Origin of the sequence: Methylopila sp. Yamaguchi (genome assembly GCF_002897035.1) — a bacterium.
In the GTDB taxonomy this organism is placed as follows: Bacteria; Pseudomonadota; Alphaproteobacteria; order Rhizobiales; family Methylopilaceae; genus Methylopila.
The window spans coordinates 1-50,934 of the sequence record NZ_BAUX01000023.1; the positions used below are offsets into that span (position 1 = coordinate 1).

Annotated in this window: 41 protein-coding genes and 1 tRNA gene; 15 read left to right on the forward strand and 27 right to left on the reverse strand. The window is 70.1% G+C overall.

Annotation, left to right across the window (positions count from 1 at the left end; genetic code table 11):
* The coding region (locus METY_RS19465; RefSeq protein ID WP_103123054.1) for an alpha-ketoglutarate-dependent dioxygenase AlkB at nt 1-464 on the forward strand (464 nt) is incomplete at its 5' end.
* 5 nt (nt 465-469) lie between these two features.
* On the opposite strand, the gene METY_RS19470 is transcribed toward METY_RS19465, so the two are convergent.
* Together METY_RS19470 and METY_RS19475 are read right to left on the reverse strand one after the other, a co-directional pair.
* Nucleotides 470-1,282, reverse strand: coding sequence for a metallophosphoesterase family protein (locus METY_RS19470; protein WP_103123055.1), 813 nt, complete (start codon nt 1,280-1,282; stop codon nt 470-472).
* Nucleotides 1,283-1,465: 183 nt separating this feature from the next.
* Nucleotides 1,466-1,771 (reverse strand): hypothetical protein, encoded by a 306-nt coding sequence (locus tag METY_RS19475; protein WP_103123056.1) that lies wholly within the window; start codon nt 1,769-1,771, stop codon nt 1,466-1,468.
* Nucleotides 1,772-2,008: 237 nt separating this feature from the next.
* On the opposite strand from METY_RS19475, the gene METY_RS19480 reads away from it, so the two are divergent.
* On the forward strand, nt 2,009-2,701 hold the full coding sequence (locus METY_RS19480) for a DUF2161 domain-containing phosphodiesterase (RefSeq protein ID WP_103123057.1): 693 nt from the start codon (nt 2,009-2,011) through the stop codon (nt 2,699-2,701).
* A gap of 104 nt (nt 2,702-2,805) precedes the next feature.
* Here the strand turns inward: METY_RS19480 and METY_RS19485 are convergent.
* The 13 genes from METY_RS19485 to METY_RS19540 all read right to left on the reverse strand — a co-directional run bounded on the left by METY_RS19485 (nt 2,806) and on the right by METY_RS19540 (nt 14,423).
* Nucleotides 2,806-2,881 (reverse strand) — tRNA-Phe (locus tag METY_RS19485).
* Nucleotides 2,882-2,955: 74 nt separating this feature from the next.
* Nucleotides 2,956-4,191 carry an SLC13 family permease gene (locus METY_RS19490; RefSeq protein ID WP_103123058.1) on the reverse strand — a complete coding sequence of 412 codons (1,236 nt, stop codon included), beginning with the start codon at nt 4,189-4,191 and terminating at the stop codon, nt 2,956-2,958.
* Nucleotides 4,192-4,301: 110 nt separating this feature from the next.
* Entirely contained in the window at nt 4,302-6,473 is a 2,172-nt protein-coding gene (locus tag METY_RS21675; protein ID WP_103123059.1) for a calcium-binding protein, read from the reverse strand.
* Nucleotides 6,474-6,882: 409 nt separating this feature from the next.
* Complete coding sequence (gene yacG / locus METY_RS19500) at nt 6,883-7,110, reverse strand: DNA gyrase inhibitor YacG (RefSeq protein ID WP_103123060.1); 228 nt, start codon at nt 7,108-7,110, stop codon at nt 6,883-6,885.
* A gap of 7 nt (nt 7,111-7,117) precedes the next feature.
* On the reverse strand, nt 7,118-7,741 hold the full coding sequence (locus tag METY_RS19505) for a Maf family nucleotide pyrophosphatase (protein ID WP_103123061.1): 624 nt from the start codon (nt 7,739-7,741) through the stop codon (nt 7,118-7,120).
* Nucleotides 7,742-7,807: 66 nt separating this feature from the next.
* The gene (gene infA, locus METY_RS19510) at nt 7,808-8,026 is read right to left on the reverse strand and encodes a translation initiation factor IF-1 (protein ID WP_020186778.1); all 219 of its coding nucleotides are present in this window, start codon (nt 8,024-8,026) and stop codon (nt 7,808-7,810) included.
* 163 nt (nt 8,027-8,189) lie between these two features.
* Nucleotides 8,190-8,606 (reverse strand): arsenate-mycothiol transferase ArsC, encoded by a 417-nt coding sequence (locus tag METY_RS19515; protein WP_020186779.1) that lies wholly within the window; start codon nt 8,604-8,606, stop codon nt 8,190-8,192.
* Nucleotides 8,607-8,658: 52 nt separating this feature from the next.
* Entirely contained in the window at nt 8,659-9,147 is a 489-nt protein-coding gene (locus METY_RS19520; RefSeq protein ID WP_103123062.1) for a UPF0262 family protein, read from the reverse strand.
* A 26-nt stretch (nt 9,148-9,173) separates the two neighbouring features.
* Entirely contained in the window at nt 9,174-10,463 is a 1,290-nt protein-coding gene (hisD, locus tag METY_RS19525; RefSeq protein WP_103123063.1) for a histidinol dehydrogenase, read from the reverse strand.
* Nucleotides 10,464-10,469: 6 nt separating this feature from the next.
* Nucleotides 10,470-10,916 carry a DUF2948 family protein gene (locus tag METY_RS19530; protein WP_103123064.1) on the reverse strand — a complete coding sequence of 149 codons (447 nt, stop codon included), beginning with the start codon at nt 10,914-10,916 and terminating at the stop codon, nt 10,470-10,472.
* Between the two features lie 110 nt (nt 10,917-11,026).
* Entirely contained in the window at nt 11,027-12,316 is a 1,290-nt protein-coding gene (gene murA / locus METY_RS19535; protein ID WP_103123065.1) for a UDP-N-acetylglucosamine 1-carboxyvinyltransferase, read from the reverse strand.
* A 105-nt stretch (nt 12,317-12,421) separates the two neighbouring features.
* Nucleotides 12,422-12,595 carry a hypothetical protein gene (locus METY_RS21305; RefSeq protein WP_200819742.1) on the reverse strand — a complete coding sequence of 58 codons (174 nt, stop codon included), beginning with the start codon at nt 12,593-12,595 and terminating at the stop codon, nt 12,422-12,424.
* Nucleotides 12,596-12,635: 40 nt separating this feature from the next.
* Nucleotides 12,636-14,423, reverse strand: a complete 1,788-nt coding sequence (locus METY_RS19540) for a hypothetical protein (protein ID WP_103123066.1) — start codon at nt 14,421-14,423, stop codon at nt 12,636-12,638.
* A gap of 148 nt (nt 14,424-14,571) precedes the next feature.
* On the opposite strand from METY_RS19540, the gene METY_RS19545 reads away from it, so the two are divergent.
* The 4 genes from METY_RS19545 to METY_RS19560 all read left to right on the forward strand — a co-directional run bounded on the left by METY_RS19545 (nt 14,572) and on the right by METY_RS19560 (nt 24,886).
* Nucleotides 14,572-19,770, forward strand: coding sequence for an alpha-2-macroglobulin family protein (locus METY_RS19545; RefSeq protein WP_103123067.1), 5,199 nt, complete (start codon nt 14,572-14,574; stop codon nt 19,768-19,770).
* Between the two features lie 175 nt (nt 19,771-19,945).
* Nucleotides 19,946-22,021, forward strand: coding sequence for a penicillin-binding protein 1C (pbpC, locus tag METY_RS19550; protein ID WP_103123068.1), 2,076 nt, complete (start codon nt 19,946-19,948; stop codon nt 22,019-22,021).
* 85 nt (nt 22,022-22,106) lie between these two features.
* Nucleotides 22,107-22,772, forward strand: coding sequence for a nucleotide exchange factor GrpE (gene grpE / locus METY_RS19555; protein ID WP_103123069.1), 666 nt, complete (start codon nt 22,107-22,109; stop codon nt 22,770-22,772).
* A gap of 140 nt (nt 22,773-22,912) precedes the next feature.
* Nucleotides 22,913-24,886 (forward strand): calcium-binding protein, encoded by a 1,974-nt coding sequence (locus METY_RS19560; RefSeq protein ID WP_103123070.1) that lies wholly within the window; start codon nt 22,913-22,915, stop codon nt 24,884-24,886.
* Between the two features lie 53 nt (nt 24,887-24,939).
* Here METY_RS19560 and METY_RS19565 read toward each other — a convergent pair whose 3' ends face one another.
* Nucleotides 24,940-26,190, reverse strand: coding sequence for an MFS transporter (locus METY_RS19565; RefSeq protein WP_244593750.1), 1,251 nt, complete (start codon nt 26,188-26,190; stop codon nt 24,940-24,942).
* Nucleotides 26,187-28,364, reverse strand: coding sequence for a TonB-dependent siderophore receptor (locus tag METY_RS19570; RefSeq protein WP_103123072.1), 2,178 nt, complete (start codon nt 28,362-28,364; stop codon nt 26,187-26,189). Before METY_RS19570 ends, METY_RS19565 begins: the two co-directional genes overlap by 4 nt.
* Before the next feature lie 534 nt (nt 28,365-28,898).
* Between METY_RS19570 and bioB the strand changes: the two genes are divergently transcribed.
* The 5 genes from bioB to METY_RS19595 are packed head-to-tail and all read left to right on the forward strand — an operon-like array spanning nt 28,899 to nt 33,898.
* Nucleotides 28,899-29,900, forward strand: a complete 1,002-nt coding sequence (bioB, locus tag METY_RS19575) for a biotin synthase BioB (protein WP_103123073.1) — start codon at nt 28,899-28,901, stop codon at nt 29,898-29,900.
* Nucleotides 29,897-31,033, forward strand: a complete 1,137-nt coding sequence (locus METY_RS19580) for an 8-amino-7-oxononanoate synthase (RefSeq protein ID WP_103123074.1) — start codon at nt 29,897-29,899, stop codon at nt 31,031-31,033. The genes bioB and METY_RS19580 overlap by 4 nt, the downstream gene beginning before the upstream one ends.
* Nucleotides 31,030-31,656, forward strand: coding sequence for a dethiobiotin synthase (gene bioD / locus METY_RS19585; protein WP_103123075.1), 627 nt, complete (start codon nt 31,030-31,032; stop codon nt 31,654-31,656). The genes METY_RS19580 and bioD overlap by 4 nt, the downstream gene beginning before the upstream one ends.
* Complete coding sequence (locus tag METY_RS19590) at nt 31,653-32,915, forward strand: adenosylmethionine--8-amino-7-oxononanoate transaminase (RefSeq protein ID WP_103123076.1); 1,263 nt, start codon at nt 31,653-31,655, stop codon at nt 32,913-32,915. Before bioD ends, METY_RS19590 begins: the two co-directional genes overlap by 4 nt.
* On the forward strand, nt 32,912-33,898 hold the full coding sequence (locus METY_RS19595; RefSeq protein WP_103123077.1) for a beta-ketoacyl-ACP synthase III: 987 nt from the start codon (nt 32,912-32,914) through the stop codon (nt 33,896-33,898). Before METY_RS19590 ends, METY_RS19595 begins: the two co-directional genes overlap by 4 nt.
* A 48-nt stretch (nt 33,899-33,946) precedes the next feature.
* Here METY_RS19595 and METY_RS19600 read toward each other — a convergent pair whose 3' ends face one another.
* Nucleotides 33,947-35,419, reverse strand: coding sequence for an LTA synthase family protein (locus METY_RS19600; RefSeq protein ID WP_103123078.1), 1,473 nt, complete (start codon nt 35,417-35,419; stop codon nt 33,947-33,949).
* Nucleotides 35,416-36,930 carry a capsular polysaccharide export protein, LipB/KpsS family gene (locus tag METY_RS19605; protein WP_244593751.1) on the reverse strand — a complete coding sequence of 505 codons (1,515 nt, stop codon included), beginning with the start codon at nt 36,928-36,930 and terminating at the stop codon, nt 35,416-35,418. The genes METY_RS19600 and METY_RS19605 overlap by 4 nt, the downstream gene beginning before the upstream one ends.
* A 257-nt stretch (nt 36,931-37,187) precedes the next feature.
* On the opposite strand from METY_RS19605, the gene METY_RS19610 reads away from it, so the two are divergent.
* Nucleotides 37,188-38,504: a capsule biosynthesis protein gene (locus METY_RS19610; RefSeq protein WP_103123079.1), complete on the forward strand. Its 1,317-nt coding sequence runs from the start codon at nt 37,188-37,190 to the stop codon at nt 38,502-38,504.
* Entirely contained in the window at nt 38,501-39,292 is a 792-nt protein-coding gene (locus tag METY_RS19615; protein WP_103123080.1) for an SDR family NAD(P)-dependent oxidoreductase, read from the forward strand. The genes METY_RS19610 and METY_RS19615 overlap by 4 nt, the downstream gene beginning before the upstream one ends.
* A 21-nt stretch (nt 39,293-39,313) precedes the next feature.
* On the opposite strand, the gene METY_RS19620 is transcribed toward METY_RS19615, so the two are convergent.
* The 3 genes from METY_RS19620 to METY_RS21645 form a co-directional block, all read right to left on the reverse strand.
* The gene (locus tag METY_RS19620) at nt 39,314-39,832 is read right to left on the reverse strand and encodes a DUF2059 domain-containing protein (RefSeq protein WP_103123081.1); all 519 of its coding nucleotides are present in this window, start codon (nt 39,830-39,832) and stop codon (nt 39,314-39,316) included.
* 98 nt (nt 39,833-39,930) lie between these two features.
* The gene (locus METY_RS19625) at nt 39,931-40,887 is read right to left on the reverse strand and encodes a DMT family transporter (RefSeq protein WP_103123082.1); all 957 of its coding nucleotides are present in this window, start codon (nt 40,885-40,887) and stop codon (nt 39,931-39,933) included.
* A gap of 154 nt (nt 40,888-41,041) precedes the next feature.
* Complete coding sequence (locus METY_RS21645; protein WP_255401037.1) at nt 41,042-41,170, reverse strand: hypothetical protein; 129 nt, start codon at nt 41,168-41,170, stop codon at nt 41,042-41,044.
* 243 nt (nt 41,171-41,413) lie between these two features.
* Here METY_RS21645 and glyS point away from each other — a divergent pair, with 243 nt between their 5' ends.
* Entirely contained in the window at nt 41,414-43,483 is a 2,070-nt protein-coding gene (glyS, locus tag METY_RS19630) for a glycine--tRNA ligase subunit beta (RefSeq protein WP_103123083.1), read from the forward strand.
* 296 nt (nt 43,484-43,779) lie between these two features.
* On the opposite strand, the gene lpdA is transcribed toward glyS, so the two are convergent.
* Nucleotides 43,780-45,180 carry a dihydrolipoyl dehydrogenase gene (lpdA, locus tag METY_RS19635; protein WP_103123084.1) on the reverse strand — a complete coding sequence of 467 codons (1,401 nt, stop codon included), beginning with the start codon at nt 45,178-45,180 and terminating at the stop codon, nt 43,780-43,782.
* 179 nt (nt 45,181-45,359) lie between these two features.
* Between lpdA and METY_RS19640 the strand changes: the two genes are divergently transcribed.
* Nucleotides 45,360-45,740, forward strand: a complete 381-nt coding sequence (locus tag METY_RS19640) for an SWIB/MDM2 domain-containing protein (protein ID WP_103123085.1) — start codon at nt 45,360-45,362, stop codon at nt 45,738-45,740.
* A gap of 103 nt (nt 45,741-45,843) precedes the next feature.
* Here METY_RS19640 and METY_RS19645 read toward each other — a convergent pair whose 3' ends face one another.
* From METY_RS19645 to METY_RS19660, 4 genes are all read right to left on the reverse strand, one after another.
* On the reverse strand, nt 45,844-46,107 hold the full coding sequence (locus tag METY_RS19645; protein WP_103123086.1) for a hypothetical protein: 264 nt from the start codon (nt 46,105-46,107) through the stop codon (nt 45,844-45,846).
* On the reverse strand, nt 46,104-46,454 hold the full coding sequence (locus METY_RS19650) for a hypothetical protein (RefSeq protein WP_103123087.1): 351 nt from the start codon (nt 46,452-46,454) through the stop codon (nt 46,104-46,106). Before METY_RS19650 ends, METY_RS19645 begins: the two co-directional genes overlap by 4 nt.
* 12 nt (nt 46,455-46,466) lie before the next feature.
* Nucleotides 46,467-47,732: a 2-oxoglutarate dehydrogenase complex dihydrolipoyllysine-residue succinyltransferase gene (gene odhB, locus METY_RS19655; protein ID WP_103123088.1), complete on the reverse strand. Its 1,266-nt coding sequence runs from the start codon at nt 47,730-47,732 to the stop codon at nt 46,467-46,469.
* A 95-nt stretch (nt 47,733-47,827) separates the two neighbouring features.
* The gene (locus METY_RS19660) at nt 47,828-50,782 is read right to left on the reverse strand and encodes a 2-oxoglutarate dehydrogenase E1 component (RefSeq protein WP_103123089.1); all 2,955 of its coding nucleotides are present in this window, start codon (nt 50,780-50,782) and stop codon (nt 47,828-47,830) included.
* Between the last annotated feature and the right edge of the window lie 152 nt (nt 50,783-50,934).

Consider the following 50,934-nt stretch of genomic DNA (forward strand, 5'->3'; position numbering starts at 1 on the left):
GGATGACCAACCTCGGCCCGCTCGGCTGGGTCTCGGACAAGGGCCGCGGCTACCGCTACCAGCCGACGCACCCCGTCACCGGCGCTCCCTGGCCCGCGATCCCCGCTATGCTTCTGGACGCCTGGCGCGATATCGGCGGCTACGACCTGCCGCCGGAGGCCTGCCTGCTGAACTGGTACGAGCCCGGCGCGAAGATGGGCCTGCACCAGGACCGCGATGAGCAGGACCTCGCCGCCCCGGTGGTCTCGGTCTCGCTTGGAGACAGCGCCACCTTCCGCATCGGCGGGACGGCGCGCTCGGACCCCACGCGCTCGTTCCGGCTGGCGTCCGGCGACGCGATGGCGCTCACGCGCGACAGCCGCCTCGCCTTCCACGGCGTCGACCGCATCCTCGCCGGGACGTCGGACCTCTTGCCCCGGGGCGGCCGCATCAACCTCACGCTCCGCCGCGTCTCAGCGCGGTGAGAGGCTCATCCCAGGATCATCCTCACGCACTCGTCCGGCGCGCGACGTCCGACCCATTCCCGCGGGTTGCCGAGGGAAACCTCATGGAACGGCACGCCGTCCAGCCGGCGCTCCGAGCGCAGGTGGAGATGTCCTGAGACTACGGCGCGCACGTTGAACCGCCGGTGCCAATCCGCGGTCAGGCGCGTGCCGCACCAGGGCGCGAAGCGCGGGATGCGCGGCGCGCGCGCGAGCGCCTCCACCAGCGGCCAGTGGTTGGCGAGCACCAGCGGGACGCCGTCCGCGGCGGCCTCGGCGAGCCGAGCTTCGGTCGCCATGCAACGAGCCCGGCACCAGGCGTCGCGGTCGGGATAGGGGTCGGGCCGCAGCAGGTATTCGTCGGCGCAGCCGACGCCGGTCTCTCGCGCCCAGGCCACGACCTTCTCACGGGCCACGTCGTCCGGCCGGAAGCTGTAGTCGTAGAGCGTGAACAGCGGCGCGATCCGCACGCTGCGCCCGCCGAAGGTCTCCACCGGATAGGGATCCTCCGGCGTCAGCACGCCCCTCGCCCGGCAGAGCGCGACGAAGCGCTCGTAGCGCGCCACGCCCCGGAGCGGCGTGCCGGACGGCAGCGCCCAGAGCTCGTGGTTGCCCGGCAGCCAGACCAGCCGCTTGAACTTGGGCTGCAGCGCGTCGAAGGCGAACTGCAGGTGCGCCTCGGTTTCGCCGACGTCGCCGGCGAGGATCAGCCAGTCCTCCGGCCGCGGGCGGATCTCGGCCAGCGCCGCCCGGTTCGCCTCGGCCGCGAGGTGCAGGTCGCTTATGGCGTGGAGCTTCATTTCGGGCGTTCCTGCGCGCGACGCGGGACGCGCGACGAACGGGAGGGCGAGCGGAGCGGGATTTATCACCACAGGCCGCGGCGAGGCGCCAGCGGCGGCGGGCCCGCCCCCGCGCGTCAGTCCAAACAAAAAGGGGGCCACGCCCGAAGGCCAGCCCCCTTTTCAGCAGCGCTCAGCCGCCGCTCAGCGTGGCACGACGACGGTCGTCGACGGCCGCTCTTCGACCGTGGTCGTGGAGGAGCCCCCGCTCGGCTCGGTGGTCTTCGAGCGGGTCACCGAACCGTCGGGATTTTCGGTCTTCGTTTTGGTGGTGCGTTCGATGCCGTCGTCCTCGACCTTGGTCTTGGTTCTGGATTCCGCGGGCTGATCGGTCGTGATCACCGTGGTCTGCGCCATTGCGGGCGCGCCCGCGAGGCCGACGGCGAAGGCTGCGGCGGCGCAAACGGCCCCGAGCGGGCGGGCGACGGCGTCGATGTCAAAGCTCTTCATGTGTGTCTCCTCCTTGGCGGCGACCGATTCGGAAGCGGGAAGCCGCGACTCGCCCGCTCCCGGCGATCGGGAACGAGGCGCGCGCGGAAGCCGTGCCGTTTCATTGCGGGGGCTCGATCGCTTTGGGATCGGCCGTTCGCCCTTTCTTGCCCTCGCACGAGAACGTCGGAGGATCGGGAGGGTTCCTGAGCGCCGCGGCGGGGTGAACCGCGATCGGCAAACCGCTATCCTGGCGGGATGGAGACGACGCTCTATCCGCCGGTCAAACGCTTCCTCGAGACTCTCGGCTTCGCCGTGAAGGGCGAGATCGGCGGCTGCGACCTGCTGGCGCTTCGGGACGGCGAACCGCCCCTGGTCGTGATCTGCGAGCTGAAGCAGCGCTTCAACCTCGACCTCGTGCTGCAGGGCGTCGACCGCGCCGCCGCCTGCGACGAGGTCTGGCTGGCGGCCACGGTGGGCCGCGGCAAGGGCGGCCGGGAGCACGACCGGCGGTTTCGTGACCTCTGCCGCAGGCTGGGGTTCGGGCTGCTCGGCGTGACCGCGCGGGGGGAGGTGCAGATCATCCTAAGCCCGGCGGCGCCCGCCCCGCGCCGCGACCCCAAGCGCCGTTCGCGCCTCGTCGACGAACACACCCGCCGCCGCGGCGACCCCGCGGTCGGGGGAGGCTCTCGCGTGCCGATCATGACGGCCTACCGCCAGCAGGCGCTGCTCTGCGCCGCCGCCATGAGCGAGGCCTCCGCCCGCCCCCGCGACCTCAAGGCGGCCGCGCCAAAGGCGGCGACCATCCTCAGGGCGAACGTCTACGGCTGGTTCGTCCGGGTCGACCGCGGCCTCTACGCCCTCACCGACGCAGGCCGCGCCGCGCTCGCCCGCTGGCCGCAACAGGATCTCGCCGCAGCGACGCCAGAGGCCGCCGAGGCGGCGGAGTGATCCGACGGGCCGACGTCGCGCCACGGAACGTCAGGTCACGCGCCTCAAGCCCGCGGTGAGAGCGATAAACTGACCGTAAACGAAAGCTGCGCTCGCAGGGAGCGTGGTGCCCGGAGGCGGACTCGAACCACCGACACGCGGATTTTCAGTCCGCTGCTCTACCAACTGAGCTACCCGGGCAGGGTCCCCACCGGGCCGAGGCGCGGCGGAGCGAGCCGCCTTATAGGGAACAGCTTCCGGCCTGTCCAGCGCCCTCACACCAGGAAAACGCCGACGGCGATCGTGGCGAGCGTCAGCGGCGCGCCGACCTTGAGATAGGTCCAGAAATCGACATCGACGCCGAAGGCGCGGGCGCGCTCGGCGACGATCAGGTTGGCGATCGAGCCGACCAGCGTGAAGTTGCCGGCGAGCGTCGAGGCCATCGCCACCACGAGCCAGGCGCGCTGCGGATCGGCGAGGCCCTTCACGAAGGGCTCCAGCACCAGCACCGCCGGCACGTTGCTGACGACGTTCGACAGGGCCGCGGTGACGAGGCTGAGCACGGCCGTGTCGTCAAGCGCGAGGCGGCCCGCGGCCTTCACCACGTCCGGCGTGATCAGGGCCTTCTCCACGCCCGCGGTGACGACGAACAGGCCTGCGAACATCACCAGCAGCGGCCAGTCGATCTCGGCCCAGACCCGCGCGGGCTTCAGCCGGCGCGTCAGCAGCAGCGCGGCGCCGGCGACGATGGCCGCGGTCGCGATCGGCGCCCCGAGGAAGAAGGCCGCGACCATGACGGCGGCCGCGAGCCCGGTCTTGATCGCAAGCGGGCGGTTCACCTGCGCCCGCCCTGCGGTCGCCGCGTCCTCCGCCGGCGCGAAGGCGCCGTTCGACAGGAACTCGCGACGGAACGCGACCGCCACGAAGGCGATCGTCAACACGAGGCCCGCCGCCGCCACCGGGGCGAGCGTGGCCGCGAAGGTCGCGTAGGGCACGCCCGAGAGCGAGCCGATGATCATGTTCTGCGGGTTGCCGGTGATGGTCGCGACGCTGCCGACGTTGGAGGCGGTCGCGATCGCGATCGCGTAGGGAACCGGGTTGCGCCTGAGCTTCAGGACGAGCGCCATGACGAGCGGCGTCATGACGAGGCACACCGTGTCGTTGACGAGGAAGGCCGACAGCGCGCCCGCGGCCAGGGCGACCGCGACGAGCAGCGTGAAGGCGTGGCGCACGCGCGCGGCGATGGCGGCGTTCACCAGCGCGAAGAAGCCGGAGAGCTTGAGGTTCGCCACCACGATCATCATGCCGAGCAGCAGCACGATGGTGTTGTGGTCGACCGCGGCGAAGGCGGCCTCGGGCGTGAGCACGCCGAGCGCCACCATCGCCGCGCCGCCGGCGAGGGCCGCCCCCGCGCGGTCGATCCGCACGAAGGGCGCCCGGCCGAAGGCGACGACGCCGTAGGTCGCGACGAAGACGAGGACCGCGGCGGCGGTCGTAAGATCGAAGGGCAAGGGCTGAGGTCCGCGGACGACGGCCCGGGGCGGGCGCGCGAGGGGCAACCTAGCGCGTCCGCCGCCGCCCGACAGCGCTCCGGCCCGCGGGGCCGGCGCGCCATGGCGTCTCAGGTGACGATGAAGTCCGTGTTCGACAGCACGACCGAGCCCGCCACCGTGGCGAACTGGATCTGGGCCTGCGCGCCGTCGCCGTCCGGATCGTAGAACAGCTGCCGGGTCGAGGAGTCGAAGATGATGCGGTCGTTCGAGTCGGCCGCCTCCGAGCCCAGCCGGAAGAACGCCGCCGACATGGTGGCCGCCGCCGTGATGCCGGTGAACACCGCGTTCTCGAGCGAGATCTTCTCGCCGGCGGTGAAGTCGCCGATGTAGTCCACGCCCGCAGCGCCCGGCGCGACGTCGAAGCGGAACGTGTCCGTTCCGCCCTCGCCGTAGAGCTGGTCGGAGCCGGCGCCGCCGTTCAGCGTGTCTCCGTCGCCGCCGCCGTAGAGGTAGTCGGAGCCGGCGCCGCCGTTCAGCGAATCCGAGCCCAGGCCGCTCTGGAGATTGTCGGCGCCGCCCAGCCCGTTCAGCGTGTCGTTGAAGATCGAGCCGACGATCGTCTCGCCCGAGGCCGTGCCGTTCACCTTCAGCCAGGCGGCGGCGGGCGTCGTCAGCGAGATCGTCGACGACGATCCGTCCTGGAACGTCACGCGCTCCACGCGCGCCTGAGCGCCCGTGCCGTTGGCGTACTGATCCTGCACGGTGATCTGCTCGTCGCCGAAGCTGATGACGAGGTCGTCGCCGATCACCCGGAAGCTCAGGTCGGAGGACGAGATCTCTGGCGTGAAGCGGATCGTGTCGGTGCCGCCGCCGGGGCTCTCGGCCACCGTGTCGTAGCCGGAGCCTTCCGAGAAGCTGTACGTGTCGTTGTCCGCGCCGCCGACGAGGTAGTCGTCGCCAGAGCCGCCGGTCAGCAGGTCCGCGCCGGCGTCGCCGTAGAGCGAGTCGTCCTCGTCGCCGCCGTTGAGCTGGTCGGCGCCGACGCCGCCGTAAAGCGCGTCCGAGCCGGTCCCGCCGTTGAGCTGGTCGTTGCCGGTCGAGCCGCTGAGGGTGTCGTTGCCCCCTCCGCCGTTCAGCGTGTCGTTGAAGATCGAGCCGCCGAAGTTGTCGCCGCCGTCGCCGCCGTCCCGCACGAGCCAGCTCGACTGCACCGACTTGAGGCTGACCCTGGAGCCGTCCGAATGCTGCAGCGTCTCGACCCGCGCGTCCGCGCCCACGCCGCTCGCGAACTGGTCCGACACGCGGATGTAGTCGGAGCCGTAGCCCAGATAAAGGTCGTCGCCGTCGATCCAGATGTCGACGTCGGCCTTGGCGATTCCCGTGTTCAGCCGGATGAGGTCCGTCCCGCCGTTCAGTCCCTCGGCGATCTCGTCCCGTCCGAAGCCGGGGCCGAAGTAGTAGATCTCGTCCCCGGCCCCGCCGACGAGGTAGTCGTCGCCCGAGCCGCCGGTCAGGCGGTCGTCGTCCGCGCCGCCGTAGAGCTGGTCGTTCTCGGCGCCGCCTTCGAGCGTGTCGTCGCCGGCGTCGCCCTGGAGATAATCGTTGCCGGAGTCGCCGCGCAGCCGGTCCGCGGCTGCGCCGCCGTAGATCGAGTCGCGGCCGGCGCCGCCCGAGAGGGTGTCGGAGAAGATCGAGCCCGACATCGAGTCGCCGCGGGTGGTGCCGGTGCGCGTCAGCCAAGCCGACTGCACGGTGGTCAGGTCGAGCACCGTGTTGTTGGTGTAGCGTAGGTCCTCGACCCGGGCGTTGGCGCCGGCGCCGCTCAGGAACTGATCTTGGATGGTGATCTCGTTGTCGCCGTAGACGATCTTCAGATCGTCGCCTTCCACGTAGAGGCGGACGTTGGAGGCGGTGAAGTTGCCCGAGAAGATCAGCCGGTCGTTTCCGGCGTTCGCCGCCTCGAACACTGTGTCGCTGCCCGAGTTGGCGTCGAAGCGGTAGATGTCGCTCTCGGTGCCGCCTGCGAGGTAATCCTCGCCGGCGCCTCCGTTCAGGTCGTCCTCGCCGCTTTGGCCGTAGAGCGAGTCGTTCTCGCCGCCGCCGGAGAGCTTGTCGTTATCGGCGCCGCCGTCGAGGTAGTCGGCCCCGCCGCCGCCATCGAGCGTGTCGTTCCCGGCGTTGCCGTAGAGGTAGTCGGAGTCCTCGCCGGGGCGCGCCCCAGCCGGATTGGCGGCGACGCCGCCCGAGACGCTCGTCGGCGTGATGGTGTCCGCCGCCCCCGTCCCCGTGAAGGTAGCCATGGTTTCCCCCTTAAACCCGATTTGGTCCGCTGGTTGGGCCCCACATGCCCCCGGCGCCCAAGGCTCGCTTCGCGATGCCAAGGCTCAGATTGGACTCTTTTTGGTTGGACGCACAATAGGGGATACGAGGTATGCGCCTCGAGCGATCCAGAGGCGCGGAACCGGTCGCGCCTGACCGACGGCCCTCGAATGGAGGCGCATTCCTCGACCGGCGGGCGTGCCCGACCCCACTGCCGGCCGTGAGGCGCGCGTTATGGATCGCCGGGGTCACAGGCGTTACCGCGTCGCCTTGGCCAGCGGTCGTTCTTCTGGGAATCGCCCCCCACGCTACGCCTTCGAACGTCCGTGGGGTTCGTCTAGGACGGCAGAGGATCGTCAGTCCAAGCGAACTGCGCGCTTCAGGGCGTCGTCAGGCCTCGTCGTCGTCGTTCGCCGGCCGCTCGACCTCGTCGGCGTCCGGCGTCGGAACCGCGTAGACGCCCTTGAACCAGCGCGACAGATCGATGTCCGCGCAGCGCTTCGAGCAAAAGGGATGGTACTCGGGCAGCGACATCTTCTGGCAGATCGGGCACGGCCGCGGCGACGGTCGGGGCTTCGCCGAGGGCGTGTCGCCAGGGGGCTTCGGCGCGTCGGACATGGCGGCTCTAGGCCTTCGCCAGCCAGCCGCGGTGCAGCGGGTAGCCTTCGCCGACCAGCAGATTGACGGTCTCGTAGAGCGGCAGGCCGACGACGGCGCCGTAGGAACCGCTGAGCTTGGCCACGAAGGCTCCTGCGAGACCTTGGATGGCGTAAGCGCCGGCCTTGCCGCGCCATTCGCCGGAGGCGAGGTAGGCGTCGATCTCCCCTTCCGAAAGCCGCTTAAAGCGTACGCGCGTCTCGACGAGACGGCTCCGCAGCGCGCCCCTGCGGGTGGTGAGGCAGACGGCGGTCGAAACGTGATGGGCGCGGCCGGAGAGCAGGCGCAGGCAGTCCGCGGCCTCCTCGACCGACTCCGCCTTCGGTAAGATCCGGCGGCCGACCGAGACGACCGTGTCCGCGCCCAGCACGAGCGCGCCTGCGAGTTCCGGGTCCTGCGAGGCGAGGGAGGCGCCGGCGAGCGCCTTGGCCTCGGCGAGGCGCAGCGCGAGCGTGCGGGGCCGCTCGTTGCGCTCAGGCGTCTCGTCGAGCGAGGCCGGCAGCAGCGCATCGGGCTTGGCGCCGATCTGGTCGAGCAGCGCGAGGCGGCGCGGGCTCGCGGAGGCGAGGACGAGTTTGGGGCGGTCGGTCATCGGCGGTCGATCATGGACGACGCGCGGCCCCGAGGCGCTCGCCCCTCAGGCGCTTGCGCGCCGCGCTCACTTGAAGCGGTAGGTGATGCGGCCCTTGGAGAGGTCGTAGGGCGTCATCTCGACGAGAATCTTGTCGCCCGCGAGCACACGGATGCGGTTCTTGCGCATGCGGCCGGCGGTGTGGGCGATGATCTCGTGGTCGTTCTCGAGCTTGACGCGGAACGTCGCGTTCGGCAGCAGCTCGATCACGGTGCCCGGAAACTCGAGCAGTTCTTCTTTCGACATGTGATCTCGACAAGTGCGACGGCTGAACGAGCCTGAAATCCAGGCGCAGCCGATCGGAGCGTGACTTAGGAGAGCGCCTGATACCGGAAATAACACGTTTCCACAACTCGCGTGACGACCTCCTCAGGTCGAGCATCGAGAGGGCCGTCGCGCCGTCCGGCCGCTACACCCGCGCCGGGGCGGCGTAGCGGAAGCGGTCCCTGATGCGATCGATCAGGCTGTCGCGCATGGCGCGGTAAGCGTCCATGGTCTGCTCGCGCGACCCGCCGGCCGCGAGCGTCGGGTCCATGGTCGGCCAGTACTCGACCTCCACCGGGAGCCGGCGCGTCAGCTCAAGCGCGGCGTGATGGGCTTCCGGCGCAAGCGTGATGATGAGGTCGAAGTTCAGGTCTTCGAGGTCGTCGAGCGTGTGCGGGCGATGCTTGCCCAGCGTCAGGCCCACCTCGTCGAGGGCGGCCTCCGCGAAGGGGTCGTTTTCCCCCGGCCGGACGCCGGCGGAGGCGACGTAGAGCGAGCGGCCGAAGTAATGGCGGGCCAGAGCTTCCGCGATCGGCGATCGGATGACGTTCTGCCCGCACATGAACAGAACCGATTGGGGACGCCCCTGCTCAGGACCGCCCGACACGGCCGCGTCAGCCCTTCCAGCTCAGGGCTGCGATCAGCGTGAACAGGCGGCGCGCGGTGTCGTGATCGAGCGCGATCTTGCCCTCGAGCCGTTCCGCGAGCAGTTGCGCGCCCTCGTCGTGAAGGCCGCGCCGGCCCATGTCGATCGCCTCGATCTGGCTCGGGCTCGCGGAGCGGATCGCGGTGTAATAGCTCTCGCAGATCAGGAAGTAGTCCTTGAGAAGCTTGAGGAACGGCGTCAGCGACAGGAAGTGCGTGACGACCTCCTCGCCCGACACCCGACGCACGTTGAGCGCCAGCTTGCGGTCGATCAGCGCGATGTCGAGCTTGAATGGGCCCTCCCCGCCGCCGATCGGCTGGAACGCGTTGTCCTCCACCAGGTCGTAGATCGCGACCTGGCGCTCGTGCTCGACCTCGGTCGCCGCACGCCCGATCGACGCGTCGTCGATGGTGACGGCGACAAGTTTGGCTTTGGGGTCGCGTCCGCTCGGGCTCATGGCCGCATCCTATCCGGTCGCGACGCTCAGTTCATGCGGATCGAAACGGAGCGGGCGTGGGCGTGCAGGCCCTCGGCCTCCCCGAGCTTGATCGCGGCGCCGCCCAGCGCCTTTAGCTGCTCCGGCCCGCAGCGCAGGATCGAGGTGCGCTTCAGGAAGTCGAGCACGCCCAGGCCCGAGGCGAAGCGTGCGGTGCGGGCGGTCGGCAGCACGTGGTTCGATCCGCCGACGTAGTCGCCGATCGCCTCCGGCGTGTGGGCGCCAAGGAAGATCGCGCCGGCGTGGCGGATGGCGTCGGAGAGGTCGTCGGCGTCCTCCGCCACGATCTCGAGATGCTCGGGCGCGATGCGATCGGCGAGCGCGGGCGCCTCGTCGATCTGGCCGACCAGGATGATCGCGCCGAAATCACGCCAGCTCGCGCCCGCGATCTCCTTGCGGGGCAGCAGGGCGAGCTGCCGCTCGACCGCCGCCTCGACGGCGTCGGCGAGACTGGAGTCGTCGGTGATCAGGATCGACTGGGCGGAGGCGTCGTGCTCGGCCTGGGCCAGCAGGTCGGCCGCGATCCAGTCGGGATTGCCGGTCCTGTCGGCGATCACCAGCACTTCGGAGGGGCCCGCGATCATGTCGATGCCGACGGTCCCGAACACCCGGCGCTTGGCGGCCGCCACATAAGCGTTGCCGGGGCCCACGATCTTGGCGACCGGCCTGACGGTCGCCGTGCCGTAGGCGAGCGCGCCGATCGCCTGGGCGCCGCCGACGCGGAACACCTCGTCCACGCCCGCGAGCTTGGCGGCGGCCAGCACCAGCGGCGAGAGCTTACCGTCCGGCGCGGGCACGACCATCGCGAGCCGGTCGACGCCCGCGACCTTGGCCGGCACCGCGTTCATCAGCACCGAGGAGGGGTAGGCGGCGGTGCCGCCGGGAACGTAGAGGCCGACGCTGTCGAGCGCGGTCCAGCGGTGGCCGAGCTCGACGCCGATGTCGTCTCGGTAGGTCTCGCTCGCCGGCATCTGGCGGCGGTGGTGGGATTCGATCCGGTCGCGCGCGAAGGTCAGGGCCTTCAGGGTCTCGGGGTCGCAGGCCGAGGCCGCGGCGTCGATCTCGGCGTCGGTCACCCTGAGGCCGACCGCCTCCAAGTCCACGCGGTCGAACCGTTTGGAGAGATCGACGAGAGCCGCGTCGCCGTTGCGGCGGACCTCGTCGAGGATCGTGGCGACCGCAGCGTCGACGTCCTCGGAAACCTCGCGCTTCATGGCGAGCAGGGCGGCGAAGCGGGACTCGAAATCGGCCTCCGCGGAGGACAGGCGCAGGACCATGGGGCGTCAGGCCTCGTCGAGGTCGTGGGTGGGCTCGGCTTTGGCGGCCCAGACCGGGCCGAGGTCGGCGGCGCGGGCCTCGACGCACTCGACCTCGAGCCGAAGGCTGGCGTCGCCGGAAAACACCAGCTCGATGGCGCCGGAGGGCGCCTCGTCCGGCGTAAAGCCGATCGCGAGCAAGTTCAGCACCGCGTCCGGCCGGGAGCGGTCGACGCCCCGGGCCCTCACCGCGGTCACGCGCTCGAAGTGACCCGCGGTGCGCCGGCGCCGGGGCTCGCCCGCGACCCGAAGGTCGAGCCGGTTGCCGACGAAGGCGAAGCGCTTCTCCACCGGCAGGAAGACAAGATCGCCGACCTTGACGACGAAGTCCTGCAGATGGGCGGACAGCACGGCGAGGTCGTCCTCGTCGAGCGCGAGCAGCTTGAGCGGAGCGTCGGCGTCGGGATCTATCATCGGTCCAGCCGGTTCAAGTCTCGAATGACGGAAGATCGGGCAGAGGTAACCGCCGGCGACCCGAACGGCAACCGGGCGTCAACCGCGCGTCAACCCCGGCGCAACCGGAGTTAACCCGAAACGCGCTCGATCAGCGCGCCGCAGCGCGACAGCTTGGCCTCGAGCCGCTCGAAGCCGCGGTCCAGATGGTAGACGCGGTTGACCATCGTCTCCCCCTCCGCGACCAGCCCCGCGATCACCAACGAGACCGAGGCGCGCAGGTCGGTCGCCATCACGGGCGCGCCCTTGAGCCGCTCCACGCCTTCGATCGTCGCGGTGTCGCCGTCGAGGTGGATGCGGGCGCCGAGGCGGGCGAGCTCCTGCACGTGCATGAAGCGGTTCTCGAAGATCGTCTCGGTGATCGTCGAGGGGCCTTTCGCCTTCGCGGTCAGGGCCATGAGCTGCGCCTGCAGGTCGGTCGGGAAGCCGGGATAGGGGGCGGTGACGACGTTGACCGGCGCTATTCCGTGCCCGTTGCGGGCCACGCGAACGCCGTCGTTGAGCTGCGTCACCTCGGCTCCGGCCTCGACCAGCACGTCGAAAGCCGCGTCCAGCAGGTCGCGGCGCGCGCCCTCGAGCACCACGTCGCCGCCGGCCATGGCGACCGCGATGGCGTAGGTTCCGGTCTCGATCCGGTCCGGCAGCACGCTGTGGCGGGCGCCGTGGAGCCGGTCGACGCCGGTGATCACGATGGTCGAGGTCCCAGCGCCCTCGATCTTCGCCCCCATCTTCACCAGGCACTCGGCGAGGTCGACGATCTCCGGTTCGCGGGCCGCGTTCTCGATGACGGTCTCGCCCCTGGCGAGGGAGGCCGCCATCAGCATCACGTGGGTCGCGCCGACGGAGACCTTCGGGAACACGACGCGGCCGCCCTTGAGGCCGCCAGGGGCCTTGGCGATCACGTAGCCGCGGTCGATCTCGAGTTCGACCCCGAGCGCCTTGAGACCGTCGAGGAAGAAGTCGACAGGCCGCGTGCCGATGGCGCAACCGCCGGGCAGCGACACAGTCGCCTCGCCCATGCGCGCGAGGAGCGGGCCGATCACCCAGAAGCTCGCCCGCATCTTGGAGACGAGGTCGTAGGGCGCGGTGGTGTCGACGATTTCCGAGGCGGTCAGCCGCACGGTCTCGCCCAAAAACTCGTCCTGGCCGGCGCGCTTGCCCTCCACCGTCACCTCGCAGCCGTGGTTGCCGAGGATGCGCTTCAGCATCGCGACGTCGGCGAGGCGCGGCATGTTGTCGAGGATCAGCGTCTCGTCAGTCAGCAGACTCGCGATCATCAGCGGAAGGGCGGCGTTTTTCGCGCCGGAGATCGGAATGCGACCGACAAGCTCGGGGCCGCCGACGATGCGGATGCGGTCCATGGAATCTCCTCGAAGCGCCACGAACGGCGGAGCGGCGCGAAACCCGCGGTCTAGCGCAAGCATGCGGCCGGCACAAACGCGCGACGGCGCCGGCTGCGTTTCTCCTCAGCGGCCTTCGTCGTCCATGCCGCCGGAGGCGCGGCGAGAGCGTGCATGGGCTTTGCGCCGCTTGAGGTTCTCGCGAAGCGCCGCCGCGAGTCGCTCCTTGCGCTCCGCCTCGCGGCGGTCGGCGTCGGCGCCCCGGACGGGGCGTTTCGGATCGGGAGCGTCTGTCGTCATGGGAGGATGCTTAGCGCCCCGCCCGTCGTCGCGGAAGCCCTTACGGCGACACCCGAAACGCGCGCAGCGTCGTCCCCCGAGGAAGATCGATCGGCGTGAGCCACGCCGGCGGCGTGGGTCCTAGCGCTTTCGCCACAAAGCCCGTTGGATTCCTCTCGCGCTCGGCCCGCACGCCCGGATTGCCGGGGCACAGCACGACGTAGGCCGCACGGCGCGACAGCGCGACGGCGCGGGCGGTCTCCTCGCTGCCGGTCATCATTTCGATCTGCGCGGCGATGCCGTCGACGTCGCGGTGATAGGGCGCCGCGACCGCCGACAGACGGCTGAAGGCGAGGATGTGGGGGCCGCTGTCGATGTTGTTCAGCGCCAGGCCGGGCGTCAGCGCGTTCAGCGCGCGGTAATCGGCGACCGGACACAGCCGGGCCGCCATGGACGCGGAGGGCTTCGCTGGAAAACCCAAAGCCGCCGCCGCGCCGAGGCCGAGAACAGCGAGCGTCGTGTGGTTGAGCGCGACGAGGCCGAGCGCGCCGCGGAGCGGGCCTCCGGAGCGCGCGAGCGCCGTAATGCAGGCGGCGAGAAAGGGAATCGCGAAGGCCAGAGCGAAGGTCGCCCCGCGCACCTGCCAGCAGGCGACGAGGCAGCTGACCACAAGCACGGCCGTACCGGTCCAGACCCGCCAGCGCGCGCCCCCGGCGCATCGCAGGCTCAGCCACAGCGCCGCGCCGACTCCCGATAGAGCGAGCGTGGCGATGACGAGCGCCGACTGCGGTTCATCGTGAGCGAATGTGAGCGCTCCGCGCGCTTCCGAGACTTGCTCGAGCCACTCCGTCCTGACGATCTCGGGCAACGCCGCGTAAGGGTCGCCGAGACAGGCCGGGGCCACGAAAGCGACGACGAGGACCACCATCACGCCGATCAGCGCGAGGCCGGCGAATCGCGCCGCCGCTCCGTCCCCCGGACTGCGCGTGGCGAGCGCGAGACCGGAGCCGCCGACGACGGCCGCTCCGAGATGCGCGGGGCCGAGAGCGTCGCACACCGGAAGAAGCCAGCGCTCGGGCGCGACATCTATGAGGAAGGCCGCCAGGGTGGCGAGGGCGAAGACGGCGCCGAAAGCCGCAGTCCCACGCGCGACCTCGGGGCCGGTGACGGCCCAACGCAGGGCGATGGCGGCGGCGATCACGGCGACGGTCGGGAGCGTCTCCATGCCGATCGCGAGCATGGCTGCGCCTGCGAGGCCGGCCCCTGCGGCCGCTTTCGCCGAGCGATCGAGCCGCAAGGCGCAGGCGAGCATGATCAGCGCGAGCGCGAGTTGCGGTCCGTGGTGGTCGATCATGCCGGGAGCGAAGCGGGACATCGGCCCCGGCGACATCACGAAAAGGAAGGCGCCGAGCACGCCCGCGCCGCCGAGCGAGCGGGTGAGCGACGCCACGGCGAACAGCGCCGGCAGAAGCGGCAGGGCCGGCCAGACCGTGACCGTGAGCCGAAGCGCGGCGTCGGCCGCCGCGACGCGATCGAACGCCCCCAGCAGCAGCGCGATCGGGAGATCGATCAGGCGCGACCAGTGCATGAAAACGCCGTCCGGCGGATTGAGCCGCCGCTGCAGGAGATCGTACCAACCCTGGCCGGCGAGGAAATCGCGCGCCTCGACGAGCCGCATGGCGTCGTCGGTCGACATGCCCTCGATCGCCGCTGCGTAGCCGACATAGCCGGTGATGACGGCGAAGACAGCCCAGATGAACAGGACGAGCGCGGCTTCCGAGCGACGGTCGCCCTGGAAAAGCACCCTCTGCCGCGCGCCCCCGAGCGGAGCCGCACCCGCCATCGCCATTTCAGATCTCCTGCCTTTGGGAGCAGTTTGCTTAACGAGCCTTAGGAAGCGGTGAACGCTACGAGGTCGTTTCGCCGCCAGAGACGCCGCGCTATGGTCGCCCTCAAGCGCCGGGACGAAGCGCGGCGCAGGGTTCGGGGGAACGCTGATGACACGACTGCGCGCCAAGACCCTCAAGGGCGGCCTCCTCGCAGCGGCGCTGGCCTTCGCGATTCCAGCCGCCGCGCAAACATCCCCCGGCTTCCAGAACCGCGACGCGCTGCAGAGCGCGCTGAAGCTGCAGGCCCGCGTCCAACGCGAGGCCGCGTCCGACCCGCGCCCGGTCGCCGAGATCCTGAAGCAGGGAATTGCGCAAATCCGGGCCGGCGAGTGGCGCGACGCGGCGGTCACCATGGCGCTCGCCGCGGGCAAGGATCCGAAGAGCGAACAAGCCTGGCGCAACCTTTCGGTGGCGCTGTCCCGCATCGAAACCGACGACTACAGCGAACGCGAGAGCTTCCGCGAGCAGGCGACCGGCGCGGCGTGGCGCGCCTATGAGCTCTCGACCGACGCCAAGACGCGCGCCCGCGCGCTCGCGGTGCTCGCCAACGCCTTGGTAGCGAAGGAGGATTTCCGGCCTGCGCTCGACGCCTACAAGGCGAGCCTCGCCGCCGCGCCGAGCGCCGAGGTCAAGACGACCTATGAGCAGCTTCGCGCCGAACACGGCTTCCGTGCCCTCGACTACTCCATCGACTCCGACGCCTCGTCGCCGCGGGCCTGCGTGCAGTTCTCCGAGAATCTCGCGAAGGGCCGCATCGACTTTGCGCCTTACGTCATCCTGAAGGGCGCCGAAAATCCGGCGGTGACGGCCAATGACTCGCAGCTCTGCGTGGACGGGCTGAAGCACGGCGAAGCTTACGATCTCACCGTGCGCCAAGGCCTGCCCTCCGAGGTAGACGAGCCTCTGCCCTCCTCGAAGGACTTCCGCATCTACGTCCGCGACCGAAGCCCGAGCGTGCGCTTCACCGGCCGCAACTACGTGTTGCCCTCGACCGGCCAGCAAGGCCTGCCGCTGGTCTCCGTCAACGTCGACGCCGCCACGGTCGAAATCTTCCGCGTGGGCGACCGCAGCCTCGCGCCCTCCGTCGTGTCGGGCGATTTCCAGAGCCAGCTGAACGCGGAGGCGATCCAGAAGCTGCGAGACGACAGCGCCGCGACGGTCTACTCCGGCGAACTCGCAATCGAGCGGAAGCAGAACCAGGACGTCTCGACCGCCTTCCCGGTCTCCGAGGCCGTGCCGCATCTTGCGCCCGGCGTCTACGTGATGGCGGCGCGGCCGAAGAACGTCGTCGACCCGGAACCCTGGGACTCGCAGGCGACCCAATGGTTCGTGGTGTCCGACCTCGGGATCACCGCAGTCTCGGGCGCCGACGGCGTGAAGGCCTTCGCGCGCTCCCTCGCCTCCGCCGCGCCGCTGAAGGGCGTCGAGTTCAGGCTTGTCGCGCGCGACAACGAGGTGCTCGCGACCCGCACCACGGACGCCGCCGGCTTCGTCACCTTCGAGGCCGGGCTTACGCGCGGGACCGGCGGCTCCGCCCCGGCCGTGCTGGTGGCCGCGAACGGCGGCGACTACGGGTTCCTCGACCTCACGAAGCCCGGCTTCGACCTCTCCGACCGCGGCGTCGGCGGCCGCGCGGCGCCGGGGCCGCTGGACGCGCAGGTGTTCACGGAGCGCGGCGTCTATCGCTCGAAGGAGACGGTCCACGTCTCGGCGCTGCTCCGCGACGACAAGGGCGCGGGCGTCGAAGGGTTGCCTCTGACGCTCGTGGTCACGCGCCCTGACGGCGTCGAGGACCGGCGGGCGGTGACGACCGACGCAGGCGCCGGCGGACGCACGCTCGACGTTCCGCTCGTCGATCAGGCCATGGGCGGCACGTGGCGGGTCGAGGCTTTCGCTGACGTGAAGGCCGCGCCGAGCGGCGCGGCCACCTTTCTCGTCGCAGACTATGTGCCGGAGAAGCTGGACCTCAAGCTCTCGACCGCCACGCCCGCGCTCGGCGCCTCCGGCGCCGCCGTCGACGCAGACGGCCGCTGGCTCTACGGCGCGCGGGCGGCGGACCTCGCGCTCGAGGGCGAGGTCACGCTGAAGGTCAGCGACCGCGCCCCCGCGGGCTTCGAGGGCTACCGCTTCGGCCTCAGCGACGAACAGGTCGCGCCCATCCGCACGCCGCTCGACGGCCTGCCGCGCACCGACGCGGACGGCAAGGCGCGGGTGACCGTCATCCGCCCGTTGCTGCCGGACACAACGCGGCCGCTCGAGGCCGAGATCGCGCTGCGGCTGCTGGAGCCCTCGGGTCGGGCGCTTGAGCGCACGGTGACGCTGCCCGTCGCCGCAACGGGGCCGCGGATCGGCGTAAAGCCGTTGTTCCGAGACCGCGTCGGCGATGGCGAGACCGCCCGCTTCGACGTCGCGATGGTCGGCGCCGACGGCAAGGCCGTCGCCGCGAACGGACTGAAGTGGCAGCTTCTGAGGCTCGAGACGGACTACCAGTGGTACGCCTCCAATGGCCGCTGGAATTTTGAGACCGTGACCCGGACCCGGCGGGTGGCCGACGGGACCGTCGACGCGGCGGCGGCCGCGCCGGCGAAGATCGAGGCCAAGACCGCCTATGGCCGCTATCGGCTCGAGGTCGAAACGCCGGATCCCCAGGGGCCCGCCACCAGCGTAACCTTCGACGCCGGGTTCTACGCCGCGGCCTCGGCCGACTCCCCCGACGTGCTGGACGTGGCGCTCGACAAGCCGGCGTACCGCCCGGGCGAGACCGCGACCGCGACCCTTTCCTCGCGCTTCGCCGGACGCGCCACCGTGCTGGTGGTGGGCGCTGGCGTCGTGGACCAGACGACGCTCGACGTGACGGACAAGGGCGCAACCGTGTCCTTCCCCGTCACTGAGGCGTGGCGGCCGGGCGCCTATGTGGTGGCCTTCGTCCATCGCCCGCTCGACGCCAAGGCGAGCCGTATGCCGGGGCGCGCGGTCGGGGTGGCGCACGCCCAGATTGACGCCCGCGACCGGACGCTCGGCGTCTCGCTCGGCGCCCCCGACGCGGCGGAGCCCCGAACGACCCTTTCGGTTCCCGTAAAGCTCGCTGGCCTCGCCGCCGGCGAGCAGGCCTATGTGACGGTCGCCGCCGTCGACGTGGGCATCCTCAACCTCACGGGCTACGTCCCGCCCGCGCCGGACCTCGTGGTCTTCGGCCAGCGCAAGCTCGCGGCTGAGCTTCGCGACCTCTACGGCCAGCTGATCGACGGCATGAACGCGCAGCGCGGCAAGCTGCGGTCCGGCGGCGACGGCGCCGGCGCCGGCGGCCTGCAGGACACGCCGACGCAGGCGCCGCTGGCGCTGTTCTCCGGAATCGTGGCGGCGGACGCGAGCGGAACGGCCAACGTCGCCTTCGCGCTCCCCGCCTTCAACGGCACGGTCAAGCTGATGGCTGTCGCGTGGTCCGCGACCAAGCTCGGCCACGCCTCGAAGGACGTGACCGTCGCCGACCCGGTCGTGGTCACCGCGGCGCTGCCGCGGTTCCTCGCCGACGGCGACCGCTCGCGGCTGAGGCTCGACCTCGACAACGTCGCGGGCCCCGCCGGCGACTACGCGCTCGACGTCCGCGTCTCGGGGCCGCTCACCGGCACGGCGACGGCCAAGCCGATCACGCTCGCCGCGAGACAGCGCGCGGCGGTCGATATCCCGCTGATGGCGAAGGGCATAGGCGCGGCGCGCCTCGACGTGGCGCTGCGCGGGCCGGACGGCCGCGTCTACGTCCAAGCGCTTGCGCTGGAGGTGAAGCCCGCGACCGCGCCCGTCTCCCGCCGCAGCGTGGTCGCGCTCGCCAAGGGCGCGGGGCTGACGGTCGGGACCGACATGCTCAAGGACCTCGTGCCCGGCACGGGCGAGGTCGCGGTGTCGGTCGGCAAGCCCGGCGCGCTCGACGGCGCCACCTTCCGCCAAGCGCTCGACGGCTACCCCTACGCCTGCTCGGAGCAGCTCTCGAGCCGCCTGCTGGCGCTGATCTACGGCGACCAGCTCGGCCTCTCGGCGCAGACCGCCGGCGTGCGGCCGGCCGACGTGACGGCCCGCATCGGCGACATCATCGCCCGCGTGCTGTCGCGGCAGGACTCGAACGGCTCGTTCGGTCTGTGGTCGGCGGAGGGCGGAGACCTTTGGCTCGACGCCTATGTGACCGATGTGCTGGCCCGCGCACGCGCGGCCGACGCCGCCGTGCCGCAGCGCTCGCTCGAGCTCGCGCTCGACAACCTGCGCAACGCGATCGGCCTGCGCCAGGACTCCACTGACAGCGACATCGCCTACGCGCACTATGTGCTCGCCCGCTCGGGCCGCGCGCTCGTCGGCGAGTTGCGCTACCTCGCCGACGTGAAGCTCGCCGAGTTCGCGAGCCCGCTCGCCCGCGCTCAGATCGGCGCGGCCCTGGCGCAGATCGGCGACCGCACGCGCGCCGCGAAAGCCTTTGCGGCGGCGGAAGGCGCCGAGGCGGACGAAGCGGCGCGCACCGACTTCGGCTCCGCGCTGCGCGACCAGGCGGCGATCGTGGCGCTGGCCTCCGAAGCGCGCGTCGGCGCCAGCATCGCGCCCGCGGCCCTTCGGCGGATCGGCGCCGCGCGCGCGGACCGCATCACCTTCTCCACGCAGGAGAACGCCTGGCTGCTGCTCGCCGCCCGCGCCCAGCGCGCCGAGAGCGCGGACCTCACGCTCACGGTCGACGGCGCCGCGCACAACGGGCCGCTAAGCGCGGTCTATCCCCCCGATCGCCTCGTCGCCGGCCCCTCGCGCATCGCCAACGCCGGGGAGACGGCGCTCGAGGCCGTAGTAACCGTGAAAGGCGCGCCGCTGGCGCCGGAATCTCCGTCCGAGAACGGCTTCCAGCTCGAGCGGCGCTACTACACGACCGCAGGCGTCGAGGTGGACCCCTCGAAGGTGGCGCAGAACACCCGTCTCGTGGTGGTGCTGACCGTCACGGAGCCAGAGCCGGCGCAGGGCCGCGTGCTGGTGGTGGACCGTCTGCCGGCGGGCTTCGAGATCGACAACCCCGAACTGGTGTCGAGCGCGAAGCTGCCGGCGCTGTCGTTCCTCAGCGAGCAGCCGTCGGCGACCCACGCCGAGTTCCGCGACGACCGCTTCGTGGCCGCCTTCGACCGCGAAGCCGGCGGCGACGCGATCTACGCCGCCGCCTACGTCGTGCGCGCGGTCGCGCCCGGCGTCTACGCACAGCCGGCGGCGACCGTCGAGGACATGTACCGTCCCGCCCGCTTCGCCCGCACTGGCGCCGGCCGCCTCGAGGTGACGGCGCGGTGAGCAGGGAGCGGGGCTCAAGCCGTCATCACGGCCGCAGCGGCGAAGCTGCGGAGAGCCGGGATCGCATCGAGCTGTCCGCGAGACCGGCGCGTCCGAGTTCGTGCAGCCGTCCTACGATCCCGGCTCGGCCCTGCGGGCCGTCCGGGATGACGCGCTAGCGCAGAGGTCCGCGCTGATGGCCGGCCGTAGCTCCCGTCCCGCGCGTCTCGCGGCCTCCGCGCTGCTCGCGATCCTCGTCGCCGGCTCCGCCGCCGCGATCAGCCTCGCCTCAATGCCCGCGCCCTCCCCCGGCCGGGCCGACAAGCTCTCCACGCTCGTGCTCGACCGCGACGGCCGGCTGCTGCGCCCGTTTACGGCGGTCGACGGCGCCTGGCGCCTGCCGGCGGGCAAGGACGAGGTCGATCCGCGCTTTCTGCGCTTCCTGACGACCTATGAGGACAAGCGCTTCCTCTCCCATCCCGGCGTCGACCCGCTGGCGGCGCTCCGAGCCATTGGGCAGGCGGCGCTCCATCGCGGCGTGGTGTCGGGCGGCTCGACGCTCACCATGCAGGTCGCCCGGCTGCTTGCGCCGGACGCCCGCGACCGCACGCTCGCCCGCAAGTGGCGCGAGATGGGGGCGGCGCTGGCGCTTGAACGCGCGGTCGGCAAAGGCGGCGTGCTCGACCTCTACCTCCGGCTCGCGCCCTACGGCGGCAACCTGGAAGGCGTACGCGCCGCAAGCCTCGCTTATTTCGGAAAAGAGCCAGGGCGGCTCTCGGTCGCCGAGGCCGCGCTGCTGGTCGCTATCCCCCAGGCGCCCGAAGCCCGCCGCCCCGACCGCGACGTCGCTGCGGCGAAAGCCGCCCGCGACCATGTGCTCGACCGGCTGGTCGCCGCCGGAGAGCTCGCGCCGGCCGAAGCCGCCTACGCCCGCGAAGAGCCCGTGCCCACGGGCCGTCGCCCCTTCCCCAACCTCGCCGCCCATGCCGCCGAGGCGGCGGCGCTCAGGGTCGGTCCGGGCGGCGTGGCGCGCCTGACGCTGAAGCGCGACCTGCAGCGCGCGCTGGAGGACCTCGCCCGCGACCGCGCCCGATCGCTCGGGCCCGGCCTCTCGGTCGCGATCCTCGTCGCCGACCACCGGACCGGCGCGATCGAGGCCTCGGTAGGATCGGCCGACTACTTCGACGCCTCGCGCGCCGGGAGCCTCGATCAGACCCGCGCCGTGCGCTCCCCGGGATCGGCCCTCAAGCCGTTCATCTATGGCTTCGCCTTCGAGAATGGCGTCGCCGCGCCCGAAACCCTGATCGAGGACCGGCCCGCGCGCTTCGGCGCCTACGCCCCACGAAACTTCGACGAAGGATTCCACGGCACGGTCTCCTGCGCGCAGGCGCTGGCGCTGTCGCTCAACATCCCGGCTGTCGCGCTGCTGGAAGCGGTGGGGCCGACGCGGTTCGTGGCGCGGCTGCGCGGCGCCGGCGCGCAGGTCTCGCTGCCGGGCGTGGAGGCGCCAGGCCTCGCCGTCGCGCTCGGCGGCCTCGGCGTGCGGCTTGTGGATCTGGCGACGCTTTACGCCGGCCTCGCACGGGGCGGCGCGACGACGCCGCTTGCCGACGACCCCCTGGCGCTTGCCGACCCAGCAGGGCCCGGCCGCCGCCTCTTGGACCCGATCGCCGCCGCGCAGGTGGCCGCGGCTCTGCTCAAAAGCCCGCCGCCGCAGGCGGCGCTCGGGGGCCGGATCGCGTTCAAGACCGGCACGTCTTACGGCTACCGCGACGCCTGGGCGGTCGGCTTCGACGGCGCGCATGTGGTGGCGGTCTGGGCGGGGCGCCCGGACGGCGCGTCCAGCGCAGGCCTCGTTGGCCGCGACGCGGCGGCGCCGATCCTGTTCGACGCCTTCGCCCGGCTCGGGCGCGACGTCGTCCCGTTGAGCCCGGAGCCGCCGGAGGCGCTGGCGGCCCTGAGCGAGCTCCCCCAGGCGCTGCGACGCTTTCGCCCGGTTGGGACGCTCGCGGCCGACGGCTCCGCCGAGGCGCCGCCGCTTGCGGTCGCCTTCCCGCCCGACGGCGCGCGGGTCGAAGTCGGCGCGGGCTCCGAACTCACGCTGAAGGCCGCGGGCGGCGTCGCGCCGTTCCGCTGGCTCGTGGACGGCCGCCCGCTGCCGCCCCAGCGCCGCCGCGACGCGGCGTGGACCGTCGCCGGTCCCGGCTTCGCCCGCGTTACCGTGACCGATGGCGCGGGCGCGACGGCGTCGGCGAACGTGCGGATCGACTGACGCGGGCCACGCTTGATTTTTGGGTCGGCGCGCCTGATATCCGGCCCGCCCCATCCCTTTCGCAGACTTGAAGAAGAGGCGCGCGATGCCGGACCCGACTTCGCCCCGCAACGCCACCAGCGAGACCGCCGAGACGGTCGCCCCGACCGCCGCCGGACCGGCGGCGACGCCCGAGACCGACGAGGAACGCGCGGACGCCACCATCGAGGCCGAGGTCGCCGAACCGGCGCCGGCGGACCGCACCGCCGAATTGGAGGCCGCGGTCAACGACCTGCGCGACCGGCTGCTCCGCAGCCACGCCGAGATGGAGAACCTGCGCCGCCGCACCGAGCGCGAGGTGCAGGACGGCCGCCGCTACGCGATCTCCTCCTTCGCCCGCGATCTGCTCGGCGTCGCCGACAACCTCCGCCGCGCGCTCGACGCCGCCGCGGCGGGCGGCGCGCCCGCCGACCCGATCCTCACGGCGCTCGTGGAAGGCGTGGAGCTGACCGAGAAGGAACTGCTGAAGTCGCTCGAGAAGAACGGCGTGCAAAAGCTGGAGCCCAAGGGCCAGCCCTTTGACCCGAACTTCCACCAGGCGATCTTTGAGGCCCCTGACCCGAGCGTGCCGAACGGCACCGTGGTTCAGGTGGTGCAGGAGGGCTACGTCATCGGCGACCGCATCCTGCGCCCCGCAATGGTGGGCGTCGCCCGCGGCGGCCCGAAGCCGGGCGCGACCAGTGAGACCGCGGGGGTCGACAAGTCGGCTTAAGGCCCCCGCCGCTGTCTAACTAAATTCCTTTGGATAGGCTTTGAAACAGCGCTCACGGACTCGTGAGCGTGATTTCAGGCGGCTTCGCTTCCGCTAGTCTTCGCTCACTCTCCGGGGGGAGAGCAGCAGCGGAGATATCGGTGGCGACCCTCTATGGCACGCCCGGTCGGAACAACGTCCTGACCGGCGGCGACAACTATGACTACATCTACGGAGCCGAACTTGCGGACACGGTCCGCGGCGGCTTTGGCGGCGACCAGCTGTATGGGCGCGCCGGAGACGATCAGCTCTTCGGCGAGAGCGGCGACGATTGGCTGTACGGCGAGGATGGAGCCGACCGCCTCGAGGGCGGCGGCGGCTCCGACCGGTTGGCTGGGGGCGCAGGCGGCGATACGCTAATCGGCGGCGCTGGAAGCGACGACATCTCCGTCGGGAACCTCTCCCAGATGATGGGCGACCGGGTCGACGGCGACGGTCCACTAGCGACCGACAGCGCCGGGATCGACACCCTGTCCGCGAGCTTCGCCGGACGGCTTGAGGCGCTCGTCTTCGCGCCGAACGATCCCGCATACACCACCCGCGTGCCCGGGGCCTTCCTGTTCAAGGGCATCGAGCAGTTCGACATCGTCGGGGGCTCCGGAAACGACACCCTCTCGGGCTGGCTGCTGGACGACACGTTGTACGGCGGCGCCGGCAGGGATTTGATCAGCGGGCTCGGCGGTGACGACGAGTTGGGGGGCGGCGACGGCGACGACCGACTCTTCGGCGACGCAGGCGACGATGATCTCAGCGGCGGCGCGGGCGCGGACGCTCTGGTCGGCGACGTCGGCGACGACCATCTCGACGGCGACGGCGGCGACGATCGCCTCTACGGCGGTCGGGGCGCGGACGCGCTCCACGGCGGCATGGGCGCTGACCTCCTTAAGGGGCAAGACGGCGACGACGAGCTGGACGGCCAGGACGGTGAGGACACCCTGGACGGCGGATCAGGCAACGACACTCTCTTCGGCGACGACGACTACGACGGCGACCAGCAGCGCGACGTTCTTCTGGGAGGCGCCGGCGACGACCTCATCCGCGCGGGCGTTTCCGATATCGCTGTTGGCGGCGACGGTTCCGACGTGCTCCAGATCCGCTTCAGGAATTCCTGGGCCGGCGAGGATTTCGCCTTCTCCGACGGCAGTTTCGAGTTCGCGTCGGGGGCTTCGTTCTCAGGCTTCGAGAAGCTGGATTTCCTGGGCGGCTTTCGGAACGACCAGGTGAGCGGCGGAGAGTTGTCCGACACCTTGTCCGGCGGAGCAGGCGACGACCGGCTCGACGGTCTCGGCGGCGACGACGTTCTGATGGACGGGTATGGCGCGGACACGCTGTTCGGCGGCGCCGGAGACGACGTGTTTTACCTGCAGGAGAACGATTTCTATTACACGCTGCCGAGCAAGGACGTCATCGTCGGCGGAGCGGGCTTCGACACGGTAATCGCAGCCTCCTACGACACCGGGCTCGTCCTTGACCTTGCGGACAACGCCCTGAACGACGGCCTGCTTCGAGGCGACCGGTTCCGCAGCGTGGAGGCCTTTGTTGCGACGGACGCGGACGACGTCATGCGCGGCGACGCGCAGAGTAATGCGTTTTACGGCGGCGGCGACAGCGACGCTCTCGACGGCCGCGGCGGAAACGACACCCTGCAGGGCGGGATGGGCGCGGACCTGCTGACCGGCGGCCAAGGCGCCGACATCTTCGACATGTCGGACCTCGCCTACCGGTACATCTACGACCCGGGGACGGGCGGATATCCGATCGGATTTGACTTCGCTGCCCGCAACGACCGGATCACCGACTTCTCGTCCGCCGAGGGGGACAAGATCCAGGTCTCGATCGAGGAGTTCGGCCCCGCCGCCGACTTCACGCTGACGCTCGGGACCGAAGCGAGCACGGCCGCCCGCGGCTTCATCTTCGACGCGGGTTCGCACCAGCTCTGGTTCGATCAGGACGGCGCGGGCGACGGCGAGAAGTACCTGATCGCGACGCTGGACGGCGTGACGGCGCTCACGCGGGACGACTTCGTGTTCGTTCCCGCGTCGAACCCGATCGGCAGCGAGCCGCTGTTCGGCTGACGACGACGAACGCCGGAGTCTCCGCGCTGCGGCCGACGGAGACTCCGACGAGCTTAAGCCGACGTTGCGGCCACCCTGCGGTCGGCGCGCGCGAACAGGATCGGCAGCGTCGCGCTCGCGAGCAGCGCGACGGCCGTCGCAAGCGCGAAGGACGCGGCGTAGCCGAAGCCGTCCGCGAGGTAGCCCGCGAGGTACCAGCCGATCAGGCTGACGATGCCGTCCATGCACTGGAACAGCGTGAAGTCGACGCCTGCCTGATCTGGGGAGGCGTAGCCCATCAGCCGCGCGTAGAGCGCGACGAACCCGAGAGCCATGATCGCGGAGTTGGCGACGACGATGGCGCCGAGCAGCCCGGGGTCGCGCACGTGGAGCAACGCGCAGGCGGCGAGGGCCGCCGCGAGCGCGCACTGGAGCCCGAGCGCCCCGATCGCGATCCGCTCCGCGCCGAACCGCCGGGCAGCGGCGCCGCCCGCCAAAGCGCCGAGCAGCCCCGCGCCGGTCGCGCCCACGCCGTTCAGCACGCCGATCGTGGACAGGCCGAGCCCGGCGTCCACCAGAAACGGGCCGATGACGAGCAGGATCCACTTCTGGCCTGCGACGAACAGCGCGGTGAGCGCGAGGCCCGCGCGCACCTCCGGCCGCCTCAAGGCCGCCATCAGGCTGGGGCGGGGGGCGTCGGCCGGCGCCGCGGGACGGCCGTCGCGGCCGAACACGAACAGCGCGCCGAGCGCGACCAGCACGCCGCACATGACCCAGGTCGCGGGCCCCCAGTCGACGTGGTCGACCAGCACGAGGAACAGGCCGCCGCCGATGGCGGAGCCCATGTAAGCGCCGCCAACCTGCGCCGCGTTGCCCCAGCCGCGGTGACGCTCGGCGAGGCTTTCGACCGCATAGCCGTCGCAGGCGATGTCGACCGTCGCCGTGGCGAAGGCTGCGACCACGAGGGAGACGACGAGCGGTCCAAGCGCGGCCGGGCCGAACAGGCCGGCGAGCGCCAGAGCGCCGGCCGCGATCGACCCGCCGATCGCGACCACCGCCCGCGACCGGTGCGGCCGGCCCCGCGGCAGCCGGTAGCGCTCAACGGCGGGCGCCCAGAGGAACTTGAACGACCAGGGCAGGACTGTGAGGAAGATCAGCCCGATCTCGCCGAGCGAAAGCCCCGCCGATCGCAGCACGGCGGGAAGCCCCGTGAAAGTCACCCCGCCGATCACGCTCTGCGCCACATAGATCCCCCCGATCGCCGCGATCACCCGCGGCGCGGAAGGACGGGCGGCCGGCGACGCGGCCACGGGATGCGTGGTCACCACTGATACTTGAGGCTTGCGATGACCTTCCGACCCTCGTCGTAATAACAGTAGTTCGACGAGCAGACCTGTTCGACCTTGTCGAGCAGATTCGTAGCGTTCACCTGCAGCTTCACGCCCTTGAGCTGAGGGTTCAGGTTCTCGAGTTCGTAAGAGACCTTGGCGTCGACGAAAGCGCGCGCCTTGTTTGCGATGATCGAGCGGTTCTTGTTGTCGCCGTAGTTATAGCCGGTGTAGCGCACGCCAGCCCCGAGGCTCAGACCCTTCGCGACACCATCCGGCGCGTCATAGCCGCTCCAGATCGAAAACGAGTGCTTCGGCGTGCTCGTGAGGTCCTTGCCTTTGATGCTGTCGGGCTTGCCGATTTTGGTGTCCACATAAGCGTAGGACGCCACGAAGTTGACGCCGTTCGCCAATGTCCCCGAAGCTTCGATTTCAAAACCGCGCGAGCGGAAGTCAAGCTGCGTCTGCCGGTTGTTCGAGCCGGTGTCGTCCGTGACGACAGCATAAACAACGCCGTCATCCTGCTGGAGGTTGAAGACCGTCGCGTTGATGGTGGCGTTGACGTCCGGGAATTTATACTTGACCCCTGCCTCGACCTGCTCGCCGACGGTCGGCCTGGTCACTTCGCCCGAAATGACAGTGCCGGGATTCGGCACGAACGACGTGCCGTAGCCCACATAGGGCGTAAGGCCGAAATCCGTGACATAACTCAGGCCGACGCGGCCGGTGAACTTGCCGTCGTTCTGCTTTTGCGTGTCCTTCGTGCGGTCGCCATTGAGCGCCGTTGTATCGGATTTGTACGTGCTATCGAACCAGTCGTAGCGGCCATTCAGCGTCAAGCGCCAAGCGTCCATCTTCATCTCGTCTTGAGCGTAAATCCCGACCAAGCTTTGATCCTGCTTCGATCTGAACGGAGTCGCAGCGCTCGACCCAAAATTTGGAACCTCGATATCGTCGGGGTCGGTATAGTAACTCAGCGCGTACTTCGAGGAGTACTTCAGCAAGCTGACGTCGACGCCCGTGAGAAGCGTGTGCGCCACGGGGCCGGTCTCGAACCTCGACTTCAGATAGGTGTCAGCCGCTAATGCGACGAACTGCTCTTTTACGAGCCCCGCCGCGCCTGCTTCCGAGATCTCGTCGTATCGCCCATTGTACTCTTCGCGCTGCGTCAGCGCCGAGAAGCGCACGTTCTGGTGGACGCTGATCGTATCGCTGAAGTCGTGGCGAAACTCATAGCCCACCCGACCCTGATCCTGAGTGAAGTTGTTGAACTTGCCGTTCGCTAGAGGCGTCTTTACCGCGCCGATCGAGTCGAAGTTAGCATCGTAATGGTTGACGTACGCCGCCGAGCCGCCAGTACGGCCGTGCATAAACTCGGTCAGGACCGTGAACTCGGTTTCGTCGCTCGGTTTGAAGGTGACGGCCGGCGCTATGAAATAGCGATCGTCCGGAACGTACTTCAGTTCGGTGTTCGCGTCGCGCGCGAGACCCGTGAGACGGTAAAGCACCGTGCCCTCATCGTTCACGGGGCCGCCGATGTCGAAATTGAACTGCTTGCGCTCATGCGAGCCGGTCTGGACCTCGACCTCGCCGAACTTGTAATCGGTCGGCCGCTTCGAGATCAGATCGATGATTCCGACCGACGCTCCCGCCCCATACAGCGCCGACGCGGGCCCCTTGAGCACCGAGATGGATTCGACGCCATAGGGCTCTAGCCGGAACAACCCGCTCGGGCTGCTGAACTGGCGCAGTCCGTCACGGAACACGCCGGTGTAGGTGACGTCGACGCCGCGGATGTAGAAGCTGTCGAAGCGCGGGTCAAAACCGTAGGCGCCGGTGCGCACGCCCGGCGTGTAATTCAGCGCCTCTTGCAGATTCTGCGGCCGGCGATCATCCAGCTGCTTCTGCGTCACCGTATTCACCGTCGCCGGAATCTCGGTCACCGGCGTGTCCGTTTTGGTGGCCGTACGGGTCGTCTTCGCCACATAGCCGTCGTTCGTCGCGACGCCGGCCGCGCCGTCGCGGCGGGGGGCGGCCTGGCCTTCGACCGAGATCTCCTCGAGCGTGGTGGTTGCGCCTTCGACTGGAGCGGTCTGGGCATGGGCGGCGCCCGCGGTCGCCAAGGCGACGATGGAGGCGGTCGCAAACAGAGCGAACGGCGTTCGAGACATACGCGGCGGTCCTTTAACGAGAATTTTCGTGGACCTAGCCGCGATTAAGGCAGGAATACAACAGATTTAGTCTAGAATTAAAATTAGAATAATGAGAATTCAGTTGTCATTGCGCCCGTGACCGCAATAAATATCGACGTCCGACTTGTTCTTTAAACATTTCTTATGAAAGAATTATCTTACATATCGAGTATTCAACTTAAAGTAATTGGCCTTACGGCCGCTTCAATCCGGATAATCCTCCGTCTGCTTTTCGATCGCAGCGAGTTCATTCGAGGAGGGGCGCTCATTTCGGTCGGCGACGCCGGCAGGATCGCTTGAACGTCCTCCCCAAAACCGACGCGTCGACCCGGTATGCCGCTGTGGCGCATTTGCGACAGATCAGCGGCCGTGAGCGGACGTGCCCCCCAAGCTTGCGCTTTCGGCGCGTATCTGCCTCCGGGCCTTGATCGTTCGGAGGGCGTTTCCACCGCCGGTCGATGCGTGTATCGAAGGGGCGGTATTGCACTGCGATCACGGAGCGGGCGAGCGGCGATGGCGCTTCCGAATTCAACGGCGACGACTTCCTCCTCCACGCATCTGAAGGCGCTGTGGACGCGGCTGGAGGCGAAACGGATCTATGAACAGCCGTTCGCGGACCTGCTGTTCCAGGCGCAGACCGTGCACCGCCGCCACTTCGATCCCAACGCCGTGCAGATGTCGCGCCTGCTGTCGATCAAGACCGGCGGCTGCCCGGAGGACTGCGGCTACTGCAGCCAGTCCGCTCGCATGCCGGGCCAGAAGCTCTCCGCCTCCAAGCTGATGGAGGTCGAGCGCGTGATCGACGAGGCGAAGAAGGCCAGGGACGGCGGCGCCACGCGCTACTGCATGGGCGCCGCCTGGCGGAGCCCGAAGGAGCGCGACATGGACATGGTGCTCGCCATGGTCGAGGGCGTGAAGGGCCTCGGCATGGAGACCTGCATGACGCTCGGCATGCTGTCGCCGGAGCAGGCCATCCGCCTGAAGGACGCCGGCCTCGACTACTACAACCACAACATCGACACCTCGGAGCGATACTACGCCGAGGTCATCACCACCCGCACCTTCGCCGACCGGCTGGAGACGCTGGACAACGTGCGCCAGGCCGGCATGAAGGTCTGCGCCGGCGGCATCCTGGGGATGGGCGAGACGGCGGACGATCGGGTGGACATGCTGGTCACGCTCGCGAATCTGCCCGAAGCGCCCGAGAGCGTGCCGATCAACATGCTGATCCCGATCCCCGGCACCAAGCTCGAGAACGCCGCGCCGATCGATCCGATCGACTTCGTGCGCACGATCGCTCTCGCCCGCATCATGATGCCGACCAGCCACGTGCGGCTCTCCGCCGGCCGCACCGACATGTCGGACGAGACCCAGGCGCTGTGCTTCCTCGCCGGCGCGAACTCGATCTTCGTCGGCGAGACGCTACTGACCGCCGACAACCCCGGCGAGGACCACGACGCCGCGCTGTTCCGCCGCCTCGGGATCCAGCCGGAGGCGCTGGACGCCTCCGAGTGAGCCGGCTCGCCCGCTTCGAGGCCGCGCTCGCCGGCCTCGAACGGCGCAGCCAGCGGCGCCGGCTGATCCCGCGCGCAGGCCTCGACTTCGCCTCCAACGACTACCTCGGGCTGGCGGCCTCGCCGCGGCTGGCGACGGCTGTTGCTGAGGCCGCCGCCCGCGGGGTCCCCGTCGGCGCGGCCGGCTCGCGCCTGCTGCGCGGCAACCACCCGGAGCATGAGGCGCTGGAGGCGGAGGCCGCGAGGTTCTTCGGAGCGGAGCGCGCGCTCTACTTCGGCGCGGGCTACGCGGCGAACGTCGCGCTCGTCGCGGCGCTTCCCCAGCGCGGCGATCTCGTCGTTCATGACGCTCTGGTGCACGCCAGCATCCACGAGGGGCTGAGGTCCACCAAGGCCGAGGTGGCCGCCGCCGCCCACAACGACGCGCAAGCGTTCGAGGACGCCATCCGGGCCTGGCGCGCCCAGGGAGGGCGCGGGACGCCCTGGATCGCGGCCGAAAGCCTCTACTCCATGGACGGCGACATGGCGCCGGTCGCCGATCTGCTGGCGATCGCGGAGGCCCAAGACGGCTTCCTGCTGCTGGATGAGGCCCACGCCACCGGCGTGTTCGACGCGACGGGCCGCGGCCTCGGCGAGGCCTTCGAGGGCCGCGAGGCGCTGATCTCGGTGCACACCTGCGGCAAGGCGTTGGGGGCGTCCGGCGCTCTGGTCACGGGCCCGGCCGCCATCGTCGATTTCCTCGTCAACCGCGCGAAACCCTTCATCTACGCCACCGCCCCCTCCCCTCTGATGGCGGCTGCCGTGCGGGAGAGCCTCAGGATCGTCGCAAACGAACCCGAGCGCCGCTCGGCGCTGAAGGCGCGGATCGCGGTCGCCTCCGAACGGCTCGGGCGCCTCGGCGTCGCTCCCACGGGCACGCAGATCCAGCCGGTCATTCTCGGGCTCAACGCGCGCGCGGCGCAGGCCGCCCGCAGGCTGCAGGCCGCGGGCTTCGACTGCCGCGCCATCCGTCCGCCCACCGTGCCGGAGGGGACCGCCCGGCTCCGGATCTCGCTCACGCTGAACGTGTCCCAGGACGAGGTCGCCGCCTTGATCGACGCCGTCGCCGAGGTTCTGACGGCCGCTGCGGCATGAGCCCGATCGTCATCAGCGGAACCGACACCGGGGTCGGCAAGACCGTGTTCGCCGCAGCCCTGACGCGCGCGCTCGGCGCGCGCTACTGGAAACCGGTGCAGGCGGGGCTAGACGAGGCGACCGACAGCGCCTCGGTGGCGGCGCTCGCCGGGCTGTCGCCGGAGCGCGTCATTCCCGAGGCCTACCGGCTCCAGACGCCCGCCTCTCCGCACGTCGCCGCAGAGATTGACGGCGTGACGATCGACGTCGAAAGCCTCGCCCCGCCTCAGGTCGACAGCCGGCTGGTGATCGAAGGCGCAGGCGGCCTGCTCGTGCCGCTCACGCGCTCGCTGCTCACCATCGATCTCTTCGCGCGCTGGGGTTTTCCGGTGGTGCTGGTGGCTCGTACGGAGCTCGGCACGATCAACCACACGCTGCTGTCGCTCGAGGCTTTGCGCGCCCGTGGAATCGCGGCGCTGGGCGTGGCGTTCGTCGGCGACGACCGCCCGGACACCATTGCGACCATCGCCGCCTTTTCGGGCGCGAAGGTCCTCGGACGCCTGCCGCGGATCGATCCGCTCACGCCAGAGGCGCTGGCCGCAGCCTTCGCAGCGGCGTTCGACGTCGAGGATTTCAGGTCGTGACCTCCCCCGTCTGGCGTCCGTTCTTTCAGCATGCGGTCGAGCCCGATCCACCGGTGATCGTCCGCGCCGAAGGGGCTTATCTCCACACCGCCGATGGCCGGGCTCTGCTGGACGCGATCTCGTCGTGGTGGGTGACGACCCACGGCCACCGCCAGCCGCACATCATGGCGGCGATCCGCGCGGCGACGGACAGCCTTGACCAGATGATCTTCGCCACCGTGACCCATGAGCCCGCGGAGCGGCTCGCGCGGGAGTTGGTCGCGATCGCCCCGCCGGGCCTCGCTCATGTGTTTTATTCCGACTCGGGCTCCACCGCGGTCGAGGTCGCGCTCAAGATGGCGCTGGGCGCCTTCGCCAACCGCGGCGAGAGGCGCACGACGATCGTCGCTTTGGAGGGCGCCTACCACGGCGACACCATCGGCACGATGAGCGTGGGTGAGCGCAGCGTGTTCAACGCGGCCTACGAACCGCTGCTGTTTGACGTCGCCCGCCTGCCGTTTCCGGCGCCTGGCCGCGAGCAGGCGACGCTCGACCGGCTCGAGCAGCTCGCGCGCGACGGCGGAGTCGCGGCGCTGATCGTCGAGCCGCTGGTGCTGGGCGCCGGCGGCATGCGCATGTACCCGCCCTCGGTGCTGGCGGAGCTCGCCCGGATCGCTCGCGAGGCGGGCGCGCTGGTGATCGCCGACGAGGTGATGACGGGCTGGGGCCGCACCGGCTCGCTCTTCGCCTGCGAGCAGGCCGGGCTCTCGCCGGACATCCTCTGCACCTCCAAGGGGCTCACCGGCGGCGCGGTTCCGCTCGCGGCGACGCTCGCGACGGCCGAGATCTTCGAGGCGCATCTGTCGACCGACCGCTCCAAGACCTTCTTCCACTCGTCGTCCTACACCGCGAACCCGATCGCCTGCGCGGCGGCGGTCGCCAATCTCGGGGTCTGGCGCGACGAGCCGGTGCGGGCGCGGATCGCGGCGCTCGCGGCGGCGCAGGCGAAGAGGGTCGCGCGGTTCGAGGGCGACCCGCGGTTCGCGAACCCCAGGGTCTGCGGCACCATCGCCGCGGTCGACCTCGTGGCGCCCGACACGGGTTATCTCGCGGAGATCGGGCTGACACTTCGGGGCTTCTTCCTCGAGCGTGGGCTGCTGGCGCGCCCGCTCGGCGAGGTGCTCTACCTGATGCCGCCCTACTGCGTGACCGAGGCCGAGCTCGACCGGCTGTACGACGCGTTCGAGGAGGCCGCCGGGCTGATCGGCGGCCCGCGATGAAAGCCCGGGGAACCCGCCTCGCCAGCTTTGGCTGGGCTGCGCCCGCGCGACGGGTCGCGAACGCTGAGATCGAAGCGAAGCTCGGCCTCGACGACGGCTGGATCGAGCGCCGCACCGGCATCCGGGAGCGGCGCTGGGCCGTCGAGGGCGAAACGCTGTCGGGGCTCGCGGTCGAGGCCGGCGAACGCGCGCTGGCGACCTCCGGGATCGACCGCGCCGCCGTCGGCCTCACTCTGCTCGCGACCTCGACGCCCGACCAGCTGCTGCCGCCCACGGGGCCGCTAGTCGCGCATCGGCTGGGACTGAGCCGATCCGGCGCCATCGATCTCGCGGGCGCCTGCGGGGGCTTCCTTTACGCGCTGGCGCTGGCGGAGTCCCATGTCCGCGCCCATGGCCGGCCGACGCTGGTCATCGCCGCCAACCTGCTCAGCCGCCGGATCAACTTCTCGGAGCGCGGCAGCGCCGTGCTGTTCGCCGACGCCGCAGGCGCGGTCCTGGTCGCGCCCTCCAACGATCCGGACCGAGGCGTTCTAGGCCTGTCGCTCGCCTCCGACGGAGCGGGCTACGGGCTTGTCGGCATCCCCGCCGGCGGCAGCAGCCTCCCTTACGCCGAGGGCATGCCGATCGAGGACACGCGAATGACTATCGCCGACGGCCGCGGCTTGTTCGCGGACGCCGTGCGGCTGATGACGGCCTGTTCGGGCGAGGCGCTGGCGGAGGCGAACCTCTCCGCCGAGGCGATCGACCGCTTCGTGCCGCACCAGGCCAACGCCCGCATCTTTTCGGCGGTCGGGGCGAAGCTCGGGGTTCGCGACGACGCCATGGTTTCGACCATCGCCGCCTTCGGCAACTCCTCGGCCGCGACCATCCCCCTGTCGCTCGCCCTCGCGCACGAGGCGCGCCCGATCGCGCCCGGGGAGACCCTGCTGCTGACGGCGGCGGGGGCGGGACTGACCGGCGGAGCGCTCGTGCTCAGGGCTTAGACGGCGTGGCTCGAAGCACGCACCGGGGTTGATCTGCGCTTGTGCCCCTCACCCCAGCGTCAGCAGCCTGCGGCCAAGCTCGTCCACCGCGAGGTCCTCGCGGGGCCGCGGCGCGTCCGGCTTCTCGCGCGTGCTCCAGAGCAGGTAGTCCGTCGCCCCGCGGTCCGGCAGACCGGGATGAAGCGTTCGGGCGGGAACGTGATCGCCGTAGAGGCAGAGCGCGGCGCCGCCCGGGACCTTCGCCAGGGCTTCCGCCACCCGCGCAATCATCCGGTCGGCGTTGGCGAGGTGCCGGGCGTACTGCTTCGCCGGATCGTCGGTGTCCGGTAGCCGTCCCGGTCCCCAGGGACCGTGGTTCTCGATCGTCACGACGAACAGGAACAGCGGCTCCCGCGCGCCGGCCGCCTCCGCCGCGATGGCTTCGGCCACTGCGACGTCGGCGACGTAGGGGCCGCAGCGCTCGGCGCCCCGGAAGGCCTCGCCGTCGATGAAGCGCTGGAAACCGAGCTGGGGGATCAGCGTCTCGCGGTCGAAGAAACGCCGGTCGTAGGGGTGCAGGAACGCGGTGCGGCGGCCGGACGCCAGGAAAAGGCGCGGGATCGCGCGCGCGGCGTAGGGCGGAACGGTGAGATAGGGATCGAAGGCGTCGAGGCCGAGCGTGTCGGAAGGGAGGCCGGTGAGAAAGCCGAACTCGCTTCGCATGGTGTAGGCGCCCTCGGCCGGCACGCGGCAGCGCCCCCAGCAAAGCGCCTCATTTTTCAAGCGTTCGAAGGCCGGGAGCCGAGGGCCGGCGACGCCGCGGCCGGCCAGGTCGACGAAGCTCTCGATCTGGATTGCGACGATGACCGCCGGCCCCGCCTTCGGGTGCCGCGGCGTCGGCAGAGCGGCCGCGGCGGCGGCGGCCGCGGGGCTTGGACGCTCCATCGAGCGCCAGGCAAGCGCGTGCAGGATCAGGGTCGAGACGAGGCCGAAACGGGCGACGTCGCGGTTCGGATCGGGCGGCAGTTCGACGACCTCGCGCGCGAAGCGGCCCGCCGCCTCGAGGCGCAGGAGGGCGAAGGCGCCAAGCGCGATCGCGGGCGGGAGCCCCAAGAGAACGAACGATCCGCCTGATGGAAACACGGAGGGCTCGACCGAGAACCAGAGCGTCGTCGCGACGATCAGCACCACGAAGACCGCAAGCGCACGGGGCTCGGCCAACTTCTCGGCGTAGTAGAGCCGCGGGTGCCGGATCGCGTTCCGCACCAGAGCCCCGTCCGAGAAGGTCAGGGGCTCGCCGAGGATGTTGCGCTTCATGCCGCTGCCGGCGGCGGCGAGGAAGGTCGCGACGCAGACCACGAGCGCCGCGTGCCAGGGCCGCCACGACAAAGCGAACGCGAGGGCGAACGCAACGACATGCAAGGTTAACCTGAGGGTAACCACCCGCCACGGCGCCCGCATCGCCTGGGTCGACGGCGGCAGCGTCTCGAGCGCGAGCGACACGACGAAGGACAGCGCGAAGGCGGCGAGCGTGGCGATCATCTGAGCAGCCGCCCGATCGGGCCGAGCACGACATGCCGGGACATCGCATAGAGGTGGCGGAGCTTCGCGGCGCGCCGTCCCGCCGGGGTGACGGCCGCGGCCCGGCGTTGGGCGATGACGTCGAGCGCCCGCTCCGGCCCGCAGGGAAGCCCGGAGCCGGGATCGCGGTAGAGCGGATAGAGGATCAGCGTCGCCGCGACGAGTTCGTCAAGGCTCCGGGCGCGGCCTCGCCTGACATGCGGCGCGAGATCTTCGGTGAGGCCCCAGCCGGCGTAGAACGGCTGGCCGTGGGTCGTGACCTCGAGGCCGCGCAGCAGCGCCTCGAAGCCGGAGAGCGAGGTCATGGTCTCGACCGCGCGGCACTGCGGGTAGAGCGCGGCGATCGAGCCGTCGATCACGACCGCGTCGGCGAGGCCCGCGAGGTCGCGCTCCGCCACCGTCCCGACGCGGTAGCCCGCGACCACGTCCGGATGCGGCTTGTAGATGAGGAAGGCGTCAGGCCTGCGGGCGCGGACCGCCTGGAGCAGGCCAAGGTTTGTGCGCACGGCGCCGGCGCCCTTCGCGATCGAGGCGTCGTCCTCGACCTGCCCCGGCACGAGCACGCCGAACCGGCCCTCCGGCACGACGCGGGGCGCCGCCGCGCCGACGTTGTACTTGGTCACCTCCTCCGCCACGAGCCGCGCCCGAAGCCGCGCGGCGCGGGCGATCGTCGACGCGGGAATGTCGGCCTCGCGCAGCAGGGTCTCGAGGTCGCTCGGGGCGGAGGGATCGTAGTAGACGCCGCTTTCGTCGAGCACGAGCGACAGCGCGGCGACGAAGGCGGAGCCGAGCCCGACCGAGCGCAGAAAACCGTCCTCCAGCCGGGCGAAGGGCGCGCCGGCGGCCCGCGCGGCCGCTTCCGCGGCGTCCGTCCGGCGGGAGGCCCAGGCGACGACGCGGCCATGCGCGAGCGCCGCGCCGCGGGCGGCCTCCGCCGCTGAGCCGGCGAACACCGGCGCGCCGTTGGGCCCGTCGAGGAAGCCCGCGACGGTCGGACGCTTCCAGCGCGTGATCCCCACGCCGAACGACCGTCGAGCCGTCCGCGCCCGGTGCCGCAGCACGTCCGCCGCGATCTCGAGCCCGCGTTGCGGCGAGATCCGGCTTCGGTCGTAGGGGCAGAGCCAGACCACGTCGGCGTCGGCCGGATCGAAGCCCGCCGCGAGCCGCAGCTCCCCAGGTCCGGCGAGGGCCAGCAGCTCCGACATCGCGGCGAGAAGGGCGCTCCGGTCCGGCACGCGCTCGACGGCGGGCTGTTTGGCCGCACCGCCGCCGATCAGGCGATAGCCGAGCGGGCGGCGCGCGGCGTCGAGTGCGGCAAGAGCCAACGGGTGCGGCGCAAGACGCAAAAGCCTCAGACCTCTCGCATTTGCGAGCGCTTCCGCCGCGGCCTCGAGGGGGTCGCCCACGGTCGTGACCACCCCCTCGAGCGGCGCATTCTCGGTGTTTCCCAATGAGACGGCGAGGCCTGTCACGGCCTCCACGTCACGGGCGCGCGTCCGCAAACGGTTGGAAATGATTGCGACGCAGCCGGGCGTGTGGTTCAACTAAAGGTGTCCGAGGCATTCTTGGGTCGAGCTTTACGTCAGCGCTAACGGCCTGCCGCGCGCGGCGCAATGCCCAAAGAAGACGCCACGTCGATGCCGCTGCTTCGCAGCTGCAGCATCGTCCGGACGGGGGCATGACAGGGACGGCGCGATCCGTGAAGGCGGGGCGCGCCGGTTGGCGCACGATGAACGACGGAAAAGGCGACCGGTCCAGCCGGCCGACCCGGACGTTTCTGTTCCTTCAGGGCCTGGCGTCTCCATTTTTCCGTCGCCTCGGGCGCACGCTGAAGCGGCAGGGCTATGGCGTCGAACGCATCAATCTGAACCTCGGCGACCGGCTGTTCTGGAACCTCCCGGGCGCCACCGACTACCGCGGCAGCTTCCAGAACTGGCGACGCTTCCTCTCGGCCTTCATCGAGGAGCGCGGCGTCACAGATCTCGTGCTGTTCGGCGACGGCCGACCGTATCACCGCATCGCCATCGGGGTCGCGCAGCTGCGCGGGGTCCAGGCGCATGTGTTCGAGGAAGGCTACTTCCGCCCGGACTGGATCACGGTCGAGGCCAACGGCGTCAACGGCTACTCCACCCTGCCGCGCGATCCCGTCGTCGTACGCGAGCTCGCCCGCGGCCTGCCGGAGCCTCCGAAGCCGCAGCCGATCTTCGGCGACATGGGCGCGCGCACGGTCTGGGATGTGACCTACAACTTCGCGCACGTGTTCTTTCCCTATCTCTACCCCGGCTACCGGCGCTACCGGCCGCACCATCCGGTGGTCGAGTACGCCAGCTGGATCCGCCGGCTTGCGCGCCGCAAGACCGAAACCGCCGCCGCGAACGCCGTGGTCGCCGCGCTCAAGGCGGACGGCGCGCCGTTCTTCCTGCTGCCGCTGCAGCTCGACAGCGACTACCAGATCCGCCTGCATTCCCGCTTCACGCTCATGACCGAGGTTGTCGACCTCGTCGCCGAGTCCTTCGCGGCCCACGCTCCGGCCGACGCAAAGCTGGTGGTGAAGCTGCACCCGCTCGACAACGGGCTCGTCAACCGTCGCAAGCTCACCCAGGCCACGGCCGACCGGCTGGGCCTTGGGGACCGGCTGATCTTCATCGACGGCGGCGACGGACGAGATCTCATCGCCGCTTCCTCCGGCGTCGTCGTCGTGAACAGCACCATCGGCACCGAGGCGCTGATTCAGGGCAAGCCGCTGATCGCCTTAGGCCAGGCGATCTACGGCATGGAGGGCCTGAGCCATCAGGGCGACCTCGACGCCTTCTGGACCGAGCGGACGCGTCCCGACATGTCTCTCGTCGACGCCTTCCGCCGGGTGGTCTTCGCACGCACCCTGCTGAACGGCGGGTTTTACGCGGAGCAGGCGATCGAGATCGGCGTCGCCAACGCGGCCGAACGGCTGATCGAGACCGCGCCTTCGCGATTCGCGCCGTTCGCGGCGGGGTGGCGTCCGGAGGGCGCCTTTGGCGAGGCGGGCGCGGCCCTGCCCGGCGAGTGAGCGCTCCGTCGTCGAACTCCATCGTCGTCACGGGGGCTGGCCGCGGCATCGGCGCCGCCCTCGCTCGCGCCTACGCGCGCCCCGGCGCCACGTTGCTGCTGGTCGGCCGGACCGCGGCGACGCTCGAGCGTACGGCCTCCGAGGCCCGCGCGAAGGGCGCGGAGGTGGAGATCGCCGCGCTCGACGTGTCGGACGCCGGGGCCCTAGCGTCCGCGCTGCTCGCCTTCGACGCCCGCCGGCCGGTCGATCTCGTCATCGCCAACGCGGGCGTCTCCGGCGGGCTGGGGCCGAACCGCTCCGCCGAGCCGTTCGAGACCGCCCAGCGTCAGCTTCGGGTCAACCTCGAAGGCGCCGTCGCGACCGTGACGCCGCTGATCGACCCCATGCGCGGCCGCCGCTCAGGCCAGATCGTGCTGATGAGCTCGCTCGCCGCGCTGCAGCCGATCGGCGACACCGCGGCTTACTCGGCCTCCAAGGCCGGCGTGCTGGTCTGGGGCCGCGCCCTTGCGGACTACCTCGCCCCGTTCGGAGTCGGCGTGTCGGTGGTGTGCCCCGGCTTCGTCACCAGCGACATGAGCCAGCGCTACCTCGGCCCCAAACCCCTCGAGATGTCGGCCGACGCCGCCGCGGAGCTGATCCGGGGAAAGGTCGCGAGGCGGCGGGAGATGATCGCCTTCCCCTGGGCGATGGTGGCGCTGATCCGCCTGTCGAACCTGCTGCCCCGCAAGGTCTCGCGTTTCGTGCTGTCGCGGGTGCCGGTGACCATCGAGCCCGACCGGCACATGTGAGGCGCCCCGCTCTCAAGGCCGTCAGCGTGGCGCAGGCTTAAGATCGATGCCCTTCTTCGCCAGGACGCGCGTGAAGGCCTCCTGCATGCGCTTCGCCGACTCCAGCATCTGGGGAGTGAGCGTTTGCATCAGCTCGCCCATCAACGCCGGCATGACCGTGATCGTCTTCCTGCCCGTCGGTGTCTCGTAGAAGGCGAGCATGTCCTTGAGCTCCTGCGCGGAGAAATGCTTGGCGTACACGGCCGGGACGGAGGCGAGGCTCGCCGCGATGTCCTTCTCGGCTATGGCCGCAAACTCGCTCTTCAACTCGACGAACTGATCGGACGTCACCTCGGGCGCCGACTGGTGGATCAAAGCCTCCATCTGGGCCCAGCTCTGATCGACCATCTGGCGCTGAAGCTGGTCGACCAAGGTCACCTGCATGAGCTGTCGTGCGAGGTCGATCGCCTCGGGATCGGTCTGCGCTCGACCGGCTGCGGGGGCCAATGCGATCGCCGACGCGACGCAGGCCGCGACGGCGACGTTACGAAAAGTCGACATGACGTTTCCTCTTCGGAGCGGCCCGCGTCCGCCTTCACGAACAGGGGAGCTAGGGCGCTACGGCCGCGTCGTCGACTCCGCGAGGCGCCGGTCTTCGGTCAGCGCCGCTCCGCCCAGGTGAACCAGCCGACGCCGGCGAGCACCAAGGCGGCGCCGGCCAGGTCGACCGCGGTGATCCGTTCGCCGAGGAACAGCGCCGCCAGCACCAGTGTCGCGATCGGGCTCACCGTGCCGATGGCGGCGTTGGCCTGCGCCGAGATCCGGTGCAGCGCGGCCGACAGCAGGAAGCTCGGCAGGATGGTGCTCAGCACCGCGATCATGGCGGCGTAAGTCCACGCCTTCGCCGACAGCTCCCCGAGCACGCCGAGATCCCGAACCACGAAGAACTGCAGGATGGCCGCCCCGGCGGCCCCGGTCATCGCGATGCAGGTGAAGAGCTTCGGGCCGAGCCTGGCGATCTGTCCCTTCGCGAACAGCTGATAGAGCGCGAAGGCGAGCGCGGAGGCGAGCACGAGCGCCGCGCCGTCGCGCGTGGCGTCGAAGCCCGCCGCCTCCATGTCCTTGGTGAAGACGAGCGCGAGCCCGCCGTAGCTCAACGCGAAGGCGAACAGCGCCTTCAGGCGGAACGGCTGGCCGAAGAAGGCCGCGCCGAGCAGCACCGTGAACAGCGGATAGGTGAACAGAATCAGCCGTTCGAACGGCGCGGAGATGTAGGCGAGGCCGAGGAAATCCACGTAGCTCGCGAACCAGTAGCCGAGCAGACCGACCGCGAGCGAGGCGGCGAGGGTCCGCCCGTCGAGCGCCGCGGGCCTGCCTGTCCGCGCCACCGCCATCAGCCCGATCGCCAGGTAGACCGGGACCGACAGCCCCATGCGCAGCGCAAGCAGCGTCTCGGTGTCGACGCCCTCGGCGTAGGCGAACTTGATCAGGACGCCCTTGCTGGAGAACAGGATCGCGCCGGCCGCGGCGAGCGCGTAACCGCCCCAAGGCGCCGCGGCGCGGACGCGCGTCGGCGTCGTGACGACTTCGGGATCGGCGGGGGTGGTGGCGGACATCGCGGAACCTCTCGTCCGCGGGTATCACGCGGGCGGGAGACGGCAAACGCCGAAGCGCGCAGGGCTGCCTTGTTCAGGCGCTGAAAAAGCGAACGGCCCAGGCGGAGGACCCGGACCGTTCGGGCAAGGCCAAGAAGTTGGAGTTTCGAACGCGTCAGGTGCCGGTGTGGTTGGACTGGGTCGCCGCGGTCGTGTTCTTGCGGGCGCAGGGCTCGGCCGAAGCCGGCGCCGCGACGGCGACGCCGAGGGCTACGGCGAGCAGCGTGGCGGTCAACGTCTTCATCGTCGCTCTCCTCGTCAGACAGCGGGCGGGATCGCCCGCAGCCCGATCAGGCTACCACTGGTCAGCGACGCGCCAAGCCCAAAGGGCAGGCGCCCGGTTCACGCTTTCGCGCGTGGAGGCGGGACACATGCGTGCGGAACGCGCGCGGCGCCGTCATGCCCGCTCGTCTCTGGCGCAGCGGTCGGCTTTCGACTATCGACGGCGCGACGCCTTCTCCTGCCCTCTCCTCCTTCCGGAGACGAGATGCCCGACCTTCTGCTTGAGCTGTTCTCGGAAGAGATCCCCGCCCGCATGCAGGCCCGCGCGGCCGACGACCTGAAGGCGCTGGTGACCAACGCGCTGGTGGAGCGCGGCCTCACTTACGAGGGCGCCAAGGCCTTCGCGACGCCGCGGCGGCTGACGCTGGTCGTCGGCGGCCTCCCCGCCCGCCAGCCGGACCGGCACGAGGAGCGCAAGGGTCCTCGGGTCGGCGCGCCGGAGAAGGCGCTGGAGGGCTTCCTCAAAGCGGCCGGCCTCGCCTCGATCGACCAGGCGACCGTGCAGGCCGATCCCAAGGGCGACTTCTACGTCGCCCGCATCCACAAGCACGGCGCGGCCACCACCGAGGTCATCGCCGCGATCGTCCCCGAGATCGTGCGCTCCTTCCCCTGGCCGAAGTCCATGCGCTGGGGGACCGGAACGCTGCGCTGGGTGCGGCCGCTGCACTCGATCGTCGCGACCTTTGGGGTTCCGCAGGAGGAGCCCGAGGTCATCCGCTTCGAGATCGACGGCATCGTCTCCGGCGACGTCACCCGCGGCCACCGCGTGCATGCGCCGGGCGAGATCCGCGTGCGCCGCTTCGACGACTACGTGGCGAGCCTGGAAAAGGCCCACGTCGTGCTCGACGCCGAGCGCCGCCGCGACATCATTCGCGCCGACGCGCGGACGCTCGCCCAGGCGCAGAACCTCGAGCTGGTCGAGGACGAGGGCCTGGTCGAGGAGGTTGCGGGGCTGGTGGAGTGGCCTGTCGTGCTGATGGGCGAGTTCGAGGCGGAGTTCCTGGAAGTGCCGGACGAGGTGATCCGCGCCACCATCCGCGCCAATCAGAAGTGCTTCGTGCTGAAGGATCCGGCGACGGGTCGCCTCACCAACCGCTTCATCCTGGTCGCGAACCTCGAGGCCAGCGACGGCGGCAAGGCCATCGTCCACGGCAACGAGCGCGTGGTGCGCGCCCGCCTCTCCGACGCGCGCTTCTTCTGGGAGACGGACAAGAAGGTCCGGCTCGAGGACCGGCTGGAGAAGCTGAAGAGCATCACCTTCCACGCCAGGCTCGGAACGCAGTACGAGCGGGTGGAGCGCATCGCGCGGCTGGCGAAGGAGCTCGCCCCGCTGGTGGGCGCCGACCCCGCGAAGGCCGAGACCGCCGCCTGGCTCGCCAAGGCCGACCTCGTCACCGAGATGGTCGGCGAGTTCCCCGAACTGCAAGGCCTGATGGGGCGCTACTACGCCGCGGCCGAGGGTCTCGACCCCGAGATCGCCGCCGCGCTGGAGGAGCACTACAAGCCGCAAGGGCCCTCGGACCGCATCCCGACCGCCCCGGTCTCGATCGCCGTCGCGCTCGCCGACAAGATCCACACGCTGGTCGGTTTCTGGGCGATCGACGAGAAGCCCACGGGCAGCAAGGACCCTTACGCGCTGCGGCGCGCCGCGCTGGGGGTGGTTCGGATCATTCTGGAGAACGGGCTGCGGCTGAGCCTTCTCGACGTGGTCGATGGCGCGTCGAAGGCGGGGATCGGCCCCGACCTCCTCGCCTTCCTCGCCGACCGCCTGAAGGTCCAGCTTCGGGACCAGGGCAAGCGGCACGATCTCGTCGACGCCGTGTTCGCTGCGGGCGACGGGGCGGCCAACGACGACCTCGTGCTCGTCGTCCGGCGGGTCGAGGCGCTGGAGACGCTGCTTTCGACCGAAGACGGCAAGAACCTGCTCGCGGGCTATCGCCGCGCGGCGAACATCCTGAAGGCCGAGGAGAAAAAGGACGGCCCCGGCGCGTTCGAGGCGGCGCCCGATGCCGGGTTGCTGACCGAGCCCGCCGAGCGCGACCTTTCGGCGGCGCTCGACGCCGCGGAGCCCGCCGCGACCGAGGCGCTGGCGCGGGAGGACTTCACCGCCGCGACCACGGCGCTGGCGAAGCTGCGGCCGCAGGTCGACGCCTTCTTCGACCAGATCATGGTCAACGCGCCCGAGGTCGAGCTTCGCGCCAACCGCCTGAAGCTGCTGGCGCGCCTGCGCCGGGCGGTCCGCGCCGTCGCCGATTTCGATCGCATCGCGGGCTGAGCGCCGCGGCGTCGAGCAGGCCGTCGTCCTTCGGCTCGACCGGAGCGCACATCTGCGGCGCGGGCTACGGCTTCGACGTGGATGGTCCGGTTAAGCCGGACCATGACGGCGCGGGTGGAACGAGGGCGCGCTTAGATCGCGGTCATGCTTAGGGGTATCGCCTTCATGCCCGGCGAAGCCGGGCATCCACGACTTGGACGTCGAGCGCGGCCCGAAGTCTTGGATGCCGCGCGAAGGCGCGGGCATGACGGCGCGGTTGAACGAGGCGAGGTAGGGGGACGAAACGCCCCCTCCCCTCACATGTGGATGGCGCGGCCTTCCACGGCGAGCGCGGCCTCCTTCACCGCTTCGGCCAGCGTCGGGTGCGCATGGCAGGTGCGGGCGATGTCTTCCGACGAGGCGCCGAACTCCATGGCGATCGCGGCCTCCGCGATCAGGTCGCCGGCGCGCGGCCCCACGATGTGGACGCCGAGCACCCGGTCGGTCTTGGCGTCGGCCAGCACCTTCACGAAGCCCTCCGTCGTGCCGTTGGCCTTGGCGCGGCCGTTGGCGGTGAAGGGGAACTTGCCGGCCGTGTACTGCGCTCCGTCCGCCTTCAGCTCCTCCTCGGTCCTGCCCACCGAGGCGACCTCGGGGTAGGTGTAGACCACGCTCGGGATGACGTCGTAGTTCACGTGGCCGGCCTTGCCCGCGAGGATCTCCGCGATCGCCATGCCCTCGTCTTCGGCCTTGTGGGCGAGCATAGGGCCGGCGATGACGTCGCCGATGGCGTAGATCCCGTCGACGCTGGACTTGAAGTGCCCGTCGGTCTTCACGCGGCCGCGCTCGTCGAGCGCGACGCCGACCTCCTCCAGGCCGAGGCCGGCGGTGTAGGGCACGCGGCCGATGGCGACCAGCACCACGTCCGCCTCCAGCGTCGCCGCCTCGCCGCCCTTGGCGGGCTCGACCGTGACCTTCAGCCCCTCGCCCGCCTTCTCGGCGCCCGTGACCTTGGAGCCGAGCTTAAAGGCGACGCCCTGCTTCTCCAGCAGGCGCTGGAACTGCTTGGCGACGTCGGAATCCATGCCGGGCAGGATGCGGTCGAGGAACTCGACGACGGTGACCTCGGCGCCGAGACGCCGCCACACGGAGCCGAGCTCCAGGCCGATGACGCCCGCGCCGACCACCAGCAGCTTGCCCGGAACCTGCTTCAGCGTCAGCGCGCCGGTCGAGGACACGATGGTCTCCTCGTCGATGTCGAGGCCGCGCAGCTTCGCGACGTCGGACCCGGTCGCGATCACGATCGCCTTGGTCTCGAGCGTCTGGGGGGCGCCGTCCTCGGGCGTCACCTCGACCTTGCCGGCCCCGAGGATCTTGCCCACGCCATGGAAGGCGTCGATCTTGTTCTTCTTCAGCAGGAAGGCGACGCCCTTGGTGTTGCCGTCCACGCCCTCGTCCTTGAAGGCCATCATGGCGGGGAGGTCGAGCTCAGGCGCCGGGACCTTGATGCCCATCTTGCCGAACTTGTGGCCGGCCTCCTCAAACAGCTCGGAGGCGTGCAGCAGCGCCTTGGAGGGGATGCAACCCACGTTCAGGCAGGTGCCGCCGTGGGTGGCGCGCTTCTCCACCACCGCCACCTTGAGGCCGAGCTGCGCGGCGCGGATCGCGCAGACATAGCCGCCGGGGCCGGTGCCGATGACGATGAGGTCGTAAGCCATCTGTCTCTTTCGCTTCGGGTCGTGGGTCAGGCCGCGCGCTGCGGCGCGTCGTGAGGAGAATGGCGCGCCGCGAAGACGCGTGCTGAAAAGGGAACGACTTCGGGGCGGTCGCGGTTGAATCGCTCGAAGCGGCGACCACGCGGCCGCTGGGCCCTGCACCTCGAGAAGGAACAATCGACATGGCGGCCGCCAAAAAGACCGAGACCAAGACCGCAGCGAAGACGTCCGCAGCCAAGGCTGAAACCAAGAGCCCGGCGAAGCCGAAGGCTCCGGCCAAGGCCAAATCCGCTGACAAGCCCAAGTCGTCTGGGGCGAAGAAGCCCAACGCTCTCAGCGTCGAGGTCAAGCCCTCGGCCGACCTCGCCGCCATCGTCGGCGACAAGCCGCTGCCCCGCAGCGAGGTCGTCAGCAAGACTTGGGACTACATCAAGAAGCATAAGCTTCAGAACCCCGATGACGGCCGCGAAATCCTGGCCGACGCCAACCTCGAGAAGATCTTCGGGAAGAAGAAGGCGACGATGTTCGAGATGAACAAGTTCCTCAACGCGCATCTGAGCTGAGACGCCACGGGGCCGCCAGACGCTGGTCGGCTGGCGGCCTCGATTAAACGCGAACGTCCGAGGCGCCGTCACGGATCGATGTGGCACCCGCGCCTCCCCCCGCTCAGCCGTTCCGGGCGCCGCCGGCCGGCTTGGACGCGCGCGCCAAAAGCGCGGCGGTCCCGCGATTGACCACAAAGATCAGCGCCGACAGTCCGATCAGCCACGGCAGGACCGGCGAGAGGGCGTCGATGGTCTTGTCGAGGTCGCCCGGATGGATCGTCATGATCCCGCCGATAACGACCATCCCCAAGACCGCCATCAGGGATTGACGATCCGCCGCCTTCTTGCGCGCCGCGGCGATGGTTTCTGAACGGTTCTCTGTCATCGGCCGTCCATCGCGATACGCCACGTTGAAAGAACGTCGGGATTGGTCACGGTTTCTCCAGTCGAACGGAGCCGATACTCGCCGGGCTTCGCTCGCTCGAACCAACTCAGTGCAGGGGGAAGCACAAGCATTTCCCCTTTCCAACGGCCCTCGCAGGCGACCGAGATCCCGGTGACAGGGTCCGTCAAGATCACCTGATCATGATACTGGCCGACGAGATCGCCATCATCGAAGGCCCAGGTGACGCCGACGAGGGCATACTGCCCGAGCAGCCACTCCGCCTCGGCCGCGTCCCAGGGCTCCGGGGCGGGCTGATCGGAGCCTATGAAGGACGGAGGCGGCTGCAAAGGGGGTGACCCTCACAGATCCATCACCAGCCGCGACGGATCTTCCAGGCTCTCTTTCACGCGGACCAGGAAGGTGACCGCCTCCTTGCCGTCGACCACACGGTGGTCGTAGCTCAGCGCGAGATACATCATCGGCCGGATCTCGATCTTGCCTCCGACGGCCATCGGCCTCTCCTGGATCTTGTGCATGCCGAGGATGCCGGACTGCGGCGCGTTCAGGATCGGCGTCGACATCAGCGAGCCGTAGATGCCGCCGTTGGTGATCGTGAAGGTGCCGCCCTGCATCTCCTCGATGCCGAGCTTGCCGTCGCGGGCGCGCCGGCCGAAGTCGGTGATCTTCTTCTCGATGCCGGCGAGGCCGAGCGCGTCGGCGTCGCGCACGACAGGCACCACCAGGCCCTTCTCGGTGCCGACCGCGATGCCGACGTGGTAATAGTTCTTGTAGACGAGGTCATTGCCGTCGATCTCGGCGTTGACCGCCGGCAGATCCTTCAGCGCCTGAATCACGGCCTTCACGAAGAAGCCCATGAAGCCAAGCTTCACGCCGTGCTTCTTCTCGAACACGTCCTTGTACTTCGCGCGCAGCGCCATGACCTCGGTCATGTCGACCTCGTTGAAGGTCGTCAGCATGGCTGCGGTGTTCTGCGCGTCCTTGAGGCGCCGGGCGATGGTCTGGCGCAGCTTGGTCAGCTTCACCCGTTCCTCACGGGACGCGTCGTCCGGCGCGGAGGGCGCGCGGGCCTGAACGGCGGGCTGAGGCGCAGGCGCCTTGGCGCCGCTCTCGACCGCGACCAGCATGTCGCCCTTGGTCACGCGGCCGTCCTTGCCGGTGCCCTGCACAGTCGCGGGGTCGACGCCGCTCTCGGCGCCGATGCGGCGCACCGAGGGGGCCTGGCCGGCGTCGGCCGGCGCATGGCCGCCGTTCGCCTTCGGAGCCTCCTTGGACTTGGTCTCGTTGGCGTTGTCCTTGATCACGGGCTCGGCCGCCTTGGCCGGCTCCGCCGGCTTCGCTTCGGCCTTGGGCGCGGGCGCTGCGCCCTCGCCCGCCTCGATCGACCCTAGCAGCGCGTCGACGCCGACGGTGTCGCCCTCGTTCGCCTCGATCGCGCCGAGGACGCCGGCGGCGGGCGCCGGCACCTCAAGCGTCACCTTGTCGGTCTCGAGCTCGACGATCGGCTCGTCGACGGCGACCGCCTCGCCCGGCTTCTTGAACCACCGGCCGATGGTGGCCTCGGTCACGGATTCGCCAAGCGTCGGCACGCGGATTTCGGTCGCCATCGAAGTCTCCCATGGGGCCGGCGCTCGTCGCCGTCCCGCTTCAGCTCTCAACGTTCAGTCAGCGGTCAGTTCGATCGTTCTGGCGGGGCGGCCGGTCAGTCGCCCAGCGCCTCGTTCAGGAACGCCTGCAGCTGGGCCAGATGCTTCGACATCAGGCCGGTCGCCGTCGCGGCGGAGGCCGGGCGCCCGGCGTAGCGCGGGCGGCGGTGCGCCGCGCCGACGGTGTTCAGCGCCCACTCGATGTAGGTCTCGACGAAGAACCAGGCTCCCATGTTCTTGGGCTCCTCCTGGCACCACACCACCTCGGCCTGCTTGAAGCGCGAGAGCTCGTTGACGAGCGCCTTGGCCGGGAACGGGTAGAGCTGCTCGACGCGCAGGAGGTAGACGTCGTCCACCCCGCGCTTCTCCCGCTCCTCCAACAGGTCGTAATAGACCTTGCCGGAGCACAGCACGACGCGGCGGATCTCGGCGTCCGGCTTGAGAGCCAGCGTGGAGCCGGGGCTCATCTGCGCGTCGTCCCACAGCAGGCGGTGGAACGAGGTGCCCGCGTCCATCATCGACAGCGGCGACACCGCGCGCTTGTGGCGGAGCAGCGACTTCGGCGTCATCAGGATCAGCGGCTTCCGGAAGTCGCGGACGAGCTGGCGGCGCAGGATGTGGAAGTAGTTCGCCGGCGTGGTGCAGTTCGCGACCTGCATGTTGTCCTCGGCGCACATCTGCAGGTAGCGCTCGAGCCGGGCGGAGGAGTGCTCCGGACCCTGGCCTTCGTAGCCGTGCGGCAGCAGCATCACGAGGCCCGACATGCGCAACCACTTGCGCTCGCCGGACGACAGGAACTGGTCGACGACGACCTGGGCTCCGTTGGCGAAGTCGCCGAACTGCGCCTCCCACAGCGTCAGGGCGTTGGGCTCGGCCAGGGTGTAGCCGTACTCGAAGCCCAGCACCGCCTCTTCCGAGAGCATCGAGTTGATGACCTCGAACCGGCCCTGGTTGTCCGAGAGCGCGTTGAGCGGGACGGCCCGGTCCTCGGTCTCCTGGTCGACCAGCACGCAGTGGCGCTGGCTGAAGGTGCCGCGCTCCACGTCCTGGCCGGACAGCCGCACCGGCTTGCCGTCGACGAGCAGCGAGGCGAAGGCGAGCGCCTCGCCCATCGACCAGTCGACGCCTTCGCCCGTCTCCGTCATCTTCCGGCGGTTTTCGAGCATGCGCAGGATCGTGCGGTGGGCCTTGAAGCCCTCCGGCAGCGTCGTGAGCTTCTGGCCCAGCTCCTTCAGCCGCTCGATCTCGACGCCGGTCTTGCCGCGGCGCGCGTCGTCCACGTCGCGCGAGGCCTTGATGCCGGACCAGCGGCCGTCGAGCCAGTCGGCCTTGTTCGGCTTGTAGGCCTGGCCGCTCTCATACTCGCCCTCGAGGCGGGCGCGGAACGCGGCGCGGATCTCGTCCACCTCGCCGGGCTTGATCACGCCCTCCTGCTCCAGCCGCTTGGAGTAGATCTCCAGCGAGGTCGGGTGGCTGCGGATGACCTTGTACATCCGCGGCTGCGTGAAGGCCGGCTCGTCGCCTTCGTTATGGCCGAAGCGGCGGTAACAGAAGATGTCGATGACCACCGGCTTGTGGAACTTCTGCCGAAACTCGGTCGCGATCTTCGCCGCGAAGGTGACGGCTTCCGGGTCGTCGCCGTTCACGTGGAAGATCGGCGCCTCGATGGTCTTCGCGACGTCCGAGGGATAGGGCGACGAGCGCGCGTAGCGCGGGCTCGTAGTGAAGCCGATCTGGTTGTTGATGATGACGTGGATCGAGCCGCCGGTGCGGTGGCCCTTCAGGCCAGACAGGCCGAAGCACTCCGCGACCACGCCCTGCCCCGCGAAGGCGGCGTCGCCGTGGATCAGCAGCGGCAGCACCTTGGTCCGGTCGCTGTCCTTCCACTGGTCCTGCTTGGCGCGCACCTTGCCCAGCACCACCGGATCGACGATCTCGAGATGCGAGGGGTTGGCGGTCAGCGAGAGATGGACGGAGTTGCCGTCGAACTCGCGGTCGGACGAGGCGCCGAGGTGGTACTTGACGTCGCCGGAGCCCTCGACCTCCTCGGGCGTCCAGGAGCCGCCCTTGAACTCGTGGAAGATCGCGCGGTGCGGCTTGCCGAGCACCTGAGCGAGGATGTTCAGGCGGCCGCGGTGGGCCATGCCGAACACGATCTCGCGCACGCCGAGCGCGCCGCCGCGCTTGATGATCTGCTCCAGCGCCGGGACGATGGACTCGCCGCCGTCGAGGCCGAAGCGCTTGGTTCCGGTGTACTTGACGTCGAGGAACTTCTCGAAGCCCTCGGCCTCCACCAGCTTGGTCAGGATCGCGCGCTTGCCCTCGGGGGTGAAGGCGACGCCCTTGTCCGGCCCCTCGATGCGCTCCTGGATCCAGGCCTTCTCGGCCGGCTCCGAGATGTGCATGAACTCGACGCCGAGCGTTGAGCAGTAGGTGCGCTTCAGGATCGCGAGCATCTCGCGCACGGTCGCGAACTCAAGCCCGAGCACGTAGTCGATGAAGATCTTGCGGTCGAGGTCGCCCTCGGAGAAGCCGTAGGACGCGGGGTCGAGCTCCTCGCGGTCGGGACGGGGCTCAAGCTTCAACGGATCGAGGTCAGCCGCGAGATGACCGCGGATTCGGTAGGCGCGGATCATCATCAGCGCGCGGGTCGAGTCGCGGGTCGCGGCGCGGATCTGCTCCGGCGTCAGCCCCTGGCCTTTGGCCTCGGACTTCGCCTTGATCTTGTCGCCGATGACGATTTCGGCGGCGCCCCAGTTCCCGTCGAGCGCCGAGACCAGTTCGCCGTTCGCGGGCACCGGCCAATTCGGCTTCTCCCAGGACGGGCCCTCCGCGGTCTTCTCAACCGCGTCCGACGGGTCGCCGAGATCCTCGAAGAAGGCCCGCCACTGCGGGTCCACCGAGGACGGATCCTTCTGGTAGCGCGCCTGAAGGTCCTCGATATAGGCGGCGTTTCCGCCCCAGAGGAAGGAGGTGCGGTTGAAAGCCTCGTTCGCCGCCTGGCGTGACATCGGATTAGACCTTGCGTTGATTTCGGAGCTCGCCCCTTGCGTCCATATGGGGGCGACGGTTCAGTTTTGAACGTCCGGAACGCGATTGCACTCTGATCGTGGCGTCATTCGGACGCCGGTTAAAACGAGCAAGAACGGCGCCGCCGTCCTCA

Coding starts and splice junctions, on each gene's coding strand:
- infA (WP_020186778.1), bottom strand. CDS start 8,026: ATGTCGAAAGAAGAACTGCTCGAGTTTCCGGGCACCGTGATCGAGCTG.
- pbpC (WP_103123068.1), top strand. CDS start 19,946: ATGGCCGGCCGTAGCTCCCGTCCCGCGCGTCTCGCGGCCTCCGCGCTG.
- murA (WP_103123065.1), bottom strand. CDS start 12,316: ATGGACCGCATCCGCATCGTCGGCGGCCCCGAGCTTGTCGGTCGCATT.
- METY_RS19570 (WP_103123072.1), bottom strand. CDS start 28,364: ATGTCTCGAACGCCGTTCGCTCTGTTTGCGACCGCCTCCATCGTCGCC.
- lpdA (WP_103123084.1), bottom strand. CDS start 45,180: ATGGCTTACGACCTCATCGTCATCGGCACCGGCCCCGGCGGCTATGTC.
- yacG (WP_103123060.1), bottom strand. CDS start 7,110: ATGTCCGACGCGCCGAAGCCCCCTGGCGACACGCCCTCGGCGAAGCCC.
- METY_RS19545 (WP_103123067.1), top strand. CDS start 14,572: ATGACACGACTGCGCGCCAAGACCCTCAAGGGCGGCCTCCTCGCAGCG.
- METY_RS19530 (WP_103123064.1), bottom strand. CDS start 10,916: ATGATAGATCCCGACGCCGACGCTCCGCTCAAGCTGCTCGCGCTCGAC.
- odhB (WP_103123088.1), bottom strand. CDS start 47,732: ATGGCGACCGAAATCCGCGTGCCGACGCTTGGCGAATCCGTGACCGAG.
- grpE (WP_103123069.1), top strand. CDS start 22,107: ATGCCGGACCCGACTTCGCCCCGCAACGCCACCAGCGAGACCGCCGAG.
- METY_RS19645 (WP_103123086.1), bottom strand. CDS start 46,107: ATGACAGAGAACCGTTCAGAAACCATCGCCGCGGCGCGCAAGAAGGCG.
- METY_RS21645 (WP_255401037.1), bottom strand. CDS start 41,170: ATGAAGACGTTGACCGCCACGCTGCTCGCCGTAGCCCTCGGCGTCGCC.
- METY_RS19620 (WP_103123081.1), bottom strand. CDS start 39,832: ATGTCGACTTTTCGTAACGTCGCCGTCGCGGCCTGCGTCGCGTCGGCG.
- METY_RS21305 (WP_200819742.1), bottom strand. CDS start 12,595: ATGACGACAGACGCTCCCGATCCGAAACGCCCCGTCCGGGGCGCCGAC.
- METY_RS19625 (WP_103123082.1), bottom strand. CDS start 40,887: ATGTCCGCCACCACCCCCGCCGATCCCGAAGTCGTCACGACGCCGACG.
- bioB (WP_103123073.1), top strand. CDS start 28,899: ATGGCGCTTCCGAATTCAACGGCGACGACTTCCTCCTCCACGCATCTG.
- METY_RS19600 (WP_103123078.1), bottom strand. CDS start 35,419: ATGATCGCCACGCTCGCCGCCTTCGCGCTGTCCTTCGTCGTGTCGCTC.
- METY_RS19480 (WP_103123057.1), top strand. CDS start 2,009: ATGGAGACGACGCTCTATCCGCCGGTCAAACGCTTCCTCGAGACTCTC.
- METY_RS19540 (WP_103123066.1), bottom strand. CDS start 14,423: ATGGCGATGGCGGGTGCGGCTCCGCTCGGGGGCGCGCGGCAGAGGGTG.
- METY_RS19610 (WP_103123079.1), top strand. CDS start 37,188: ATGAACGACGGAAAAGGCGACCGGTCCAGCCGGCCGACCCGGACGTTT.
- hisD (WP_103123063.1), bottom strand. CDS start 10,463: ATGGTCCTGCGCCTGTCCTCCGCGGAGGCCGATTTCGAGTCCCGCTTC.
- METY_RS19520 (WP_103123062.1), bottom strand. CDS start 9,147: ATGAGCCCGAGCGGACGCGACCCCAAAGCCAAACTTGTCGCCGTCACC.
- METY_RS19595 (WP_103123077.1), top strand. CDS start 32,912: ATGAAAGCCCGGGGAACCCGCCTCGCCAGCTTTGGCTGGGCTGCGCCC.
- METY_RS19505 (WP_103123061.1), bottom strand. CDS start 7,741: ATGACCGACCGCCCCAAACTCGTCCTCGCCTCCGCGAGCCCGCGCCGC.
- METY_RS19475 (WP_103123056.1), bottom strand. CDS start 1,771: ATGAAGAGCTTTGACATCGACGCCGTCGCCCGCCCGCTCGGGGCCGTT.
- METY_RS19470 (WP_103123055.1), bottom strand. CDS start 1,282: ATGAAGCTCCACGCCATAAGCGACCTGCACCTCGCGGCCGAGGCGAAC.
- METY_RS19640 (WP_103123085.1), top strand. CDS start 45,360: ATGGCGGCCGCCAAAAAGACCGAGACCAAGACCGCAGCGAAGACGTCC.
- glyS (WP_103123083.1), top strand. CDS start 41,414: ATGCCCGACCTTCTGCTTGAGCTGTTCTCGGAAGAGATCCCCGCCCGC.
- METY_RS19515 (WP_020186779.1), bottom strand. CDS start 8,606: ATGTGCGGGCAGAACGTCATCCGATCGCCGATCGCGGAAGCTCTGGCC.
- bioD (WP_103123075.1), top strand. CDS start 31,030: ATGAGCCCGATCGTCATCAGCGGAACCGACACCGGGGTCGGCAAGACC.
- METY_RS21675 (WP_103123059.1), bottom strand. CDS start 6,473: ATGGCTACCTTCACGGGGACGGGGGCGGCGGACACCATCACGCCGACG.
- METY_RS19660 (WP_103123089.1), bottom strand. CDS start 50,782: ATGTCACGCCAGGCGGCGAACGAGGCTTTCAACCGCACCTCCTTCCTC.